Annotated in this window: 50 protein-coding genes; 19 read left to right on the top strand and 31 right to left on the bottom strand. The window is 61.6% G+C overall.

Features of this window, described 5'->3' with window-relative positions:
• Positions 1-158 precede the first annotated feature (158 nt).
• Positions 159-1,544, bottom strand: coding sequence for a S1C family serine protease (locus WMO20_RS11175; RefSeq protein ID WP_349186889.1), 1,386 nt, complete (start codon positions 1,542-1,544; stop codon positions 159-161).
• A 204-nt stretch (positions 1,545-1,748) separates the two neighbouring features.
• Here WMO20_RS11175 and mnmM point away from each other — a divergent pair, with 204 nt between their 5' ends.
• The 3 genes from mnmM to WMO20_RS11160 all read left to right on the top strand — a co-directional run bounded on the left by mnmM (position 1,749) and on the right by WMO20_RS11160 (position 5,539).
• Positions 1,749-2,615 carry a tRNA 5-(aminomethyl)-2-thiouridylate-methyltransferase MnmM gene (mnmM, locus tag WMO20_RS11170; RefSeq protein WP_349186888.1) on the top strand — a complete coding sequence of 289 codons (867 nt, stop codon included), beginning with the start codon at positions 1,749-1,751 and terminating at the stop codon, positions 2,613-2,615.
• A gap of 202 nt (positions 2,616-2,817) precedes the next feature.
• Positions 2,818-4,422 (top strand): peptide chain release factor 3, encoded by a 1,605-nt coding sequence (locus WMO20_RS11165; RefSeq protein WP_006735394.1) that lies wholly within the window; start codon positions 2,818-2,820, stop codon positions 4,420-4,422.
• 133 nt (positions 4,423-4,555) lie between these two features.
• Entirely contained in the window at positions 4,556-5,539 is a 984-nt protein-coding gene (locus WMO20_RS11160) for an aldo/keto reductase (RefSeq protein WP_112091530.1), read from the top strand.
• A 51-nt stretch (positions 5,540-5,590) separates the two neighbouring features.
• Here WMO20_RS11160 and WMO20_RS11155 read toward each other — a convergent pair whose 3' ends face one another.
• From WMO20_RS11155 to asnS, 6 genes are all read right to left on the bottom strand, one after another.
• Positions 5,591-6,076 (bottom strand): RNA polymerase sigma factor, encoded by a 486-nt coding sequence (locus tag WMO20_RS11155; RefSeq protein WP_349186886.1) that lies wholly within the window; start codon positions 6,074-6,076, stop codon positions 5,591-5,593.
• A 5-nt stretch (positions 6,077-6,081) separates the two neighbouring features.
• Positions 6,082-6,732 (bottom strand): zf-HC2 domain-containing protein, encoded by a 651-nt coding sequence (locus WMO20_RS11150; RefSeq protein ID WP_349186885.1) that lies wholly within the window; start codon positions 6,730-6,732, stop codon positions 6,082-6,084.
• 79 nt (positions 6,733-6,811) lie between these two features.
• Positions 6,812-8,113 (bottom strand): murein hydrolase activator EnvC family protein, encoded by a 1,302-nt coding sequence (locus WMO20_RS11145; protein ID WP_349186884.1) that lies wholly within the window; start codon positions 8,111-8,113, stop codon positions 6,812-6,814.
• Positions 8,114-8,223: 110 nt separating this feature from the next.
• Positions 8,224-8,418 carry a hypothetical protein gene (locus WMO20_RS11140; RefSeq protein WP_005925310.1) on the bottom strand — a complete coding sequence of 65 codons (195 nt, stop codon included), beginning with the start codon at positions 8,416-8,418 and terminating at the stop codon, positions 8,224-8,226.
• A gap of 241 nt (positions 8,419-8,659) precedes the next feature.
• On the bottom strand, positions 8,660-9,703 hold the full coding sequence (mutY, locus tag WMO20_RS11135; protein WP_349186883.1) for an A/G-specific adenine glycosylase: 1,044 nt from the start codon (positions 9,701-9,703) through the stop codon (positions 8,660-8,662).
• Positions 9,704-9,789: 86 nt separating this feature from the next.
• The gene (gene asnS / locus WMO20_RS11130; RefSeq protein WP_349186882.1) at positions 9,790-11,178 is read right to left on the bottom strand and encodes an asparagine--tRNA ligase; all 1,389 of its coding nucleotides are present in this window, start codon (positions 11,176-11,178) and stop codon (positions 9,790-9,792) included.
• Positions 11,179-11,631: 453 nt separating this feature from the next.
• Between asnS and WMO20_RS11125 the strand changes: the two genes are divergently transcribed.
• Positions 11,632-12,180 (top strand): hypothetical protein, encoded by a 549-nt coding sequence (locus WMO20_RS11125; protein WP_349186881.1) that lies wholly within the window; start codon positions 11,632-11,634, stop codon positions 12,178-12,180.
• Position 12,181: 1 nt separating this feature from the next.
• Here WMO20_RS11125 and spoIIP read toward each other — a convergent pair whose 3' ends face one another.
• Positions 12,182-13,309, bottom strand: coding sequence for a stage II sporulation protein P (spoIIP, locus tag WMO20_RS11120; protein WP_349186880.1), 1,128 nt, complete (start codon positions 13,307-13,309; stop codon positions 12,182-12,184).
• Between the two features lie 17 nt (positions 13,310-13,326).
• The gene (gpr, locus tag WMO20_RS11115) at positions 13,327-14,112 is read right to left on the bottom strand and encodes a GPR endopeptidase (protein WP_349186879.1); all 786 of its coding nucleotides are present in this window, start codon (positions 14,110-14,112) and stop codon (positions 13,327-13,329) included.
• A gap of 166 nt (positions 14,113-14,278) precedes the next feature.
• Here gpr and rpsT point away from each other — a divergent pair, with 166 nt between their 5' ends.
• Complete coding sequence (gene rpsT / locus WMO20_RS11110; protein WP_005943554.1) at positions 14,279-14,539, top strand: 30S ribosomal protein S20; 261 nt, start codon at positions 14,279-14,281, stop codon at positions 14,537-14,539.
• A 72-nt stretch (positions 14,540-14,611) separates the two neighbouring features.
• Here the strand turns inward: rpsT and WMO20_RS11105 are convergent, their stop codons facing one another.
• The 4 genes from WMO20_RS11105 to WMO20_RS11090 all read right to left on the bottom strand — a co-directional run bounded on the left by WMO20_RS11105 (position 14,612) and on the right by WMO20_RS11090 (position 16,851).
• Positions 14,612-14,863 (bottom strand): hypothetical protein, encoded by a 252-nt coding sequence (locus tag WMO20_RS11105; protein ID WP_005925284.1) that lies wholly within the window; start codon positions 14,861-14,863, stop codon positions 14,612-14,614.
• Between the two features lie 75 nt (positions 14,864-14,938).
• Positions 14,939-15,295, bottom strand: coding sequence for a SpoVA/SpoVAEb family sporulation membrane protein (locus tag WMO20_RS11100; RefSeq protein WP_005925281.1), 357 nt, complete (start codon positions 15,293-15,295; stop codon positions 14,939-14,941).
• 1 nt (position 15,296) lies between these two features.
• The gene (locus WMO20_RS11095; RefSeq protein ID WP_349186877.1) at positions 15,297-16,313 is read right to left on the bottom strand and encodes a stage V sporulation protein AD; all 1,017 of its coding nucleotides are present in this window, start codon (positions 16,311-16,313) and stop codon (positions 15,297-15,299) included.
• Positions 16,314-16,401: 88 nt separating this feature from the next.
• Positions 16,402-16,851, bottom strand: coding sequence for a SpoVA/SpoVAEb family sporulation membrane protein (locus tag WMO20_RS11090; protein ID WP_349186876.1), 450 nt, complete (start codon positions 16,849-16,851; stop codon positions 16,402-16,404).
• 78 nt (positions 16,852-16,929) lie between these two features.
• Here WMO20_RS11090 and WMO20_RS11085 point away from each other — a divergent pair, with 78 nt between their 5' ends.
• From WMO20_RS11085 to WMO20_RS11060, 6 genes are all read left to right on the top strand, one after another.
• Positions 16,930-17,748 carry a M15 family metallopeptidase gene (locus WMO20_RS11085; protein WP_349186875.1) on the top strand — a complete coding sequence of 273 codons (819 nt, stop codon included), beginning with the start codon at positions 16,930-16,932 and terminating at the stop codon, positions 17,746-17,748.
• A 141-nt stretch (positions 17,749-17,889) separates the two neighbouring features.
• Positions 17,890-18,462, top strand: coding sequence for a DUF4358 domain-containing protein (locus tag WMO20_RS11080; protein ID WP_349186874.1), 573 nt, complete (start codon positions 17,890-17,892; stop codon positions 18,460-18,462).
• Positions 18,463-18,581: 119 nt separating this feature from the next.
• A complete protein-coding gene (locus WMO20_RS11075) occupies positions 18,582-20,000 on the top strand; it encodes an MBOAT family O-acyltransferase (RefSeq protein ID WP_349186873.1) in 1,419 nt (472 codons plus the stop codon).
• A gap of 12 nt (positions 20,001-20,012) precedes the next feature.
• Positions 20,013-21,185, top strand: a complete 1,173-nt coding sequence (locus WMO20_RS11070; protein WP_349186872.1) for a DHHW family protein — start codon at positions 20,013-20,015, stop codon at positions 21,183-21,185.
• A 224-nt stretch (positions 21,186-21,409) separates the two neighbouring features.
• Positions 21,410-21,763, top strand: coding sequence for a hypothetical protein (locus WMO20_RS11065; protein WP_349186871.1), 354 nt, complete (start codon positions 21,410-21,412; stop codon positions 21,761-21,763).
• A gap of 73 nt (positions 21,764-21,836) precedes the next feature.
• Positions 21,837-22,166 (top strand): hypothetical protein, encoded by a 330-nt coding sequence (locus WMO20_RS11060; RefSeq protein ID WP_316540028.1) that lies wholly within the window; start codon positions 21,837-21,839, stop codon positions 22,164-22,166.
• A 151-nt stretch (positions 22,167-22,317) separates the two neighbouring features.
• Here WMO20_RS11060 and dnaJ read toward each other — a convergent pair whose 3' ends face one another.
• The 5 genes from dnaJ to WMO20_RS11035 all read right to left on the bottom strand — a co-directional run bounded on the left by dnaJ (position 22,318) and on the right by WMO20_RS11035 (position 28,246).
• Positions 22,318-23,490 (bottom strand): molecular chaperone DnaJ, encoded by a 1,173-nt coding sequence (gene dnaJ, locus WMO20_RS11055; protein WP_112091512.1) that lies wholly within the window; start codon positions 23,488-23,490, stop codon positions 22,318-22,320.
• 159 nt (positions 23,491-23,649) lie between these two features.
• Positions 23,650-25,476, bottom strand: coding sequence for a molecular chaperone DnaK (dnaK, locus tag WMO20_RS11050; protein ID WP_015537611.1), 1,827 nt, complete (start codon positions 25,474-25,476; stop codon positions 23,650-23,652).
• Positions 25,477-25,577: 101 nt separating this feature from the next.
• Positions 25,578-26,195: a nucleotide exchange factor GrpE gene (locus tag WMO20_RS11045; RefSeq protein ID WP_349186870.1), complete on the bottom strand. Its 618-nt coding sequence runs from the start codon at positions 26,193-26,195 to the stop codon at positions 25,578-25,580.
• The gene (hrcA, locus tag WMO20_RS11040) at positions 26,192-27,265 is read right to left on the bottom strand and encodes a heat-inducible transcriptional repressor HrcA (RefSeq protein WP_097785731.1); all 1,074 of its coding nucleotides are present in this window, start codon (positions 27,263-27,265) and stop codon (positions 26,192-26,194) included. Before hrcA ends, WMO20_RS11045 begins: the two co-directional genes overlap by 4 nt.
• Positions 27,266-27,703: 438 nt before the next feature.
• On the bottom strand, positions 27,704-28,246 hold the full coding sequence (locus WMO20_RS11035; protein WP_349186869.1) for a stage V sporulation T C-terminal domain-containing protein: 543 nt from the start codon (positions 28,244-28,246) through the stop codon (positions 27,704-27,706).
• A 157-nt stretch (positions 28,247-28,403) separates the two neighbouring features.
• Between WMO20_RS11035 and WMO20_RS11030 the strand changes: the two genes are divergently transcribed.
• Positions 28,404-29,654 carry an aminoacetone oxidase family FAD-binding enzyme gene (locus WMO20_RS11030; protein WP_349186868.1) on the top strand — a complete coding sequence of 417 codons (1,251 nt, stop codon included), beginning with the start codon at positions 28,404-28,406 and terminating at the stop codon, positions 29,652-29,654.
• Between the two features lie 51 nt (positions 29,655-29,705).
• Here the strand turns inward: WMO20_RS11030 and WMO20_RS11025 are convergent, their stop codons facing one another.
• Positions 29,706-30,353, bottom strand: a complete 648-nt coding sequence (locus tag WMO20_RS11025; protein ID WP_238057081.1) for an ECF transporter S component — start codon at positions 30,351-30,353, stop codon at positions 29,706-29,708.
• 166 nt (positions 30,354-30,519) lie between these two features.
• Here WMO20_RS11025 and pdxR point away from each other — a divergent pair, with 166 nt between their 5' ends.
• Positions 30,520-31,962 (top strand): MocR-like pyridoxine biosynthesis transcription factor PdxR, encoded by a 1,443-nt coding sequence (pdxR, locus tag WMO20_RS11020; protein WP_349186867.1) that lies wholly within the window; start codon positions 30,520-30,522, stop codon positions 31,960-31,962.
• On the opposite strand, the gene WMO20_RS11015 is transcribed toward pdxR, so the two are convergent.
• Complete coding sequence (locus WMO20_RS11015) at positions 31,869-32,792, bottom strand: hypothetical protein (protein WP_349186866.1); 924 nt, start codon at positions 32,790-32,792, stop codon at positions 31,869-31,871. The two genes, pdxR and WMO20_RS11015, sit on opposite strands and share 94 nt — an antisense overlap.
• 74 nt (positions 32,793-32,866) lie before the next feature.
• Between WMO20_RS11015 and WMO20_RS11010 the strand changes: the two genes are divergently transcribed.
• The 3 genes from WMO20_RS11010 (at position 32,867) to WMO20_RS11000 (ending at position 36,572) form a co-directional block, all read left to right on the top strand.
• A complete protein-coding gene (locus tag WMO20_RS11010; protein WP_349186865.1) occupies positions 32,867-32,992 on the top strand; it encodes a hypothetical protein in 126 nt (41 codons plus the stop codon).
• Between the two features lie 415 nt (positions 32,993-33,407).
• Positions 33,408-34,847: an alanine/glycine:cation symporter family protein gene (locus WMO20_RS11005; RefSeq protein ID WP_349186864.1), complete on the top strand. Its 1,440-nt coding sequence runs from the start codon at positions 33,408-33,410 to the stop codon at positions 34,845-34,847.
• A gap of 369 nt (positions 34,848-35,216) precedes the next feature.
• Positions 35,217-36,572 carry an MATE family efflux transporter gene (locus WMO20_RS11000; protein WP_349186863.1) on the top strand — a complete coding sequence of 452 codons (1,356 nt, stop codon included), beginning with the start codon at positions 35,217-35,219 and terminating at the stop codon, positions 36,570-36,572.
• A gap of 81 nt (positions 36,573-36,653) precedes the next feature.
• Here the strand turns inward: WMO20_RS11000 and WMO20_RS10995 are convergent, their stop codons facing one another.
• The 11 genes from WMO20_RS10995 to WMO20_RS10945 all read right to left on the bottom strand — a co-directional run bounded on the left by WMO20_RS10995 (position 36,654) and on the right by WMO20_RS10945 (position 49,093).
• Positions 36,654-37,841: a twin-arginine translocation signal domain-containing protein gene (locus WMO20_RS10995; RefSeq protein WP_242983270.1), complete on the bottom strand. Its 1,188-nt coding sequence runs from the start codon at positions 37,839-37,841 to the stop codon at positions 36,654-36,656.
• Positions 37,842-38,122: 281 nt separating this feature from the next.
• On the bottom strand, positions 38,123-38,971 hold the full coding sequence (locus tag WMO20_RS10990; protein ID WP_015537599.1) for a putative RNA methyltransferase: 849 nt from the start codon (positions 38,969-38,971) through the stop codon (positions 38,123-38,125).
• Positions 38,968-40,875: a DEAD/DEAH box helicase gene (locus WMO20_RS10985; protein ID WP_349186862.1), complete on the bottom strand. Its 1,908-nt coding sequence runs from the start codon at positions 40,873-40,875 to the stop codon at positions 38,968-38,970. Before WMO20_RS10985 ends, WMO20_RS10990 begins: the two co-directional genes overlap by 4 nt.
• Positions 40,876-40,887: 12 nt before the next feature.
• The gene (locus tag WMO20_RS10980) at positions 40,888-42,180 is read right to left on the bottom strand and encodes a DUF1015 domain-containing protein (protein WP_349186861.1); all 1,293 of its coding nucleotides are present in this window, start codon (positions 42,178-42,180) and stop codon (positions 40,888-40,890) included.
• 127 nt (positions 42,181-42,307) lie between these two features.
• Positions 42,308-43,414 (bottom strand): putative glycoside hydrolase, encoded by a 1,107-nt coding sequence (locus WMO20_RS10975; RefSeq protein ID WP_349186860.1) that lies wholly within the window; start codon positions 43,412-43,414, stop codon positions 42,308-42,310.
• A gap of 24 nt (positions 43,415-43,438) precedes the next feature.
• Entirely contained in the window at positions 43,439-44,050 is a 612-nt protein-coding gene (locus WMO20_RS10970) for an Rnf-Nqr domain containing protein (RefSeq protein WP_349186859.1), read from the bottom strand.
• Positions 44,047-44,772 (bottom strand): Rnf-Nqr domain containing protein, encoded by a 726-nt coding sequence (locus tag WMO20_RS10965; protein ID WP_097783287.1) that lies wholly within the window; start codon positions 44,770-44,772, stop codon positions 44,047-44,049. The genes WMO20_RS10970 and WMO20_RS10965 overlap by 4 nt, the downstream gene beginning before the upstream one ends.
• Entirely contained in the window at positions 44,769-45,788 is a 1,020-nt protein-coding gene (locus WMO20_RS10960; RefSeq protein WP_349186858.1) for an RnfABCDGE type electron transport complex subunit D, read from the bottom strand. Before WMO20_RS10960 ends, WMO20_RS10965 begins: the two co-directional genes overlap by 4 nt.
• 12 nt (positions 45,789-45,800) lie before the next feature.
• Positions 45,801-46,451, bottom strand: coding sequence for a ribulose-phosphate 3-epimerase (rpe, locus tag WMO20_RS10955; RefSeq protein ID WP_349186857.1), 651 nt, complete (start codon positions 46,449-46,451; stop codon positions 45,801-45,803).
• A gap of 414 nt (positions 46,452-46,865) precedes the next feature.
• The gene (locus tag WMO20_RS10950) at positions 46,866-48,395 is read right to left on the bottom strand and encodes a sensor histidine kinase (RefSeq protein ID WP_117949502.1); all 1,530 of its coding nucleotides are present in this window, start codon (positions 48,393-48,395) and stop codon (positions 46,866-46,868) included.
• Positions 48,395-49,093, bottom strand: a complete 699-nt coding sequence (locus WMO20_RS10945) for a response regulator transcription factor (protein WP_005921458.1) — start codon at positions 49,091-49,093, stop codon at positions 48,395-48,397. The genes WMO20_RS10950 and WMO20_RS10945 overlap by 1 nt, the downstream gene beginning before the upstream one ends.
• A gap of 260 nt (positions 49,094-49,353) precedes the next feature.
• On the opposite strand from WMO20_RS10945, the gene ychF reads away from it, so the two are divergent.
• From ychF to WMO20_RS10930, 3 genes are all read left to right on the top strand, one after another.
• Positions 49,354-50,487, top strand: a complete 1,134-nt coding sequence (ychF, locus tag WMO20_RS10940; protein WP_349186856.1) for a redox-regulated ATPase YchF — start codon at positions 49,354-49,356, stop codon at positions 50,485-50,487.
• A 268-nt stretch (positions 50,488-50,755) separates the two neighbouring features.
• On the top strand, positions 50,756-51,439 hold the full coding sequence (locus tag WMO20_RS10935; protein WP_112091656.1) for a 5'-methylthioadenosine/adenosylhomocysteine nucleosidase: 684 nt from the start codon (positions 50,756-50,758) through the stop codon (positions 51,437-51,439).
• A 159-nt stretch (positions 51,440-51,598) separates the two neighbouring features.
• A complete protein-coding gene (locus WMO20_RS10930; RefSeq protein WP_113992508.1) occupies positions 51,599-52,012 on the top strand; it encodes an EamA family transporter in 414 nt (137 codons plus the stop codon).
• The last annotated feature ends 96 nt before the right edge of the window (positions 52,013-52,108 follow it).

Raw genomic sequence — 52,108 nt, 5'->3', positions numbered from 1 at the left:
CCCCCCCCCCCCCCCCCCCCCCCCCCCCCCCCCCCCCCCCCCCCAGCGGAGCGTCTTTGCACGCTTGCGGCAAGCAGTAACTTCCCCGCGGAGCGCGGTACAAACAAAAAAGCGAGAGCCTTCCGAAAAAACGGAGGACTCTCGCCTTTTTACTATTTTTAGCTATTCTCTGCGCCCTTTTCGCCAAGGGTGACGCTAACGGTCTGCATCTGGCCGCCGCGTGCGACGGTGATCTCGATGGTGTCGCCGGCCTTGTGGTTCTGCATCAGGGTGCCAAGGTCGCTCTGGGTGGCAACCTCGCTGCCGTCTACGCTCACGATGCGGTCACCGGCCTGCAAGCCCGCCTTGTCGGCAGGGCCGCCCTTGACCACTTCCACGATGTAGACACCGTAGGCGTTCACGCCCAGCTGGGCGGCAGTCTGGGCGTCGGTCACGGCATAGTAGCTGATGCCCAGATAGGGACGCCCGGTCACATAGCCGTTTTCCAGCAGCTCCTGCGCCACCTTTACGGCGTCGTTCACCGGGATGGCAAAGCCCAGACCCTCGGCATCGCTGTCGGAGGACTTTGCATTGACGATGCCCACCAGCTCGCCGTTCATGTTGAACAGGCCACCGCCGGAGTTGCCGGGGCTGACGGAGGCATCCATCTGGATCAGGGACATGGTGTTGACAGAGCTGGAACCCTGAATGCTGACGCTGCGGTTCAGGGCGCTGACGATGCCGCTGGTCACGGTGCCGCCCAGCTCACCCAAGGGGTTGCCCACGGCCATGACGCTTTCGCCCACCTTCAGGTTGTCGCTGTCGCCCACGGTGGCGGGGGTCAGGCCGGTGGCATCGACCTTCACCACGGCGATATCACTGGTGGTATCCTCGCCCACCAGCGTTGCGGGGTAATCCTTGTCGCCGATGCTCACAGTGATGTTGGAAGCGCCGCTCACCACATGGGCGCAGGTGAGGATATAGCCATCCGAGCTGATGATGACGCCGCTGCCCGCGCCGCTCTCCACCTGGCTCTGACCGTACCACGACCACTGGGAGTAGACCACCTGCTCGGTGGTGATGACCACCACGCTGGGGCTGACCAGCTCTGCCACCTGTGCGGTGCTCAGGCCGGTGCCGCTGGTGGCGCTGATGGAATTGCCGGTGCTGTCGGTGCTGCTGTCAGAGCTGGCAGGGCGCTCCACCTGCTGGATGACCACCTTGCTGCCGCCGCCGTATTTTGCACCCACAAAGCCGCCCGCAAAGCCCATGGCAGCTGCCAGCACCAGCGCCACGGCGCTGCGCACCAGCTTTCCGCCATTGAACTTCTTCTTTTTGCGGCGGGGCTTTTCCGGCTGCTGCGGGGCGCTGTACTGCGGCTGCTCCGGCGGGGTGGGCGGCACGCTGCCGCCGTCTGCCGGGGCGGTATACGCCGGGCGCACAGGCTGTGCTTCCGGCTCGTTATACTGGTTTGCCGTGTTCATGCCGCTGCTGCCCACGTTGGGGTAGCCGGTCTCGTTATTGGAAGCGGAATAATCGTATTCCCACTTGTTCTCGTTTTCCATGTTACTACATCCTTCCCTCAAAGGCCGGTCCGCAGGGACATCTGTTCCTTTGAACTGTCCCTATTGTAACCGTCAAATGTGAAAATCAATCGCTTGCGCCGTGAAGAATATGTGAAATGCGGTCCTGCTTTTCTGCCCTTGACAGCTGCGCCGCCGCTTGCTATTGTAAGGGAAGAATATTGGCCCGTCAAGGAGGAGCTTTTTATGGAACTGCGCCGCACCGAACAGGGGTTTGCCCTGTATAAAGAAAAGGACTGCATCGGAGAGTGCACCCTCTCCCCCGCCCCCAAGGGCGCACAGCTTGCCGCCCTGTGCATCCTGCCCCGGTGGCGGCGCAAGGGCTACGGTTCCTACCTGTTAAAAGAAGTATTGCGCAGCTTTGGCGGTTATGACCGGGAAACCGCCACCGTTTTTACCGCCCCGCTGCCGGAAAACGCCGCCGAGCTTGCCTTCTGGGGCAAATTCGGCTTTGCCGCCGAGGGCGGGCAGCTGGTGCGCCGCCGCACCCCGGACCTGACGGCAGTAAAATTTGTGCAGGACTTTTTAGCCGCCCGGCTGGTGCACCCGCAGCTGTGCGTGGACGCCACCTGCGGCAACGGCGGCGACACCGCCTTTCTGTGCAATCTGACTGCCCCCGCCGGGCGGGTGCTGGCCTTTGACGTGCAGCCCGAAGCCATCCGCTCCACCCGCGCCCGGCTGGAACAGGCAAATGTGCCCGCCGACCGGTACAGCCTTATCTGCGGCAGCCATGCCGACCTGTTACAGTATGTGCAGCCCGGCACTGCCGATGCGGTCATGTTCAACTTTGGCTGGCTGCCGGGGGCAGACCACGGGGTATTCTCCACCGCGCAGAGCAGCATCCCCGCCTTGCAGGCGGCGCTGCAGGCGGTGCGCCCCGGCGGCATCGTGAGCGCCATCCTGTACAGCGGGGCGGTCATCGGCTCGGACGAAAAACAGGCGGTGCTGCGTTTTCTGCGGGCACTTCCACTGAAAAGTTTCACCGTTCTGGTGTGTGATTTTGCCAATTGGGCCGAAACTGCCCCTCTGCCCTGCCTGATCCTGAAAAAATAACGAAAACCCTTGCATTATCACGCGTTTTCGTATAGAATAAAGTGCGTATGTGTAAAAACAAGAACCCTCTCAGTCACGGCTTACATCAGGTCGGAGAGGGTTTTCTCAGAAAGCAGGATGGAGGCTCCCATGTAAGACACCATCTGTCTGCCATTCATTCTCTGCCTTGCAAAGGCAATTTTTATAGGAGAAACTACGATCTATGACAAATCGTGAAGAGATCGAACGCCGCAGGACGTTCGCCATCATCAGCCACCCCGACGCAGGTAAGACCACCCTTACCGAAAAGCTGCTGCTGTACGGTGGAGCCATCAATCAGGCTGGTTCCGTCAAGGGCAAGCAGAGCGCCAAGCACGCCGTGTCCGACTGGATGGACATTGAAAAGCAGCGTGGTATCTCGGTCACCTCTTCGGTGCTGCAGTTCAACTACGCCGGTAAGTGCGTGAACATTCTGGACACCCCCGGCCATCAGGACTTCTCGGAGGATACCTACCGCACCCTGATGGCGGCAGACTCTGCCGTCATGGTCATCGACGCCGCAAAGGGCGTTGAGGCGCAGACCATCAAGCTGTTCAAGGTTTGCACCCTGCGCCATATCCCCATTTTTACCTTCATCAACAAGATGGACCGCGAAGCCCGCGACCCCTTTGAACTGATGGAGAACATTGAGGAGATTCTGGGTATCAAGACCTATCCCATGAACTGGCCCATCGGCTGCGGCAAGGAGTTCAAGGGCGTGTTCGACCGCAACGCACGCAAGGTGCTGGCTTTCTCCAGCGATGGCCGCGCCAACGGCGTGAAGAAGGTCAGCGAGACCGAGGCCGAGCTGGGCGACCCCGCACTGGACGAGCTGCTGACCCCCTACCTGCACCAGCAGCTGGTGGACGAGATCGAACTGCTGGACGGCGCTGCCGAGGAGTTTGATCTGGACAAGGTGCTGCGCGGTGAGCTGAGCCCCGTGTTCTTCGGCTCTGCCCTGACCAACTTCGGCGTGGAGCCCTTCCTTGAAAACTTCCTGCGGCTCACCTCTGCCCCGCTGGCACGCGTGGACAGCCTGACCGGCGAGCCGGTGGACCCCTGCCGGGACGAGTTCTCCGCTTTCATCTTTAAGATTCAGGCCAACATGAACAAGGCCCACCGCGACCGCATTGCCTTTATGCGCATCTGCTCCGGCAAGTTCGAGCGCGGCATGGAAGCCTACCATGTGCAGGAGGGCAAGAACATCAAGCTGGCCACCGGCACCCAGCTGATGGCGCAGGACCGCGCCATCGTGGACGAGGCCTACGCCGGCGACATCATCGGCCTGTTCGACCCGGGCATCTTCTCCATCGGCGATACCCTGTGCACCGGCAAAAAGAAGGTCCAGTTCGCGGGCATCCCCACCTTCTCCCCGGAGCACTTTGCCCGCATTGAGCAGAAGGACACCATGAAGCGCAAGCAGTTCGTGAAGGGTATGGAGCAGATCGCGCAGGAAGGCGCCATCCAGATCTTCCGCGAGGTCGGCGGCGGCATGGAAGAAGTGGTGGTCGGCGTGGTCGGCGTATTGCAGCTGGAAGTGCTGGAGTACCGCCTGAACACCGAGTACAACGTGGAGATCCGTATGCAGCAGCTGCCCTTTGAGCAGCTGCGCTGGGTGCAGAACGATCCCGACACCTACAACCTGCGGGATCTGGACCTGACCAGCGACACCAAGGCTGTGGAGGACATGAAGGGCAACCGTCTGCTGCTGTTCACCTCCGACTGGGCGGTGCGCTGGGCAGAGACTCACAACGAGAGCTTGCAACTGAGCGAGTTCGGCAACATCTGATAAAAGAGCGCTGCGGAGTGCACCTGCGCTCCGCAGTTCTTTTTTATAGAATAAAAAACACAACAAAGTATGCCAGACATTGGAATGAGGGTTCCCATTGCGGGGAACACTGCTGGCATGGAGGGTAAAGTATATGCAGAACATCAACATTGGCAAAAGCGGTATTTCCGTGCCGTTTCTGGGCATGGGTACATGGGCCATCGGCGGCGGTGCATGGTGGGGCGATAACGACGATGCACTGTCGGTAAAGGCCATTCAGACCGCCGTGGAGCAGGGCATCCAGTGGATCGACACTGCGCCCATCTACGGGCTGTACCACAGCGAGGAAGTGGTGGGCGAAGCCATGAAGCACATCGACCGCGACAAAGTGGTGCTTTCCACCAAGTGCGGCTTGGAGTGGCGGCACGAGTCTCCCATCCTGCACAAGGTAGTGGACGGCGTGCAGGTGTACCGCGACCTCTCCGCCAAGGGCATCATCGAGGACGTGGAGGACAGCCTGCGCCGTCTGCACACCGACCATCTGGACGTGCTGTACACCCACTGGCAGAGCCCGGACTTCGGCGTATATCCGCTGGAAGAGACCATGGAAGCCATGATGAAGCTGAAGGAGCAGGGCAAGATCCGCGCCATCGGTGCTTCCAACGTCACCTCCGACATCATCCGGGGCTACTGCAAGTACGGCCAGCTGGACGTCATTCAGGAAAAGTACAGCCTGCTGACCCGCCGCATTGAAAAGCAGCTGCTGCCCACCTGCAAGGAGCTGGGCGTCTCGGTGCAGGCGTACTCCCCGCTGGAGCAGGGTCTTTTGACCGGCAAGGTGACCATGGACACCACCTACCCGGAGGGCAGCACCCGCAACACGAACCCCTGCTTCCAGCCCACCCGCCGGGCACAGGCGCTGGAACTGCTGGCAAAGTGGAGCGACCTGACCGAAAAGTACAACTGCACCATGGCGCAGCTGGTCATCGCCATGACCGCCCGCATGATCCCGGGGCTGCACGTCCTGTGCGGTGCCCGCAAGCCGGAGCAGGTGCTGGATAACGCCGGCGCCATGCACATCAAGCTGGACGGCGCCGATGCCGTCCGCATGAAGTGGGACGTGGACGCGATCTCCTGAGGATAAACAGAACAACACCGGAGCATCTTCGGACGCTCCGGTGTTGTTTTATTATTTCTGCTGTTCCAGCATGGTCTGGATGCGGGTCTTGGCGCGGTAATAGGTTACCCGCGCCCATGCGGCATTGTGACCAAAGATCGCCCCGATGCGGTCAAAGGGCAGTTCGCCAAACACCCGCAGGCTGAAAACCTCCTTGTAGGGTTCTTCCAGCGCGTGCAGACACTGGTGCACCGTAAAGGCGGCATCCTTGTCCACCAGCAGCTGCGCGATGTCCGGGCTGTCGGCGGCTTTTGTTTCGGCATCTTCCAGCGGGGCGGCGTGCTTTGCGCGGCGGCAGTGGTCATAGTAGGCATTGCGCGCCACCGTAAACAGCCACGCCCGCACATCCTGCTTGCCGTCATAGTCCTCAAGGCCGTCCAGCGCCCGGAAAAAGGTCTCCTGTGTCAGCTCCTCGGCCAGCGCTTCGCTGCGGGTAAGCCCCTGCAAAAACAGACAGACGTCCCGGAAGTAGAGCCGGTAGATGGTTTCAATGTCCATAGGCATCACTCCGGCCATTCGACCTCATCCCATGCCACAGGCTCGCTGCCCAGCGCATACCATGTGCCGTCCTGACCGTTGAACGCCACCGTCATGTCCGCTGCGTCCACCACCGCCGAGTGGTCAGTGCGCATCCATCCGGTGCAGCGGAGCAGGTCTGTGTCCTTTTGCAGCAGCTTGTCAAGGGCATCGTGCACCCACGGAATGCGGTAGCGGATGACCTCGTAGTGCCCGTCGGCATAGGTCGGCTTCAGGTATACGTCCTCGGCGCGGGTCTCCAGCACCCAGCCGTTGGCACCGTTTTCTGCCTGCCGGTAGTAAGCCTGCAATCGTGCATCAAAAAAGGATACCCGGTCGCAGGCGGTGTAGCCGTACCAGCCAAAGCCGCACACCGCAGCCAGCGCCAGCGCTGCCGCAAAGCTGCACAGCATGGTGCGCAGACGGCGGCGGTTCAGGCTGCTGCGGATGTTTTTCAGCGGTGCATCCGGCTGGGGTTCCGGCTGCACAGGCACCGGCTTTTCCATCCGTTCCAGCTCTGCACGGCAGGCGGGGCACGCTGCAAGGTGCTGCTCCACCAGCGCACTGCTGGCGGGGCTGGCAAGCTTTTCGGCGTACAGGGGCAGTAGATCGCGGATCACGTCACATTCCAGCTTCATGGTCATTTCCTCCTTTGCGGGCTTTGTTGTGCCCTTTCACCCCAATAACGCACAAAGAGGAAAAACGTTACAAGATTTTTCAGTTTTCCTTCCAGAACAGCCCGCCGGAGGTCTGGAACAACAGGCGCGGGTTCACGCTCCTGCTGCCCAGCTTGAAGTCCATGGTCAGCTCCTCGCCCAGTGCGCCCACGGCCTGTCCCTTTTCCACGGTCTGTCCCTTGCTGACCGAAATCTCCTGCAAGCCGTACAGGTAGCTGCGCAGCCCGCAGCCGTGGTCGATGACCACCGTATTGCCGGTAAGCGCAAGATCGCCCGCAAACACCACCGTGCCGTTGGCTGCGGCGCGGCAGGGCGCACCGGGGATGGTGTACAGCTTTGTGGAGTTGGAGCGGCTGCCCTGCTGGCCGTCCGTTACCTTGATCTGTCCGTAGTCCACCAAGGTCATGGAGTCCTCAGCCGGGGGCACAAAGCCGCCCTGCCACTGCTTGGCGGTGGCGGCAGCTTCGTACAGCGGCCAGATGGCACTGCGGAACTGGGCGTTGGCGCTCTCCGCAGCCGGTTCTTCGGCTTCCACCTCCACCGTGCCAAAGTCCTTCGGCAGCACGGTCAGGGTGCGGGTGATGGTCTCGCCGTTCACCGTGATGTTCACCTCGTGTCCGCCGGAAGAGGCGTTATACGCCGCCGGGATATAGGCGCGCCAGCCCTCGGCGGCGCGTACGCACTGCACGCTGCCAAGGTCAGTCTCGATGGTGGGCACGGCGTCCCCGGTCATGCCGGAGATGCGCACGCCCACCGTGCCGCCCTGCTCCACCCGCTCGGCGGAAAGCTCCACCTCCGCGCTGGCCTGCAGGGTAAAGCGGAAGCTGTACCGGTACCAGCCGGTGGGCTTTGCGGGGCGCTCTAACCCCAGGTTTTTGCGCAGCTGCCCGGTGCTGCCGCCTTCAAACTGGGTGATGACCCCGCCCTTGGGCACGCGCCATGCGGTCAGCTCCGCCTTATATTCGCCGTTCGCGGGGAAGAGAAAGTTCTGGTACTCCCCTGCGCTGCCCGTAAACAGCACATCCCCCGCCGCATTCTGGATGGTCAGGGCGGTGTAGCCCGTCCAGTCCGGCAAAGCAAGCTCCGGGTGGGCGGTGTACAGCACGCCCAGCTTCTGCACGGTCAGGGTGGAGGGGCTGGCAAAGACCTTATCCAGCTGCCCGCCCAGCAGCGGCACCTGCCAGCAGGAGCCGTTCGGCTCCAGCGCCTGCCCGCCGAACTGCGCCGCCCCGTCCGGGCAGCCGCCCTCGGTGGTAAAGGCATAGCTTACCCCCATCACAGCCGCCAGCAGCACCACCACACCCAGCGCCACACTGATGATCCAGAGCAAAAAACGCTTCATGTTCCTTCTCCTTATGTACAAAAAGGGCGCACCGGGACAAGTCCGTTCAGACAGACTGCTCCGTGCGCCCCGATGCGCTTATCTTCCCGGCAGTTTCCGGTATTCAAGGATCATTCTGCCTCGGTCTCGTCCTCAGCAGCAGCTTCCTCCGGCTCTACGGTTTCTGCATCATCCTCGCCGAACAGCAGGCGCTCGTACTCGTCCAGCTCCTTCTCGCGGCGGTTCAGGTAAAGAGCCACAGCAGCCAGCGCACCAGCCACAGCAGCCAGAACAGCGATCACAGCGACCAAGCAAGATTTTTTCATAGATTCAGTACACTCCTTTTTGCAGTTGAAACGTTGTTTCAGCTTGATTTTTCCAGCGGGCGACCCGCAAAAGGATCTTGATTCAAGCGGCGATCAGCGCCGCCTTGTAGCTTTTATTATACCCGTTCCCGCCCAAAATTACAACCGTTGCACCCCAATTTTCACGCCCCGAAGGTGCTGCGTGGCGCAGTTTGGGCAGTGTGCCGGTTTTGGCGCGGTTCATTACAGCAAATTGCCAAAGTCACAGCAGCAGCGGCTTATATGCCCGGAACGCCCCGGGCAGGGCGTAGGCGGTGCGCAGCTGCTCCCGGCTTGCCCAGACATAGCCCGCCGGGGCACTTTGCGCCGCAACGCGCAGCTGCACGCCGGACATGAGCCACTCGATGTGGGTAAAAATGTGCTTTGCGGCGGGCAGGGCGGCGGGGGCTGCCGTGCCGGTGTCCAGCCCCAGTGCCGTAAGCCGCGCCAGCACCTCGGCCTGCAAAAGATGCTCGTCCTCCCACAGCACCGGCTGCCACAGCCCGGCCAGCAGCCCTTTTTGCGGTCGCTGCTGTACCAGAAAGCCCGCCGGGCTTTCCACCAGTGCCAGCGTTACCGGCACAATCTTGCGGGGCTTCGGCTTTGCCTTTTGGGGCAGCTGGGCGGTAGTGCCCGCCGCCCGGGCGCGGCAGACTTCCGCCAGCGGGCACTGCCCGCACAGGGGCGCGCCGTTGGGCACGCAGACCAGCGCACCCAACTCCATCAGCGCCTGATTGTAATCCCCCGCCTTTTCCGGCGGCTGATGCTCCATGACCCGGGCGGTAAAGGCCTTTTTTACCGCTGGTTCTGTAATAACACCCGGGTCATTATACAGACGGGAAAACACCCGCAGCACATTGCCGTCCACGGCGGGCACGGGAAGTCCGAAGCTGATGGACGCGATGGCTCCGGCGGTGTACTCCCCGATGCCGGGCAAAGCAAGCAGGGCGGCGTAGTCGGCGGGCAGCTGCCCGCCGTACTGCGCACAGACGAGCTTTGCGGCCTTTTGCAGGTTGCGCACCCGGCTGTAATAGCCCAGCCCCTCCCACAGCTTATGCAGCTTTTCTTCCTCGCAGGCGGCAAGCGCGGGGATATCCGGCAGCGCTTCCAAAAAGCGGTAGTAATACGGCAGCACCGCCGACACCCGGGTCTGCTGCAGCATTACCTCACTGAGCCACACATGGTAGGGGGTGGGGTCCTCCCGGAAGGGCAGGCTGCGGCGGTTCTTGTAAAACCACTCCAAGAGGGCAGGCGAAATGTTTTCCACTTGTTTTGTGCTCCTTGTTGAAAAATAAAGAACTAAGAAAGCCGCCGCAAAGGCGGCGGCTTTCTTGATTACAGTATGCGTGCTTCTCAGAAGCCGTATGCGGTGCGGGGGAAGGGCAGCACGTCACGGATGTTCTGGATGCCGGTGAGGTACATGATCATGCGCTCAAAGCCCAAGCCGTAGCCTGCGTGCTCCACGCCGCCGAACTTGCGCAGATTCAGGTACCACTCGTAGTTGGTCTTGTCCATGCCCAGCTCGTCCATGCGAGCCACCAGCTTGCCGTAGTCCTCTTCACGCTGGCTGCCGCCGATCAGCTCGCCGATGCCAGGCACCAGCATATCTGCTGCTGCCACAGTCTTGCCGTCGGCATTCTGCTTCATGTAGAAGCTCTTGATCTCCTTGGGGTAGTCGGTGACAAAGACCGGCTTCTTGAACACCACCTCGGTCAGGTAGCGCTCGTGCTCGGTCTGGATATCCACGCCCCACTCCACGGGGTACTGGAACTTCTTGTTGTTCTTTTCCAAGATCTCAATGGCTTCGGTGTAGCTGATGCGGCCGAACTCGCTGTTTGCCACCAGCTCCAGACGCTCGACAAGACCCTTATCAATGAACTGGTTGAAGAAAGCCATCTCGTCCGGGCAGTTGTCCAACACATAGCGGATGACGTACTTGATCATAGCCTCGGCGTTGTCCATGTAGCCGTTCAGGTCGCAGAAGGCCATCTCCGGCTCGATCATCCAGAACTCCGCAGCGTGGCGGGTGGTAAAGCTCTTCTCGGCGCGGAAGGTGGGGCCAAAGGTGTACACCTTGCCAAAGGCCATGGCCATGGCCTCGGCTTCCAGCTGGCCGGAAACGGTCAGGTTGACCGGCTTTTCAAAGAAATCCTTGCTGTAATCCACAGCGCCGTCCTCGGTCTTGGGCAGATTGTCCAGATCCAGTGTAGTCACGCGGAACATCTCGCCTGCACCCTCGCAGTCGGAGGCGGTGATCAGCGGAGAGTGGGCGTAGACAAAGCCGTTCTCCTGGAAGAACTTGTGGATGGCGTAGGCAGCCACGCTGCGCACGCGGAAAGCGGCGTTGAAGGTGTTGGTGCGGGGACGCAGGGTGGGCATGGTGCGCAGATACTCCATGCTCATCTTCTTTTTCTGCAGGGGGTACTCGTCGGCGGGGCAGTCGCCCAAGATCTCCACGCTCTCGGCGTTCAGCTCAAAGGGCTGCTTTGCCTGCGGGGTGAGCACCAGCTTGCCCTTGATGCGCAGGCTGCTGTACAGACCGGTGTGGATGACTTCATCGTAGTTTGCCAGCTTACCGGCTTCCAGCACCACCTGCAAAGTCTTGAAGCAGCCGCCGTCCGACAGGGCGATGAAGCCGATGTTCTTGGAGTCGCGGATGTTCTTTGCCCAGCCGCAGACAGTGATCTCGGTGCCGTCCGCCGGGGTGTTCTTGAACAGCGAAAGGATCTCGGTACGTTCCATAATAGTTCTCCTTTACAAAGAAAAAAGACAGCTTTTGCCCTGAAAGTTCAGGGCGAACAAGCTGTCTTGTAATGTCCGCGGTGCCACCTGAATTACCGGAAGTGCCCGGTCGCTCACGCGCTCTTTGTTTAAGCGCTGTCCCTATAACGCTGGACCTGCGGCGCACCTACTTAGCGGCAGACGCGCTGCCGTGTTCAGTTTGCTGCTCCCGGGTGTTCGTTCACGCGGCGCACGGGCGCGGCTCTCAGCTGTGCCGCACTCTCTGGGCCGGACGGCCCGCGCTACTTTTCCCGTTCCTTGCATTTGTTGTTTTAAGATAGCACGTTGGCGGCATTTTGTCAACCTTACGGTGCGGCATTGAATAAAATTCTGCGTTTTTTCTTGTCAGAACGCCTTTTCTCTGGTAAACTGGGAAAAAGCGGTATTCCGCAAAAACAGATTCTGGAGGAAATCATGAAGCACATACACCACATCATCCGTCTGCTGACCCTTGCCATGGTCAGCTGCACACTGGCTGCTATGCTGAGCGGCTGCACCAAAGAGGAATTCATTGCCGGATACAACGAATTTATGTTCGGCGACTGGCTTCCCGCCTACGGAAGCACCTCCCAGTCAGCTGCACCGGGCAGCAGCAATGCCAATGATCCCGGCCACGTCTATGCCGAGCCTAACCCCGAGTGCGATGCCAAGATCTCCTCTCTGACGAGCCAGCTGTACTCGCTGGAGTCCTCGGCACGGTCGGATGTCAGCAGTGCCATCCAGAGCGCAAAGGATGAATACCACGCCCTGCCCGCCGAAGAGCGGACCTTTTCCAATAAGGTCAGCATCGCCTACAGCCATCTTTCCTCTGTGGAGAGCACCTACGACAGCGCCGTCTCCTCGGTGGTCAGCGAGATGCGCAGCGTCCTGCGGGAGTATAACCAGCCCGAAACCGTGGCCGATCAGGCATGGAGTTACTATCAGTCTGCCAAGAGCAGCATGATCTCCAGCCTTGGCGGCTGATTCAGCTTAATAATGCATCCGCGAGGCCCTGTGCTGCCAGATATCCGGCGTACAGGGCCTCATTTAAGTTGTTGCCGTGCCCGCCGATCTCGATCAGCAGACTGCCGGTGGTCAGGTCCTGATTATAGAACCGGTAGCTGAACAGCACCGGGCGGGTAAGGCCGGGGTATTTTGCTTCCATGCTGCGCTCCCACGCAGCGGCAAAGCGCAGGTTCTGCCGCCATGCGGGCAGCTGCACGCTGGTGCCGTTATCGCACCCGCAGATGATCATCACCTGCGCCGCCTGCCGTCCGTCTATGGTGCATACCGGGGCGCAGCGGGTACCGTTTTCCCGCTCGATGGCGTCGCGGTGGACGTCCAGCACCACCTTGATGCTGGGGTACTGCGCCAGATACTGCTGCACCACCGCCCGGCTGTTGGCGTAGCTGCCGGTGTAGCTGGGGTAGTCGTTCAGGGTCTCGTCGTGCAGGGTGCAGATGCCCGCCGCGTTGAGGGTATCGGCCATCACCCGCCCCACCGCGCACATATTGATGCTGCGGTCGGTGCTGCGCGCCCCGTCCCCGGGGGTGAACCACAGCCCGGCAGAAAGGCGGTAGTCCTCGGTGGCGTGGGTGTGCATGATGAGCACCTGCGGCGCGGCGCTGTCCTTTTCGATGGCAAAGGGCAGGGGCTGCGCCGTCTCGGCGGCAATGTCTGCCGCCGTCTGCCGGGTGTTATTCTTGATGCTGCCCGCACCGCAGGGAATGTACTTTTCGCCGCTGCCGTGCCCGAACTGCTGCTCCGTCACCGTACCTGCATCGGCAGGGCGGGCTTCGTCCGGCTGCAGCGCCACAAAATACTGCTCCACCCCGGTCTGCACCGGGACGTCAGCTTCCTGCGCCGGAGAGGGCGCGGACACGTCCTCCGGCACGCTTTCCGCAGACGCCGCCGCTGCCCGGCTCTCCACGGCCTGCTGTCCCAGATGCAGCAAAGTCTGCGCGGCGGGCACCGGCGCTGCCAGAAAGGCCGCCAGCACCAGCGCGGCGCTGCGGGCAAAGATGCACAGCGCTGCAAACAGCACCGCAGCCTGCAAAAAGGGCACTGCCCTGCTCTGCCCCGCAGGCAGACGCCAAGGCTCTCTGCTGCGCATGGCAAGACCTCCTTTCTTCACCCCGTCAGCCAGCAGAGCTGCTGCACGGTAAGGCGGGGCTGCAAGGCGCGGTTGACGCTGCCCGCCAGCAGAGCCGCGCCGTGGGCGATGACGCTGTCCAATGCGCGGGGCGTGACCACAAGGTCTGCGCCCTCCTGCGCTTGCATCAGGGTGGGGATGCCCGCCGCCACCACCGGCACGCCAAGGGTGTCCCGGGTCAGGTGGCGGGTGTGGTCGGCCTGCGCCGGGTAGAGCCCCGTGTCCGAAAACTGCACCGTGCGCCCCAGCCGCTGCCCCTCGGCGGAGCAGAGACTGTCCACGCAGATCACCGCCGCCGGGTGCAGCTGCCCCACCAGCGCCGCCGCCAGCTGCTGAAGCGAAAGCCCGGTGGCCGCCGCCACCCCGGGCGCAACGGCTGCTACCGGGCGCAAGCCCCGCACCGGCGGGGCAGCGCCCGCGCCCATGGTGACAAGGATGCGCTGCACCGTGCGCGGGCCAAGGGCATCGGCGGTGATGCGGCGGTTGCCCACACCCAGCACCAGCACCGGCCCTTCCGGCGGCAAAAGGGCGCGCAGCTCCCGGGCGCACACCTCGATGACGGCGGCGTCCCGCTCGTCCAGCACGCTGACGCTGGGCATTTCCAGCGTCACATACCTGCCCCGGGGACGGCTGAGCCCCTCGCGGGCGATCTCCACCCGGGTCACTGTCACCCCGCCGTGGCGGGCGGTGGCCAGCCGCACCCCTGCGGGCAGCGGCTGCGCCGCGCCGCTGAACAGCTCGTCAGCCATATCCGTAGTACGCATTTTCCACACTCTCCGTTCCTTTTTTGGGGCAAAAGCCCGCTTTCTTGCCGGAAAGTATGGGAAAAATAAAACTTTTCCAAACAAAAATCAAAAAAACGCTTGCGCTGGTACGCGAAATATGGTATCATAGGGTGCGCTGTTATAGGTAGCCAAGGAGGTGGAACGAATGCCTAACATCAAATCTCAGAAGGACCGCGTCGTGCAGGCTGCTGCAGAGCAGGCTCACAACAAGGCCATTAAGACCAACCTGAAAACAGTCGTCAAGAAGGCAGACGCTGCCATCGATGCGAATGCCGCTGACAAGGACGCAACCGTCCTGGCTGCTGTTTCCGCGATCGACAAGGCTCGCGCTAAGGGTGTCATCAAGAAGAACACCGCCAGCCGCAAGATCAGCCGTATGGCAAAGCGTGCTAACAAGAACGCTTGATCGCGCAGTTTGATTGACGAACAAAACCTCTGTACCGGGTACCCGGCACAGGGGTTTTTGTTTTTTCCGCTGTTATGTCCCGCACAGCGCGGCAAGGCTCTGCCGCTGCACCGGCTCCAGCAGCTGCTCCGGCGGCAACGGCTGCGGCGGCACCGCCATCCACCACGCCGCCCACGCGGCGGGCACAAGCACTGCCAGCGAAAGCCCCGGGTACAACAGCGCCGGCTCGTGCAGCCACGGACTGCCCGGCGGCAGCACCAGCGCCGTGCACAGGCACAGCGCCGCCCACAGCTCCCATAATACGGTCTGACCGCTGTGTTTCATCCGCTTCACCTCCGTTTTGCCCCCAGTTTACCAGCCGCCGGGTGCAAAATATAGCGAAGCAGCGCGGACAAAACATCAGTTCTGGTCGTGGCTCTTGCCCGCAAGGCTGCACACCACGCCGCAGACAAGGCTTGCGGTGATGCCCGCAGAAGCAGCAGTCAGCCCGCCGGTCAGGATGCCGACAGCACCCTTTTCCGCCACGGCGGTGCGCACCCCTTTTGCCAGCAGATGCCCGAAGCCCAGCAGGGGCACGCTCGCCCCCGCACCGGCAAACTCTGCCAGCGGCGCATACAGCCCCACTGCCGAGAGCACCACCCCCGCCACCACATAGCCGGTCAGAATGCGTGCCGGGGTCAGCTTTGTCAGGTCGATGAACAACTGCCCCACCGCGCAGATAGCGCCGCCCACTAAAAATGCCCACAGATAGTTCATTTCAGTTCTCCTTTTCCGGCGCGGTCAGCTCTACCAAGTGCGCCACCGCCGGGATGCTCTCCTTCTGCAAAAAGGTTGTCTGGCTCATCAGCGCCCCGGTGGCGATAAACAGCACCCGGCGGCTGCCGCGGCGCAGCAGCTTTGGCAGGATATGCGCGCAGAGTACGGCGGCGCAGCAGCCCGCGCCCGAACCGCCGCTTTTTACCCGCTGCTCCCCGGCATCGTAGAGCAGACAGCCGCAGTCCGCGTGGTTTTTCAGCAGCAGACCCTCTGCCGCCAACAGCTCCCGCAGCATCTGACTGCCCACCAGCCCAAGGTCGCCGGTGTAGACGCAGTCGAAATCCCGCAGTTCTGCATGGGTATCGGCAAGATACTGCAGCAGCGTAGCGGCGGCTGCCGGTGCCATGGCTGCGCCCATGTTGTTGATATCCTTGATGTTATAATCCTGCACCCGGCCAAGGGTCGCGGCGGCAATGCCCACCCCCTGCCCTGCCGGGCGCAGCAGACAGCACCCGGCGGCGGTAGCCGTCCACTGGGCGGTAGGGGTGCGCACCGCGCCGTAACTCAGTGGGGTGCGGAACTGACGCTCTGCCGCGCAGAAATGACTGGAAGTCATCGCCAGCAGGTTCTGCGCCGCCCCGCTGCTGCACAGCGCCGCGCCCAGCGCCAGCGCCTCGGCCATGGTGCTGCACGCCCCGAACAGCCCCGCAAAGGGCACGCCCAGTTCCCGCAGCGCGTAGCCGGAGGCGGTGCACTGCGCCTGCAGATCTCCCGCCAGCGCAAGGTCCACCTGCTCTGCAGGCAAGCCAGCCTTTTGCAGGCAGAGCCGCGCCGCCCGCAGCTGCAACTGCTTTTCGGCGGCTTCCCAGCTGCGCTGTCCCAGCCGATTGTCGGTGGTCAGTTCGTCAAAGCCCGCTGCCAGCGGGCCCTCGCTCTCTTTTTTGCCGCCCGCCGCCGCCTGTGCGGCGATGACCGGCGGGGTATGGAACAACAGGGTATCGCCCCGGCGCTCTGTCATAAAAAATTTCTCCTTTTCTGCAAAAAATGCCCCGGAACGTGCTATACTGGTGCTGTGGCACTGCAATATCCGGCGGGGCTGTTCCGTATTATAAGGCAGAAGCCCCCAGCAGCCACAGCACCGCGCCGTACACCACCGCCGCCAGCGTGCCGTACACGATGACCGGCCCGGCGATGAGGAACATCTTGGCTCCCGTGCCCGGTACACGGCCCTCGGCCTTGAACTCGATGGCCGCACTGACCACCGCGTTGGCAAAGCCAGTGATGGGTACCAGCGACCCCGCCCCGGCCTTTGCCGCCAGCTTCTGGTACCAGCCCAGCGTGGTCAGCACCGCCGAGAGCAAGATCAGGGTGCAGCTGGTCAGGGTGCCCGCCGTTTCGGCGTCCGCGCCCTGCCGCAGAAACAGCTGCCGCAGCCCTTCGCCCAGCAGACAGATGCCGCCGCCCACGCAGAACGCCCAAAGGCAGTCTGCCAAAAGCGGCGAGTGCGGCCCGGCCTTCTGCACCCGGCGTGCGTATTCCTGCGCTGTCATCTTCATCTTCCCGCGCCCCCTTTTGCGGATAGTCTGCCCGGGGCGGCGGGCACTTATCCTTTTTTGTGAAAGAAGGTAGGTTCTATGTATTCTTCCCACCACCATAAACATCATGCCCGGCGTCTGCTCTGCCTGACGGCGCTGCTCTGCTTTGCGGCGGGCGGCACCGCCTACGCCTGCACCCGCAAAGCTGCGGTGCCGCAGCTGCCCGAGCTGTCTGCCGAGAGCCTTGAGCAGCCCGCCGAATACGGCGCGCAGCAGAGCACCCTTACCGCCGCACAGGCACAGGCCATCCTGGATGACCCCCGTATGATCCTTGTGAGCCGCACCCACCCGATAACGGAGGACTATCCTGTCGAGACCAAGGAATGCGGCTCGGCTACCGCCATCAACAAGACTTTGCAGACCGAAGCCGCCGATGCCTTTCTTTCCATGCAGGCCGCTGCCGCCAAGGACGGCGTGGATGTGCGGATGCAGAGCGGCTACCGCAGCGTCAGCTACCAGAAAAAGCTGTACGACAACAAGACCCAGTATTACCGCAGCAAGGGCCTGAGCGAAGCCGCCGCCCGGGAAAAGGCCGCTACCATCGTCAACCCGCCGGGCTGCTCGGAGCACAACTGCGGCCTTGCCGCCGACCTGAACAGCCCGGAGCACACCACCCTTGACACCGGCTTTGCCGACACCGCCGCCTTCCGCTGGCTGTGCGAGAACGCGGAACAGTACGGCTTTATCCTGCGCTACCCCAAGGAAGCCGAAAGCGTGACCGGCATCACCTACGAGCCGTGGCACTGGCGCTATGTGGGCGCGGAAAACGCCGCCCTGCTCAACCAGAGCGGCCTGTGTCTGGAGGACGCGGTAGCCGTTTTGCAGCGCATTGCCGCCGGGGAGACCGTGACCGGTTAAAATCCGATGAAAACTGCCGGAAAACCCTGTGGGGTGCGTTGCAATTTACCTGCCGTTATGGTAAGATAAATACAGTCTGCCCGTGTGCGCGGTGCAGCCCCGCACCCCGACAAACGAATTCAACAAAAGAAGGAATATTTTATGATAAACCGCACAAAACTCTCTGTGATCGCCGTCAGCGCCGTGCTGGCTGTTGCCCTGACTGGCTGCGGCGGCAGCGCTTCTTCCGCGCCGTCCTCCGTGTCCAGCGCCGCCACCTCTGCACCGGCTTCCAGCACTGCCGCCCCGGCGGCGGATGCCACCGAAAACGGCACCGCCGATTTGGATGGTATCGTTAGCAGCCTGTTGGAAACTAACACGATCTCAAATCAATTCGAGATTGACCCTATTAGTATCGAATATGATTTTCAGTTAAAGGCTGAAGATATTGTTAGTTACAAGGGCGTAAAGAGCAACGACAACGGCGATGCCGGTTTAGTTATCGCCGTTGAAGCTGCTGACGGTAAGGTTCAAAATGTTATTGACGGCATGAACGCCTACAAGCAGCAGTTGATTGACACTTGCAGCAATTATCCCGCTGAATTTGCACAGGCTTTGGAGAATGCCAACAATGCAATCATTGCCAGCAAGGGAAATCTTGTCATCATGGTTGTCAATTCCAACGAGTGCACCGCAGACCTGAACAGTGCTGTGGACAGCGCCCTGAACAGCTGAATCTGACCTTCTGAGCCGGTGCCATCTGCGGCATCGGCTTTTTTCAGTCAAGCCCTCCCGCACCCGGGATGGAAAAACCGTTATTGCCCGCAAAACTTGTAAAAAAGGAGGCTGACCCCTTGGTTTTCAGCACCATCATCTTCCTGTTCCGCTTTTTGCCCATCACGCTGGCGCTGTACTATCTTGCCCCTGCAAAACTGAAAAACACCGTGCTGTTTTTGTGCAGTCTGGTGTTCTACTGCTGGGGCGAGGTGCGCTTTTTCCCGGTCATGGTGGCGCTTATCCTCATCAACTACCTCAGCGGCCTTGCCATCGAGCACTTTGATGCAAAGCCCGCGCTGCGCCGCTTCTTTCTGCTGGTGGCGCTCATTGGCAGCTTAGGGATGCTGTTCTACTTCAAGTACGCAAACTTTGTGCTGCGCAGCGCAAACGCCCTGCTGGGCACCGCCTTTGCCGAGATACAAGGCATCGGCACCTTGCCGCTGGGCATCAGCTTCTACACCTTCCAGACCCTTTCCTACTCCATCGACGTCTACCGCCGGGATGTAAAAGCCGAGCGCAACATCATTGATTTCGGCGCTTATGTGGTCATGTTCCCGCAGCTCATCGCGGGGCCTATCGTCAAGTACCGGGACGTCTCCGACCAGCTGCACGTCTACAAGCACCGCTATAACCTCAAGCAAATTGAAGAGGGCATGACCCTGTTCACCTTCGGTCTTGCCAAAAAGGTGCTGCTGGCGGACGCCGTGGGCGCATTGTGGACGGACATCATCGGGGTGGCTGACAGCCCCTCCACCACCTTTGTGGGTCTGGCAAACGCTTCCACCCCGCTGGTGTGGCTGGGCATCATCGCATACAGTTTACAGCTGTACTTCGATTTCTCCGGCTACTCCCTCATGGGCATCGGCATGGGCAAGATGCTGGGCTTCGACTTCCCCGCAAACTTCAACTATCCCTATATCTCCGCTTCCATCACCGAGTTCTGGCGGCGCTGGCACATGACCCTGTCCGGCTGGTTCCGCGAGTATGTGTATATCCCGCTGGGCGGCAACCGCAAGGGGCTCAAGCGGCAGATCTTGAACCTGTTCATCGTGGAGCTGCTCACCGGCATCTGGCACGGCGCGAACTGGAACTTTATCTGCTGGGGTCTTTACTACTTTGTGCTGCTGGCGGCTGAAAAGCTGTTCCTGCTGCCTTACCTGAAAAAAGGCAGGGTGTGGCCGCATTTCTACACCCTGTTCCTCGTGGTGGTAGGCTGGGCGATGTTCGTGGGCAACGACACCGGCGTATCCTTCGGGCTGCTGTTCCAAAAGCTCTTTGTCCCCTCCGGCGGGGTGTCGCCGCTGTATTTCCTGCGGAACTACGGCGTGCTGCTGGCGGTAAGCGTGGTGTGCTGCACCCCGCTGATCGAAAAGCTGTGGGATGTGCTGCGCAAGAACGTAGTCACCCGCTGCGCCGCCATCCTGACGCTGCTGGTGGTCTCCACCGCCTATGTGGTGGGCAGCACCAACAGCCCGTTCCTGTATTTTAACTTTTAAGGAGGCGGGAAGATGTCCAAACACGAGAAAAAGACCTCCTCCCTTTTGCACTATCCGGTGCTGGTGGTGTTCAGCCTGTTCTTCATCGGGCTGTTCGCGCTGGATATGGTCACCCCGGACCGCAGTTACAGCGAGCTGGAAAACACCACCCTCAGCCAGCGCCCGGCGCTGACCCAGTTCACCGCCAAGGGGCTGAACAGCTACTTTACTGCCTACACCAAATACGTCAAGGATCAGGTGGCGGGGCGCGACCAGTGGATCAGCCTGCAGAGCGTGGTGGAGACCACCCTGCTGCAAAAGCAGCAGAGCGGCGGCATCCTGCTGGGCAAGGAGCACATGATGTTCCCCCGCACCTACGGGCTGCTTTCCAGCGAGGAGCGCACCCTGCCCAAGAACACCGCCGCGCTCACCAGCCTGTGCCAGCGCTACCCGGGCAAGGTGAATGTGCTGCTGGCACCCGCTGCCAGCGATATCTACAAGGAGAACGTGCCCGCAAACGCCCCCCTGCTGGACGAGGACGGCTATCTTGACCAGCTTTCCGCTGCGGTGCAGGCTGCAGGCGGCAGCTTTGTGGACGTGCGCCAGACCCTTGCCGCCCACAAGAGCGAGTATATCTACTACCGCACCGACCACCACTGGACGAGCCTTGGCGCCTACTACGCTTACAGCCAGCTGTGCGATGCCCTTGGCCTTGCCCCCTTTGACACCGCCGCCCACACCGCCCTGACTGCCGATCACTTTTACGGCACTCACTACGCCAAGGCGCGCACATGGAACGCCGTGCCGGACGTGATCACCTACTACGACCTTGCCAACACCCTGACGGTATGGAACGTGACGGCGGCGGGTCAGCCCGCCGAGGGGCAGACCACCGGCCTGTATGATACGGAGAAGCTTTCCGTCTACGACAAGTACGCCATGTTCCTGCACGGCAACAACGGCCTGAGCCGGGTGCAGGGCAACGGCAGTGGGCGCATCCTTGTCATCAAGGACAGCTACGCCAACTGCTTTGTGCCCTACCTGACCGCCAACTACGCCGACATTGACGTGGTGGATTTCCGCAACTACAACTACGGCTTGGATCAGCTGATCGCCGATAACGGCTACGACCAGATCCTTGTGCTGTACAATTTTGACAGCTTCAAGAGCGACCCCTACCTCTACCGCGCCGGGGTGACGGGGTAAAACAACCAAATGCCTAAATTATTGCAGTCTATTTTCACAAATTTGCAGCCGCAATTTCATGCGTCCCGCCAGTTTTTGCACAGATGTGCCAAAACCCCTTGATAAAATCCGACTGCTGTTGTAGAATGACCATATAGAGAACAATGCTCTATCGGCACTTGGATATAGACGCCGTGGGATCGGGATGCAATGCGGCATTTCCCCTTGACAAAGGAGTATTGAAAATGAAAAAGATGAATTATCCCGCAGATTATGCGGTACTTTCCAACGAAGAAATGACCTATACCACCGGCGGCGGCACGATCGATGATGCTGCCGGGATCGCCACTACTGCCGCAACGGTCGTAGGCGCTGTAGTGCTGGCTTCCAGCTATGTCTGGGGCATTGGGCAGGCACGCACATGGCTGCAGCAGGAGGGCAACAAAGACGGCAACTTCTTTACCGTGCTGGGCCGCGCTACCGATGCCATTGCCGCCGACATGAGCAAGTCTGCCAGCAACTTTGTACGGGACGCCGTTTCCGCCACCACGGTAGTGGCACTGGCTCCCCTGAGCGCCATCCTGCTGATTGTGCGCTGAACCTTTTAATCAGATAAAACGGTGCGTTTGGGTGCACCGTTTTGGATAGCTTTGTTTCAAAAGGAGTGTTATTATGGAAAAAATGATGATGCCCGCGTACTACAATGTACTGTCCACTGAGGAAATGACCTACACCGAAGGCGGCGCTACTGCCACCATGACCGAGGCTCTGCTGTGCTGGCTGATTCCTCCGTATGGCTGGTTCAGAGGCGTGACCGCTGTCCGCGACTACCGCCGTAAGAACCCCAACACTTGGACTGAGACCGGTCTGGATGCTCTGACTGCCGACATGAACAAGGGCGCTGCCAACGCCATCCGTGACATCGCCTGCACCGCTTACATGATCAGCTCCAGCGCTACCGGTGTCGGTCTGATCATCAATGCAGCAGTCATCCTGCTCTGATCCATCTTATCTCATAAGACCGGCTCGGAGTACACCAAAGAACAAAGCAAGCGGAGGCGCTGCCCGAAAGGGCAGCGCCTCCGCTGTTTTTGTGGTTTCAAACGCAAAAAACGGCGGCACGCTCCGATGGAACGCGCCGCCGTTTGGTATTTTATGCGTTGAACATATCTTTCAGCTTTTTGAAGAAGCCCTTACGCTTTTCGTAGTTTTCTTCTTTCAAAGTGCCCTCAAATTTTTTCAGGGCATCGCGCTGGGTCTTGTTCAGCTTTTTGGGGATCTCCACCTCGCACTTGACGTACATATCACCGCGGCCACGACCGTTCAGGTACTGGATACCCTTGCCGCGCAGGCGGAAGGTGGTGCCGCTCTGGGTGCCCTCGGGCACGGTGTACTCCACCTTGCCGTCAATGGAGGGTACGGTGACGCTGTCGCCCAGCACAGCCTGACTGTAAGTGATGGGCACGGTGACCCACACATCGTAGCCGTCGCGCTGGAACACCTCGCTGGGGCGCACACTGACCATGACGATGACATCACCGGCGGGGCCGCCGTTGGTACCGGCATCGCCCATGCCGCGCAGTGCAAAGCTCTGGTCGTCGTCGATGCCCATGGGGATGGACACCTCCAGCGTCTTTTTGGTGGCTACCTTGCCGCTGCCGTGGCAGACCTTGCAGGGGTTCTTTACCAGCTTGCCCTTGCCGCCGCAGCGGGAGCAGGGCTGCTGGGTCTGCATCACGCCAAAGGGGGTGCGCTGCTGGCGGATGACAAAGCCACGTCCGCCGCAGTCCGGGCAGGTCTCGGGGCTGCTGCCGGCGGCGCAGCCGGAGCCGTGGCACTCAGTACACTCCTGCTGACGGGTGATGGTAATGTTCTTCTTGCAGCCGTGCACGGCCTCGTCAAAGCTCAGGGTGATGCGCACCCGGATGTCCTGACCCTTGCGGGGGGCGTTGGGGTTAGCTTGACGGGACGAGCCGCCGAAGCCGCCAAAGCCGCCGCCGAAGATATCGCCAAAAATGTCGCCCAAGTCCACACCGTCGCCGCCAAAACCGCTGAAGCCGCCGGGGCCGCCGCCGTTCTGTGCTGCGTAGGTGGGGTCAACCCCGGCAAAGCCGTACTGGTCGTACAGCTGGCGTTTCTTCGGGTCCGAGAGCACCTCGTTTGCTTCGTTGATCTCCTTGAACTTTGCCTCGGCGTCCTTATCGCCGGGGTTATAGTCCGGGTGGTACTTCATGGCAAGCTTGCGGTATGCCTTTTTGATCTCGGCATCGCTTGCGCCCTTGGATACCCCCAGCACTTCGTAATAATCACGCTTTTCCTGTGCCATATCCACTCACCTCTCCGGGAACGCCCTCCCCGGGTAACGCCCCGGTCGGTTCCTCACTCTATAAACCAGCAAGAGCCGCCCCGGCCTAAACCGGAGCGGCTTTTGCTTTATTGCGCGTGTGCCCGCCGGTTTGGCCGGACACAGCGCTTTGTTTCAGACTTAGACTTCCTTGAAGTCGGCATCCACAACGCCGTCATCGTTGGGCTTTTCGTTGGTTGCGCCTGCGTCAGCACCGGGCTGTGCACCGGCGGCCTGCTGTGCGGCAGCGGCTGCCTGATACATCTTCTCGAACACCTGGCTCAGGGCTTCCTGCTTTGCCTTGATGTCGTCCACGTTGCCGGACTGGACAGCGGTCTTGAGGTCAGCAAGCTTTGCCTCGGCATCGCTCTTCACGTCTGCGGGCAGCTTGTCGCCGTTCTCTTTCAGCATCTTCTCGGTCTGGAACACCATCTGGTCGGCACCGTTGCGGATATCGACCTCTTCACGCTTCTTCTTATCGTCGGCAGCAAACTGCTCAGCTTCCTTCACAGCCTTGTCGATGTCCTCCTTGGACATATTGGTGGAAGCGGTGATGGTGATGTTCTGCTCCTTGCCGGTGCCCAGATCCTTGGCGCTGACCTTCACGATGCCGTTGGCATCGATATCGAAGGTAACTTCGATCTGAGGCACGCCACGGGGAGCCGGTGCAATGCCATCCAGATGGAACACACCCAGACTCTTGTTGTCGCGGGCAAACTCACGCTCGCCCTGCAGCACGTTGACCTCAACAGAGGGCTGGTTGTCGGCTGCGGTGGAGAACACCTGGCTCTTGTGGGTGGGGATGGTGGTGTTGCGGTCGATGATCTTGGTGCACACGCCGCCCAGCGTCTCAATGCCAAGGCTCAGCGGGGTGACATCCAGCAGCAGCAGACCCTTCTTCTCGCCGTTCAGAACGCCGCCCTGAATAGCAGCACCGACAGCCACGCACTCATCGGGGTTGATGCCCTTGAAGGGCTCGCAGTTCAGTTCCTTCTTCACTGCATCGTAGACAGCGGGGATACGGGTGGAACCACCGACCATCAGCACCTTCTTCAGGTCGGAAGCGCGCAGACCTGCATCCTGCAGAGCCTTGCGCACGGGGGTCATGGTGCGGTCGACCAGATCAGCGGTCAGCTCGTTGAACTTTGCGCGGGTCAGGGTCATATCCAAGTGCTTGGGGCCGGTAGCATCGGCGGTGATGAAGGGCAGGTTGATCTGGCTGCTCATTGCGCTGGACAGCTCGATCTTAGCCTTCTCGGCAGCTTCCTTCAAGCGCTGTGCAGCCATCTTGTCCTTGCGCAGGTCGATGCCGTTCTCGGTCTGGAAGGCGTCTGCCATCCAGTCGATGATGCGCTGGTCGAAGTCATCGCCGCCCAGATGGGTATCGCCGTTGGTGGCCAGAACCTCGGTAACACCGTCGCCCATCTCGATGATGGACACATCGAAGGTGCCGCCGCCCAGGTCGTAGACCATGATCTTCTGGTCGTCTTCCTTATCCACACCGTAAGCCAGAGCAGCTGCAGTGGGCTCGTTGATGATACGGCGGACATTCAGGCCGGCAATGGTGCCTGCGTCCTTGGTGGCCTGACGCTGGCTGTCATTGAAGTAGGCAGGCACAGTGATGACCGCCTCGGTGACGGTCTCGCCCAGATAAGCCTCGGCATCAGCCTTCAGCTTCTGCAGGATCATAGCGCTGACCTGCTGGGGAGTGTACTCCTTGCCGTTTAGGGTCACCTTGTGGTCGGTGCCCATCTGACGCTTGATGGAAGAAACGGTGTTGTCGGGGTTGGTGATAGCCTGACGCTTTGCAACCTGACCTACCAGACGGTCGCCGGTCTTGGTGAAGCCGACAACGGACGGGGTGGTGCGGGCACCCTCAGAGTTGGCGATGACAACAGGCTCGCCGCCCTCCATAACAGCCACGCAGCTGTTGGTAGTACCAAGGTCGATACCAATAATCTTACTCATAATGAAGTCTCCTCTCGAAAGAACAAATCTTGTTTATATGATGCTTATGATGATGTCAAGCGGATGTTATTGCAAACTCCCTTGCGGGAGGTTCGGCTTATTTATTCGGCCACCACAACGGTTGCATGGCGGATGATCTTGTCACCCAGCTTGTAACCCTTCTGGAAAACGGTGACCACCGTGCCGCTCTCCTGCCCGTCCGGGGCGGGGATCTGCTGCACAGCATTCATAAAGTTGGGGTCAAAGGGCTTGCCCAGCACCTCGATCTCCTCCACATGGAGGGCTTCCAGTGCCTTTGCCGCCTTATCCAGCGTCATGACCACGCCCTTTTTGTAGTTCTCATCGGTGGTGGGGGCGTTGGCTGCCATATCCAGCGTATCCAGAATGGGGATGATCTTTTCCACTGCGTGGGAAACACCGTCGCCAAACTTCTGGTCGGCCTCGCGGGTGGAGCGCTTGCGGTAGTTGTCGTACTCGGCAGCCATGCGCAGCAGCTGATCCTTGGCCTGTGCGGCGTTCTTTTCCGCTGCATCCAGCTTAGCCTTAACGGCTTCCATCTCCCGGGCCTTCTTGTTGAACCAGCCGCCGTCCTTCTTCTTGTCCTCTTCGGCGGCAGCTTCGGCAGCAGCCTGTTCGGGCGCTGCGGCAGCGGTCTTTTCCTCGGGGGCAGTTTCCGGCTGCTCGGTCTCGGGCACCGTGTTCTTTGCTTCTTCGCTCATTCCAGATCCTCCTTATAGATCACAGTCCGCCGTGGTACGGCAGCCTGCGGGGTGTCTTTTCGTTTACCGCTCATGCCCTCGCCCAGCTGGTCTGCAAACTCGTGCAACAGGGGCATCAGCTTCTGGAAGGGCATCCGGGTGGGGCCGATCAGGGCAATGGAGCCCCACAGCCCGCCGCCTACCAGATACCGGTCGCTCACGATGCACAGCCCGGGGATCTGCGGTTCCAGATCCTCGCCCAGCAGCACGCTTTCGCTGCGGTTTTCCGGGGGTGCGATCAGGCTTGCGGCCTGTTCCTCGTCGTTCAGCAGGGTAAGGATATCACCCACCCTGCCGTCCAGCTGCGGCCAGTCCAGCAGGTACTGCTCGCCGCCCAGAAATACGTGGGGCTTTACGCTGTCCTGCAAAATTGCGGCTGCGGCGCTGACCACCGGCACAAGCTCCGGTGCGATCTGGCTGCACAGCTCGCTGAGCATCCGGGTGGAAAGATCCACCGGTGCCACAAAGGTAAGGTTGCGGTTGAGCAGCGCCGCAAGGGCGGCTGCATTTTCCCGGGAAAGCCCGGTGCGTACCCGCGCCACCCGGGTGCGGACGTAACCGGCGGTGGTCACAGCCAGCACAGCGGCTGCGCTGCGGCCCACCTGCACCACCTCGTAATGGGCGATGCACAGATCCTCGGCGCAGGGGGTGCTGACGGCGGCGGTGCAGCCGCTGATGGCGGCCAGCGCCTTGGCAGCGCCCTGTGCCAGCTTTTCCGGCTCGTGGTCAAGGCTGGCGAACACCGCATCCACCCGGGCGCGGGTAACGCGGTCCAGCGGCTGATCGTCGGTAAGCAGATTATCCAGATAATACCGGTAGCCCTTGGCGCTGGGCACACGCCCTGCGCTGGTGTGGGGCTGCTCCAGCAAGCCCAGCTTTGTCAGCGCCGCCATCTCGTTGCGCAGCGTTGCGCTGGACACTGCCATATCAAAGTAGTTTGCCAGCACGCTGCTGCCCACCGGCTCGCCCTCAAGGCCATACAGCGCCACGATCGCCTGCAAGACCCGTTGCTTGCGTGCATCCATCGTCATAGCGCCTGCCTCCTTTTTGTATCGCTTTTGTTTGTTTAGCACTCCTTGTTCCTGAGTGCTAAGACCATTATAATCGTTTTTGCCCTGCTGTCAAGCCCTTTGCAAAAATGTTTATAAAGATTCATAATTCTGTCATAAAGGGGGGTGTGAACTCCCTCAGTCAAAGCCTGCGGCTTTGCCAGCTCCCTCTGGGAGGGAGCCTCTGGCGCGCCCGCAAGCTTTGCACTTTAGCCGGAAACTGTACCGCTATGCCAAAGACCCCATCCCAGAGGGGGCTGGCATCGCGCAGCGATGACTGGGGGAGTTTGTTTCCCACGACCCCAACCCGTGAAAATGGGGTACAGAAACGCCCGCAGGCGTTTCTGTACCCCGAAATATAAAATGTTTTCCGCTGATGATGGCCAGAGCGCAGCGGAGGCCATTCAAAATCGTCCCGCCTTATTCCTCCATCTGCTTTGCCAGAAAGGCCGCTGCCACCGCCACTGCCTTGCACTGGGCGTCCTCCGGGCAGGCGGCGCGGTCCTCGGTCAACAGACCCACCGCGCCGGTCACGTCCCCGCCCGCCAGCACCGGCGCGGCGCATAGCAGCACCCGGGGTGCGCCCTCGCAGGGCAGCAGGGTCTTTTCCGGGTTGCCGGGGCTCTGGTAGGGCTTGCGGGCTTCCATCAGCTTTTCCAGCGGCTGGCTTATGCTGCGGTCTGCCAGCTCCCGCCGCCCGCTGCCGCTGACCGCCAGAATGCGGTCCCTGTCGCACACAAAGGCGGTCAGCGCAAACTGGCGGCTGAGCACCTCTGCCAGCTGAGCGGCAAGGGTGTTCACCTCGCCCATGGGCGAGTACTTTTTAAAGATCACTTCCCCGTCGCCGGTGGTAAAGATCTCCAGCGGGTCGCCCCGCCGGATGCGCTGGGTGCGGCGGATCTCCTTGGGGATCACCACCCTGCCAAGCTCGTCGATGCGGCGCACGATACCGGTTGCTTTCATTTATAGTGTCCTCCTTTTGGTTTCCTTTGTATGTAGTATCTGTCAGCGGCGGCAAATTATACCGGCAGCGCATTTTTTGCTTTGCCCGCCGCATTGCGTTCCGGGCGGGGTTCTGCTACAATAAATAGGAATAAACCCAAAGAAAGCAGGTGTCCGCATGGCACACATCCTTATTCTGGGCGGCGGTGCCGCCGGACTGGCCGCTGCGCTGGCGGCTGCACAGGCCGCACCCGCTGCCCGCGTCACGGTGCTGGAGCGCAACCCCAAGGTGGGCAAAAAGCTGCTGGCTACCGGCAACGGCCGCTGCAATCTGGACAACACCGCCATCGCGCCGGAGAAATATTTCACCGCCGACCCCGCCGCGCTGCGGCCTTTGCTGGCGGCGGTGGATGCCGCCGCGCCGCTGGCGTGGTTCGAGCAGCTGGGGCTGTACACCCGCACCGATGAAGCCGGGCGGGTGTACCCCTATTCCAATCAGGCCGCCGACGTGCTGGCGCTGCTGGAGCTGCATTTGCAGCGGCACAAGGTACAGCTGCGCACCGGCTGCACGGTAAGCACCCTGCGGCAGAGCAAGGGCGGCTACGCCGTACAATTTGCAAACCCCGAGGGCGATATGGAAAGCCTGCGGGCAGATGCCGTTATCTGCGCCATGGGCGGTGCTGCCGGGCCGCAGTTCGGCACGGACGGCTTCGGCACCCGCTTTGCCGCCGCCTGCGGCGGGCAGATGCGCCCGCTCTACCCCTGCCTGACCGCCCTGCAATGCGCAAAGCCGAACAAGAGCCTTGCGGGCATCCGCGCCAAGGCCGCTGCCCGCCTGCTGGACGGCGACCGGGTATTGGCTGAAGAAATGGGCGAAGTGCAGTTTACCGACTACGGGCTTTCCGGCATCTGCATCATGCAGCTGTCCGGCCTGCTTGCCCCCGGGCGCAGCCCGAAGCACCCGGCAGTGGAGCTTGATCTCTTCCCCGCTGTGCCGGAGACAGAGCTTGCCGCCCTGTTTGCGGCGCGTGTACCGCTGCTTGCCGAGGACACGGCGGCGGCGTTCTGGCTGGGGCTTTTGCACGGCAAGCTTGGCCGCGCCCTCTGGGCTGCCGCCGCCCTGCCGGATACTGCCCCCCACGCCCTGCCCGCAGGCAGCTGGCAGAAGCTTGCCCACACCGCCAAGCACTGGCGGTTCGAGGGGCTTACCCCCTGCGGCTGGCGGCAGGCGCAGACCACCGGCGGCGGGCTTGCTCTGACCGAGGTAGAGTCCACCTTCCAGTTCAGGGGCTGTCCGGCGCTGTACTTCGTGGGGGAAACGTTGGACTGCGCCGGAAGCTGCGGCGGCTTCAACCTGCACTGGGCGTTCGGCAGCGGCCTTGCCGCCGGGCGAGACGCCGCAAAGCACCTTTGCAGCCGAAAACGGTAACAAAAAAGGCTCCTGAAGCGCCAGCTGGCGCTTCAGGAGCCCTTTTTATTTTTACTCGCCCTTGGAAAGCAGCTTTGCACGCTCCAGTGCGGGGCGCAGTGCCAGATACAGCACCACGGCGCAGGCAGTGGAAGCCACACTGTTCACAAAGGTGACGCCGCCGGCGATCTTGGTCAGCGCCTGTGCCACGGTGTACTCCTGCCCAAAGATGTACACGTTGCGGAAGTAGCCAAGGAAGGGGTCGGTGAACACGTTCAAAAGCAGGCCGGAACCCGCAGAGACGATCACCTTGACCAGATACCCGGCGCTGTGACGATCCTGATCCCGCAGCTTGAACACCTTATGTGCCACGGCACCGCAGGTGATGCCGATGATAAACTTGAGCACAAAGGTGGTAATGGCGTAGCCCGGGTCACCGGCAAGGATATCTGCCAGCGCCAGACCGATGGCACCCGCCAGACCGCCGGATACACCGTCCAGCAGCAGCGCCGTCAGGGCAGTAAAGGTGTTGCCCAGATGGAACGAGGAGCCGCCGTAGAACGGGATGCGGAAGAACAGGTAGGCCACTAAGCTCAGCGCAGCCATCACGCCGGTAAGCGCCAGCTCGTGCACCGTAAAGCGGCGCTTGTACAGCACACTGAAAAACAGGATCAGGATAACGACGACTGCCAGCAGCAGCCACATTGCAGTAGTAGACATGATACTTTCCCTCCAATCGCGCCGATAACCCCACAAAACCACTTGACATTTGGTTGTTCGGCGGGTATGCTCCTATTATACGCAGAACTGACCCTATGAAAATACCCAGAACAAAGTTTTTTTATGGGGTCAGTTTGACGCAATGTCCAGACAGGAGGGACATTCTATGGTACATCTGACCACGGCACTGGACCCGGCTTCGGCGGTGCCGCTGTACGAGCAGCTCTACCGCAGCCTTGCCGCCGAGATGCGGGCAGGCACCCTGACGGCGGGCACCCGGATGCCCGGCAAGCGGCGGCTGGCGGCGGAGCTGTCGGTCTCAGTGAACACGGTGGACACCGCCTACCAGATGCTGGCAGCCGAGGGCTACCTGACTGCCCGGGAGCGCAGCGGCTTCACGGTGCAGGAGTATCTTGCCCTGCCGCAGGGGACGCAGCCGCCCACCGCACCCTCTGCACCGGCGGCAGCGCCCCCCGCCGATGCTGCCCCGCCGGTGCAGTTCGATCTATCCACCCGGGGCGTGGACCCGGGGCTGTTCCCCTTCCGCACATGGGCACGGCTGCAAAAGGAGCTGCTTTACTCCGCGCCGGAACTGCTCACCCCCGGGGATGCCCGGGGCGATGCCGCCCTGCGGCAGGCGCTGGCAGGGTATCTGGCCGAGTACCGGGGCGTGCAGTGCGACCCGGAACAGCTGGTGGTGGGCGCAGGGCTGGAATATCTGCTGGGACTGCTGGCCCCGCTGCTGCCCGGCCCCGCCGCCGTGGAGACCCCCGGCTACCCCCGCGCCCGGCAGGTGCTGGAAAACAACGGTGTGCCCTGCCGCTGTCTGCCGGTGGACGCGGACGGGCTGTCGCTGACCGCCCTTTCCGCCAGCGATGCGGCAGTGTGCTATGTCACCCCCAGCCACCAGTTTCCCACCGGGGTCACCATGCCCGCCGGACGCCGGGCAGAATTGCTGCACTGGGCAGCCCGCGCCCCGGGGCGGCGGTACATCATTGAGGACGACTACGACTCCGAGTTCCGTTTTGACACCCGCCCGCTGCCCAGCTTGCAGGGCATGGCGGGCGCAGACGGCCCGGTGGTGTACCTGTCCACCTGCTCCCGCAGCCTTGCCCCGGGCATCCGCATTGCCTACATGGTACTGCCCCGGCAGCTGCTGGGCGCGTGGCAGGAAAAATACGAGCTCTACTCCGGCACGGTAGGGCGGTTTGAGCAGCAGACGCTGGCGCGCTTTATCACCGGGGGGTATTTCACCCGGCACTTGGCGCGGGAGCGCACCGCCTACAAAGCCCGCCGGGATGCGCTGGCGGCGGCGCTGCGCAGTTCCTTTGCACCGGAAGAGCTGACCCTTGCGGGGCTGCACACCGGTCTGCACCTGTTGGCACAGCTGAAAGACCCGCCGCCGGACGCCGCCCTGCGGGCGGCTGCCCGGCAGTACGGGGTGCGCTGTTCCCTGCTGAGCGACTACGACCTGACCGGCACGGCACACTCTGCCGCCGGGACGCTGGTGCTGGGTTACGGCTCACTGCCGGACGCGGACTGCGCCGCCGCCGGGGAGAGGTTAAAAAAGCTCTGCACCGCCGCCCGGGAAGCATCGGACACCGTATAGTGCCCGCCCGCCCACTCCCCGGGCAGGGCATCGGCGGTGATGTCCACCGGCTCGGCGCTGGTGGCTAAAAATTCCAGCGTGCGTTCCAGTGTAGCAAGGTCTACGGCGGTCAGGCTGGTCAGCAGGCTGCTGCTCACCTCCCGCAGACCCTGCGGCAGGGTGGTGGGCAGCAGCTCCAGCGCCTGACGGAAAAACGCATCCCACACCGCCGCCCGGGCGGCGGCGCTGCGCCGGGGCGAAAGAGAAGTGTCAGCATCCAGCGCCGCTAAAAAGCTGTGGGCGTCGGCGGCAGAAATGCCCTGCACCCCGGTGCCCTTGCCGTACCGCGCCAGCTGCTCCGGGGTGAGCGCCCCGGTAAAACCCACCCGCACTGCGCCGTACCGCGCCGCAAGCTTTGTCAGCACCGCCGGGGCGATGGCAAGATAGTCGGTATCCTCCGGCAGGGCGAACACCTCGCCCAGCGCTTCCCGGCAGCGGGCAGGGCCTGCGGCGGCGTAACAGTCCGAAAGGGGGACATTTTTGCCCCCAAAGGGCACTTCCAGCGCGGCGGGCACCGCCAGCAGATGGATGCAGTTCTGCCCGGCGTTCAGGTAGGCCAGCACAAAGCCCGGGGTCTCGTCTGCCACGCACAGCAGCACGGTGCACCGGTCGGTGGCTTTGGGCAGACGGATGGGCACCCCGCTCTGGCTTTTTGCGGCCTGCCGCAGACTGCTGCGCAGCTGAGCGCGGCTGAGCAGCACCGTGCCGCCCACCAGCGGCAGCAGCACCAGCAGGGCGGCGCACAGCGCCGCCCAGAAGGGACGCCAGCCGCTGCGTTTTGCGTGTTTCATGGCTCTTTCCTCCTTTTTGTGCATAAAGCATAGCCCACCGGGCGACCCTTTATGCAGAAAGGCAGGGATGCTGTATGGATCAAACAGAAAAAAACAACGAAAAAGACCGTGAGGAGCAGGAGGATTTCTGGCTGACACTGGAACCCCTTCCCGCACCCGACCCTGATAAATCTCCGCTGCCCGCACCGCATGAGGAGTAATGGCGCTGCATAGGATGGTAAGGAAACTCCCTCAGTCAAAACCTGACGGTTTTGCCAGCTCCCTCGGGGAGGGAGCCTTTGGCATGGCGGGAAAGTTTGCGGTTAAACTGCAAACTTTCCGGGTGTGCTCGCTCCCCCTCGGGGGAGCTGTCGCGCAGCGACTGAGGGGCTATAAATGGAGAAGCGAAAAAGCGTTAAAGCGCTAGCGCCGACTGGCGCAGCGCTAGCTTTTTTGTGCTTCGACTTCTTCTTTAGGATTGTCAAGGGCGTGTAGCCCTTGACCCGTTGCGGGGTGGGTGGAGTCCAGAGGTAGGGAGGGGGGAGTCGGAACACCCCTCCCTGCCTCTGGCCCAGCGGAGCGTCTTTGCACGCTGAAAGCAGGCAGAAACTTTTCATCAGCAAAGGAGGCCACAGGATGCCAGAGCGGTTCATGCGGGGAATCGAGGTCGTGAACGGCATCGTGTGGGGGCCGGTGGGGCTGGGGCTGCTCTTCGGCACCGGGCTGCTGCTGACGGTGCGCACCGGGGGCTTCCAGCTGCGGCGGTGGGGCTACTGGATGCGGCACACCCTCGGTGCTATCCTGACCGACCGGAGCGTCACCGCCCATACCGCCCGCGAGGAACAGGCCATCAGCCAGTTCCAGAGCCTGTGCACCGCGCTGGCGTCCACCATCGGCACCGGCAACCTTGTGGGGGTGGCCACCGCCATCCTTTCCGGCGGGGCGGGGGCGGTGTTCTGGATGTGGGTCATGGCGCTGCTGGGCATGATGACCAGCTACGCCGAGAACGTGCTGGGTATCTACTACCGCCGCAAAGACCCGGCGGGCGGCTGGCGCGGCGGGCCGATGTACTACCTGCGGGACGGCCTTGGCGGCAAGCCGGGGCTGGTGCTGGCGGTGCTGTTTGCCGCGTTTTGTGCGCTGGCAAGCTTTGGCATCGGCAACCTGAGCCAGCTCAATTCCATCGCGGGCAACCTGAAAGCGGCCTTTAGCGTGCCGGAAGCCGTTACCGGCGCGGTGCTGGCGGCAGTGTCGGCGGTGATTTTGCTGGGCGGGCTCAAGCGTGTGGCTGCGGTGGCGGAAAGGCTTGTCCCCGCCATGGCGCTGCTGTACATCGTGGGTGCGCTCACCGTGGTGGGGGTGCACATCACCGCCGTTCCGGCGGCGCTTGCCGCCATCGTAAATGGTGCGTTCGGGCTGCGCGCCGCCGGTGGGGGCATCGTAGGCTACGGGCTGTCCCGGGCGATCACATGGGGCTTCAAGCGGGGTGCTTTTTCCAACGAGGCGGGGCTTGGCTCCTCGGTGATGGTGCACGCGGCTTCCAACGTAAAAGAGCCGGTGCAACAGGGGATGTGGGGCATTTTTGAGGTGTTTGCGGACACCATGGTGGTGTGCACCCTGACGGCGCTGGTGGTGCTGACCTCCGGCTGTGTGGATCTGGACACCGGGCGCATTGCCGCCGGGGCGGCGGGCAGTGCGCTGGTGGGGCAGGCCTTTGACGCCGTGTTCGGCACGCTGGGGTCAAAGCTCATCGCGGTGTGCATTCTGCTGTTCGCCTATTCCACCACCCTTGGCTGGAGCTGCTACGGCTGCAAGGCTGTGGAGTATCTTTTTGGTGCGGGGGCAGGGGCAGGCTACCGGGTGCTGTTCGTAGCGCTGATGCCGATGGGCGCAGTGATGCGGCTGGACCTTGCGTGGACGCTTTCCGACACCTTCAACGGCCTGATGATGCTGCCGAACCTCATCGGCGTAATTGCGCTGTCCGGCACGGTGGTGCGCATTACCCAAAACTACCTTGCCCGTAAGCTGCACGGCAGCCCCGCGCCGCCGCTGTTGTCGGCGGGCGAGACGATTTAGAATGCGCTCCGCGTTGCTCTGCGCATCATCAGCGGAAAAAAGATTTTTAATTTGTGGGTTCTGAAAAGCCTGCGGGCTTTTCAGAACCCCTTTTTCACAAGTGGGGTCGTAACCGGGAACAGCATTTGCAGCACCGCTTTCTTCGAAAGCGCGGCGCTGCCGTTTACCGTCAGGACTCCTCTCGTGAAAATAGCGTTTGGAGCGCTCCGCAGAGCGCGACAAACGCGAAATAAAAATAATAATTCCGCTGAAGATGGCTAGAGCGCAGCGGAAGCCATTTTAAATCGTCAGCCGTCCCCTTGTCCCAAGGCGGGGTTTGTGCTATGCTAGGGGATACAAGCGATTTTTTGCGCTGAGAGGAGGAACCCCATGGCCGCCGTAAAAACACGGAATACCGCTACCCTTATGACCGAGGGCAGCATTGTAAAAAGCCTGCTGCTGTTTGCCCTGCCGCTGATCTTCGGCAACCTGCTGCAGCAGATGTATAATACCGCCGACAGCATCATCGTGGGCAATTTTGTGGGCAGCAACGCCCTTGCCGCCGTGGGCTCCAGCGGGTCGCCCATCTACCTGCTCATCGGCTTCAGTCAGGGACTTGCCGTAGGTGCGGGCGTGGTGGTCTCGCAGTATCTGGGCGCGGGCGACCACAAGGAGACCCGCGAGGCGGTGCACACTGCCCTTGCTATTGCGGTGGTCATGGGGCTTTTGCTGACCGTGGGCGGCGTTGCCTGCGGGCGCGCTTTGCTGGTAGCCATGAACACCCCCGCCGAGGTGCTGGCGGACGCCGTGACCTATATCCGCATCTATTTTGGCGGGGTGCTGTTCAGCGTGGTGTATAACATGACCGCCGGCATCCTGAACGCCGCCGGCAACTCCCGGCGTTCGCTGGTGTATCTGGCATGGGCGTCGGTGACCAATATCGTGCTGGACCTTGTGTTCATTGTGGGGCTGCGGATGGGAGTGGCAGGTGCTGCCATCGCCACCGACTTAAGCCAGCTGGTGTCCTGCGTGCTGAGCCTGCGCTTTCTGATGAAAAGCGAGGACGCCTGCCGGGTGGAGCTTTCCGCCATCCGGCTGCACCGCAAAATGGCAGGCCGCATTATCCGGGTGGGTCTGCCCACCGGCATCCAGAACATGGTCATCTCCTTTTCCAACGTGCTGGTGCAGGCCAGCGTGAACAGCTACGGCGCCGCCGCCATGGCAGGCTTTGCAGCCTACATGAAGATCGACGGCTTCAACATTCTGCCGGTGAGCAGCATCAGCATGGCTGCCACCACCTTTGTGGGGCAGAACTACGGTGCGGGGCGTCTGGACCGGGTAAAGCGCTCGGTGTGGGTCACCCTTGCCATCGGGGTCATCTACACCCTTTGCACCGGCGCTGCCCTGCTGGCCGGGCAGGATGCCATCCTGCACCTGTTCACCGCCGACGAGGCCGTGGTCACCTACGGCAAGCTGGCCATGCGATGGTTCTGCCCGTTCTACTTCCTGCTCAGCATCCTGCACGGCCTTGCCGGTGCCGTGCGCGGCACGGGTGCCAGCATCCCGCCCATGGTGGTGCTGCTGGTCTCGCTGTGCCTGTTCCGGGTGGTGTGGATCCAGTTCCTGCTGCCCTTCTTTTCCGGCATCGAGGGCGTGTTCATCCTCTATCCCGTCAGCTGGGGTCTGGGCGCAGTGCTCATGATCCTGTATGCATGGAAGGGCAAGTGGATGGAGTATCATACATAACCATTTTTATAAACAATGACCCGCCGCACTGAAGGAGGTGCGGCGGGTCGTTGTTTTTTCAGGAACTTCTGTCAGGACAGCTTACCATGCAAAGCCCACGGAGTCCATGTCGATCTTCTTTTCCACCAGACCCAGACGGCTCTCGATAAAGTTCACCGCCATATCCGGCCATTGGGCGATCTGGGTGTAGTAATCCACATAGCCCTTGGTGCCAGTGCCCAAGCCCACACCGTGGGGCGCATCGGGTGCCAGATAGAAGCTAAAATCTTTGAAGGTATTCGCGCACTCCGGCAGAGAGGGCAGCATCATAGCGCTCAGGCCGTCCTTCTGCCCCACAACACCAAAGACCGGGGGCAGGTTGGGATTCTTCGTGAAGTCCAGACCGGTGACGAACAGTCCGTAGATGGGGATTGCCACATTCAGGTCAGCGCTCTCATAGTCCACAGCATCGCAGACGTAGCTGGGGTAGACCTTATCCGGGGTATTCGTAGTGCCGAACTGGTCGGCCACCACCTGCATCACATTCATGCCGCCAGCAGAGAAGCCCACAGCGATCATGATATCGGTCTTGCCGATGTGTTTTTCAGAGGCGTTGTGGCGGATGTAGCGGATGGCGCGTGCCAGATCCAGCCGCTGATCCACAGCGGCATAAGGGTTGACGCGGCGCTGCAGCACAAAGGCGTTGTAGCCGTTCTTGTTGAAGAACTCGGCCACAGGATAGCCCTCCACCACGTTGTTGCGGTGGGTGCTGCCGCCGCCTGCAATAATGATCACGTTGCCCTTCACCTTGCCCTGATCTCGCAGCAGGTACGGGTTCAGGAAGGGACGGAAGCCCTCGTTATCGTAGCAATTTTCCCAGTTGGTGGGCAGCGGAGATTCCACGGCCATCTGATCTCCCCAAATTTCCCAAACGGTGCTCTTGGGGTCCTTGATCTGGCGCAGCGCCTTGCGGGCATTGGTCAGAGCAACACACATATCGTAGTGAGAAGCATTGATGCCGGGCGCAGCTGCACCGTCCACCTTCTCGTACTGAGCGCGGGACAGCTTGTGGAACAACACATAGAACTTGTCAAAATCGCCCCGGAAAGCAGCCGGATAAAAGGCCACCTCGCGGGAGAGACGGAGTTCCTCTGCCACCATGGCCTGCACCTCAGCATCGGTGTGCACGCCAGCGTTCTCAGCAAAGGATGCGGGCGCCATGCCAGCCACTGCGCCCATGGTCACGGCAGAAGCGGCGGAAAGCTTCATAAAGTCTCTTCTGTTCATCATCATTTCTCCTTTTAAATGCAGACGGCTCATTTGTGCAGAACAAAGCCGCCCGAAGCTGTACAGCAAACGCCCTGCTGCCGGGTCCAACGGACATTTCGACAGTATCGCGCCGTCGGAATCTGTGCAAAGCGTATCACAAATCAGATGGATTGTAAATAGATTTTATCGCTTTTGAGCATAATTGATATATTAGTATGCCAGTTCTTGTGAAAATCGACAGGCGTTGGACGGGCACAAAAAAGGACTGCCGTACATCTGCACGGCAGTCCTTTTGTATCTTATTACAGCTTTTCAAACACCAGAAAGCGGAAGGCGATGGTGGTGGTGAGCTGCGGCAGAGCCGCAAGGCGGGCGGCACCGTCGCGGGGCGTTTTCCAGTAGTAGGGGGTCATGGCGAACAGGGCTTCCAGCTGGGCGGCGGGCACGGTGATGGTGCCCTGCACCTCCCGCTCGTCGATGGCGCGGAAACCCGGGTACTCCACCTGCTGCACCGGATTTTTGTAGGGCTTTTCGTAGAGCACGGCCTTCATCTGGTACAGATGCTCTGCCCCCGGCACAACGTAGATCATGCGCCCGCCCGGGCGCAGCACCCGGCTGAACTCCTCCTGTGCAAAGGGCGAAAAGCAGTTCAGCAGCACGTCTGCCCAGCCGGTGCGCACCGGCTGGCTGAAGCTGGACGCCACTGCATACTGCGCGGCAGGCAGCGCCTTTGCAGCCAGCCGCACGGCGGGCTTTGCGATATCGAACCCGGCCAGCTGCAGCGGCTTTTCTGCCGCCGCGAACTGCTGCGCGATGCAGCGGTCGTACCAGCCCTCGCCGCAGCCTGCATCCAGCAGATGCAGCGGGGCGTCCTTCGCGGCGGGCACGCCGTGGGCAAGGCACAGTTCCCCCAGCGCCTGCCCAAAGATGCCGTAGTATCCGGCGTTCAGGAAGGCGCGGCGGGCGGCAACCATCTCCTTGCTGTCCCCGGGGGCTTTGGTGCGCATACTCTGCACCGGCAAAAGATGCCAGTAGCCCTCCCGGGCACGGTCAAAGCAGTGGCCTTTTTCACATTTCAGGTCATTCTCCCCTTGCAGCGCACCGCCGCACAGGGGGCACTGCCACGGGGCAAAGGCTTCGTTCCGGCTCATACTTCTTCGCTGTGATCCTCAATGGGTGCGGTAGCACCGCCGTGGGCGTCCATATACTCCTCAAAGCTGGTGTACTTCTGCTGGGGCGGGCGGCGGCTGATGAGCATCAGCCCCGGGTCCTCGTCCCGGGCGGCGGCATTGCGGCCGCGGCGGGCAGGCTCGGCCTTGGGGGCGCGGTTCTGATTGCCGGCGCTGCCGCGCTCATTGCGGGCAGGACGGGCGTTGTTGCTCTGGGCTGCGGGGCGGGCATTGCGCTGTTCACCCCGGTCGCTGCGGTCATTGCGGCGGCTGCCGCTGCGGTTTGCGTTCTGGTTATTCTGGGGCTCCTGTGCGCTGCGGATAGCGGGTGCTGCCGGGGCGGCAGGGATCTTGCGTGCCGGGCGCAGCGGGGTGGCCTCCGGGGCGCTGACAAAATGGGGGTCGAACTTGGGCTGGGCGTTGCTGCCCCGGGCGGGGGCGGCATTCTCGCGGCGGGTGCGGGGCGCTGCCGTCTCCTTGGGGGCGTTTGCGCCCCGGTTGTTGGCGCGGCGGTCGTTGCGGACCCCGCGCTTTGCGTTGCTGTCTTGCATCAATGTTTCCTCTTTTTTCGGTTTTGCAGGCACCGCGTTCTTTGCGGCCTTCGGCTCCTGCTTCGGCGCGGGCGCAGCTGCCTTTGCAGCTTTTGCGGGCGCAGTTTCGGCCTGTTTTTTCGGCGCTTCGGCCGGTTTTTCTGCTTCGGGGCGGGGCTTTTTGCCGCGCACGGGCAGCACCGGGCGCACCGGGGCGGGCACGCCGTCCCACGGATGGCCGGATACCACCGGGATCTTGCGGCGGTTCAGCTTTTCGATGCCTGCCAGATACTCCTGCTCCTCCGGGGCGCAGAAGCTGACGGCGGTGCCGTCTGCACCGGCGCGGGCGGTGCGCCCGATGCGGTGCACATAGGTCTCCGGCACCTCGGGCAGGTCGTAGTTGAACACATGGGAAAGCTCGCTGATATCAATGCCGCGTGCGGCGATATCGGTCGCCACCAGCACCCGGGTCTTGCCGGACTTGAAGTCCTCCAGCGCGGTGACGCGGGCGGTCTGGCTCTTGTTGCCGTGGATGGCGGCGGCGGGGATGCCCTGCTTTGTCAGGTCTTTTGCGATCTTATCCGCGCCGTGCTTGGTGCGGCTGAACACCAGTGCGTTGACCACCGGCGGCTGCAAATTTTTGATGAGCCACGGCAGCAAAAGCTTCTTGTTGCCCTTTTCCACATAGTACAGGCTCTGCTGGATGCGGTCGACCGTGCTGGACACCGGATCCACCTTGACAAAGGCGGGGTCGTGCAGGATGCCGGCAGCCAGCTGCTCGATCTCGGCGGGCATGGTGGCGCTGAACATCAGGTTCTGGCGCTGGGCGGGCAGCTTTGCAATGACCTTTTTCACGTCATGGACAAAGCCCATGTCCAGCATCCGGTCGGCCTCGTCCAGCACAAAAATTTCCAGTGCGGACAGGTCGATAAAGCCCTGCCCGATCAGGTCGTTCAGCCGTCCCGGACAGGCAATGAGGATGTCCACGCCCTTTTTCAGCGCTTCCACCTGCGGTGCCTGTCCCACGCCGCCAAAGATGACGGTGCTGCGCAGTTTCAGGTACTTGCCGTAGGCTTCAAAGCTTTCGCCGATCTGCAAAGCCAGCTCCCGGGTGGGGGTCAAAATCAGGGCGCGGACAGCGCCCTTGCGGCGGGGTGCGTTGGCGGTGAGCCGGTCCAGCATGGGCAGCGCAAAAGCCGCCGTCTTGCCGGTACCGGTCTGGGCGCAGCCCATCAGATCCCGGCCTGCCAGCACCGGCGGGATCGCCGCCGCCTGAATGGGCGAGGGGGTCTCGTAGCCCGCTTCCTGCACAGCGCGCAGCAGCGGGGCGGACAGATTCAGTTCTTTAAATGTCATGGTTCTCCTATTTTATTCTGTGATCTTCCGGCACTCGATGTAGTAGCGCTTTTCCTCCGCGTGTCCCATGCTGAAGGTCTTGCGGGGCAGCACACCGCCCATCACAACGCCGCGGAACAGGTCGCTCTTGGCGAAGGGCGGCATCAAAAACGCCACCGCGCCCTGCTTGCACAAAGCGCGCACAGCCGGTTCGTCATGCACATAGTCCACCTTTGCTTCCGGGTGGCGCTCGATATAATCCGAAATAAAATCGTCGATGGTGCCCACAGTCAGCGGCTCGGTGGGGTCCTCAAAGCTGAGCACATTGGCCATGTGGGGGCCTGCCAGCGTAAAGGGCTGCTTTTTGTTGCCGCCAAAGCAGCAGCCTGCCATGTTGGAATCGCTCCATGTAATGAGGCTCAGCAGCACGGTGGCGCAGTCCACGTTGAACAGTACCCGGTGGATGGGCTCGATCTCGATAGCCGGGGAGTGCACGTTGCACACCTCTGCCAGACACCAGCGGGCAGGGTGGTTCTCTGCCTGCTCCGGGGTCAGGGTCTTTTTCAGCTCCTCCCAGCAGGCTTTTGCGGTAGCCAGCGAGTGGTTGCCGTCGCCCACTGCCAGCGTCAGCGGGTCGCGGCGGGTGGCATCGGGGTATTTCTTGTCAAATTCTTCCTGACTGCCCAGCACGGTCAGCGCGTTTTCGATCTGCGCGATGAGGGCGGGGTCCTCCACCGCCCAGCCTGCCACATGACCGCCGCCCAGCATCAGCTCACCCTCGTATACCTTGGGCAGGCTGTCCTTGTGGGCAGCAATGGGCTCGATGAGGGTGCAGTCCGGGTCATCCGCCAGCATCATGATGTGGGGCGTTTCCAGCGCAGCGCCGGTGCGCACCTTCATGCGGGGCGGGATGCGGCTTTCCACGGTGCACTCGCTGGGGCGCACGGTGCATTTTTCGCCACGGCGGTAGCTGTAAGCTTCCAGGTCCACACGCCCCACAAGACCCTGCCGTACCCGGCCGCTCTGCTCGGTGCGCTCCACATAGATAAAGCCGTCCACCGCCCGGGTGAGCACGTTCTGGGCGTAATCCTGCATGGTGGCGTGGATCTTTTCCACCCGCGCGTCAGCGTCTCCGTCCTCCAGATACACCTCCGGCAGGATCAGGTTCAGAGTGCTGGGCGCACCCGCAGCGGTCTTTTCTGCCCGCTGCCAGTAGCTGCGGTCGCTGGTGAACTGGTCACAGGCGATGCAGCCCCACTGCTCCAGCGGCACCTGCTCCGAAGGCAGCAGGATGTGTGCGGGTGCAAAACAGGTAGTCGGTTTCATAGTCGTTTCCTCCCCTCTTTATTGCAATTCAACTTTTTTAATGCAACAGCAACAACGTTGAATTGCATATCGCAAATATGCTGTTTGAATGTTGCGCTAATTTTTGACTTGCGATAAAAGCCGCTTTTCAGCGGAATGCTGCGGCGTCGTGCACCACAACGTGCTGCACACCGGCGTCGGCAGCGGCCTGCTCCAGTGCAGCGCGGCTGTCCGCGTCCAGTGCGGTGCTGCTGGTGACCAGCAGATTCTCCATGCCAAGGGACACGCCGGTGGTGCCAAGGGCATCGGTGGCGGCGGTGCACAGTGCGTCCGGGTAGCTGACCCACAGGGTCACGCTGCCTGCAAAGCGGGTCTGCCACGCAGCGATATCGGCGGTAAGCTGGGCGGCGCGTCCCTCCCGGCTCTTGCCGCCGGAAGCGCCGAAGTCCTGCTTGCGGGTGATGATATTGGGGAACTGCACCCCGGTAAGCACCACCTGCTCGTAGCCCATGCCCTGCACCTCTTCAATGAGGTCGCCGACATACTGCACCGCGCTTGCGGCAAAGGGGTTCATCCACGCCTTGCCGCCCTTGGCTGCGCTGACGTTGTCCAGCCAGAGGCTGTTGCCGTCGTAGTGCACGCCCATGCTGCGGTCGGTGTACACCGACACCGGGTCGGTAAAGGCGGCAAGCTGCGCCGCCGGGATAATGCCTTCTTCCCGCAGGATGGCGGCGATGCTTGCCGCATCCACCGGGCTTTCGGTGATGCTTTGAGCAGCAGCTGCCACCCCGGAAGCGTAGTACACCGTGCCAGCGGCGTCCTTCAGGGTGACAAGGGCATAGTCTGCGCCCTGCTGCTTCAGCTGCCGGGCAGCGGCGCGGATGGCGGCTTCATCGGTCAGGGCTGTCACGTCCAGCTCTGCCCAGCTGCCGCCGGTGATGGCCTTGCCGTCCAGCGGCTTTTCCTTCTCCGGCTCCGGCTCAGACGCTGCCTGCGAAGCGGCGGCGCTGCTTGCCGCCGCAGAGGAAGCGGCTGCTTCGGCGCGGGAAGCGCTTTCGGCTTCCAAGTCCCGATCCTTGACCACGGTATACCATGTGTGGGTGGCCCAATCCAGCACATGGGGTGCGGCAAACCATGCGGCTGCCAGCACTGCCGCCACCAGCACAACAATGCCGATGCCGCGCTTTACGCGCGTTTCCCGGCTGTAAAAGCTGCGGTTATAATGCTTGACCTTCTGACGTTTATTCTTAGCCATGGTATCCTTTCCTCCCTGTCTGCGTTACAGGATAACGGAATGTCCGGTAAAGCCATAGATTGCCAGCGCCAGCACGCCGATATACACCAGCGTGATGGGCAGGCCGCGGAATGCTTTGGGGATGGCTTTGCTGCGCAGGCGGTGGCGCGCTTCGGTAACCAGCAGCACCGCCAGCACATAGCCAAGGCCGCTGCCAAGGCCAAAGCCAAGGCTCTGGCCAAGGGTAAAGCTCTGGGTGCGCTCCACCAGCACCGTGCCCAGCACGCCGCTGTTCAGCGCGGCCAGCGGCACGATGCGCAGCAGCTGGCTGCGGCGGGGCAGGCTGCGCAGCAGCCACAGCACCAGATGCTCTGCCAAGCACACCACGGCGATGCTGGCGATATACACCAGCGGGCGCAGCTGGGCGCGGTTATCCAGCGGGGCGATGAATCCGCCGGCAATGAAAGCCACGGGTGCTACCAGCACCTGCGTGATGCACAGCATCATGCCGAACAACGCGCTGCTGGTGCGGTCGTCCCCCACCAGCTGCACCATGCGGGACACGCCCAGTGCACGGGTAAAGACAGCGTTCTGTGCAAAAATAGCCAGCAGTGCATAGCTGAAAAACACTGCCGAGCTGCTTACAACTTCCTTCACGGTTCGCGGTCCACCTCCTTCTGGTAGTGCACGGTCAGGGTATCCTGCGCTTCCTTTTTCAGAAATTCCCTGCGCTTTGCGGCAGCGGCACGCCAGATGGCGCACAGGATGCCCAGCACGATAAAGCCGCCCGCCGGCATCTTAGCCAGCGGCAGCAGCGCCCAGCGCCCCACCGGGGCACCGAACACGGTGCCAAGGCTGAGCCACTCGCGCACCATACCGATCACGAGCAGCAGCAGCGCGTAGCCCACGGTGATGCGCACGCCCTTGGAAACCGCCTTGTGCACCGTCTCCTGCACGCGGCCGAAGCGGTAGGTCAGAAGCGGCTCCACTACCAGCATGGGCAGGTAGATGCCAAGGTTCAAAAGACCCGTGCCGAACACAAGGTTCAGGATGGGATACGCCGCCAGATACACCACAGCGGCGCTGGCTGCGTACAGTATAGCGCGGGGCAGCAGTTTTTTCTGCAGCTGTGCGGGCGAGGGTTCCTCGTCCCGCAGGGGCACAAGGCGGCTGAGCAGGCAGGCCAGCACGCGGGAGGGCACCAACAGCAGCGCCACCGCCGCCGCCAGCATCAGGCTGTTCTGACCGGTGGTAGCCACGACCACCAGCGGTGCCAGACCCATGCCCTGCATGACCACCGGGTTATTCAGGAACACGCGGTCGTGATGGGCAAACTTTTCGGGATCTTGCAAGATCAGTTCCGCAGTACGCTTTTTCATTCCGCAGCCTCCTTTCGTTCGGACGGCAGACGGTGCAGCAGACGGTACAGCCGCTCCTCGGTGCGGTCAATGAGCGCGGACACACTGTTGACGGCCAGCAGTGCAAAGCAGACGCCGGTCTCGTACACGCCAAAATAGCGGAAGCCCATGGTGGCAGCACCCACCAGTGCGCCGTACAGGATGCGCCCAAGCCGGTGATGCGCACAGGTGTATGGCTCGTTGAGCAGGAACACCGCGCAGAACAGCATTGCACCGGTGTGCAGCTCATCCCGGATGCCCTGCAGGCGGGGCATCAGGCTGCTGAAGAGGGTGCTGTCTGCCAGACCTACCTGCCGCGGGAAGAAGAAAGCGATGAGCCCGCAGGTGATGAGAAAGCTCGCTGATGCGCCGATGTGCACGTCCTTCTGGGTCCACAGCACAAGGCAGCAGGCCAGAATGACCAGCGCTGCGCCGGTGCCCATGGGGGCGGCAAACTCGCCCAGCGCAACAGCGAGGGAGTTCAGGTTCAGGATACCGCCGCTGCGCAGGGTATCCTCGATGGTGCTGCTCACCGGCACGGCGGAAGCGTCCCACAGGGGCAGCGGGGTGTAGGGCTGCGGGTAGCGCACCACCTGCTCCGGCCATGATACTGCCGCTACGGCGTAGCCCACGGCAGCGGGGTTGAAGGGATAGCTGCCGTAGCCGCCAAAGACCTCCTTGCCGATCAGGACGCCCGCCAGCACTGCCACCACCAGCACATAGATGTCCACGGTGGCGGGCATGAGCAGGGCAATGATCAGGCTGAAACTCTCGTTGGAGAGATCTTTATTGGTGTACACCCGATGGCGCAGCAGCGCCACCAGACGGTCGCACAGGTTGCCGGTAAGCAGGGCGACGCCGCACAGCAGCAGCGGACGCGCGCCGTAGAAATAGCAGGCCATGCACAGCAGCGGCACGCACAGCCAGAAAACGTGCCTATAGTACCGCCCGGTCTTTTGCAGCTGCCGCTCCTGCTCTTGGATCAAAGCTTCATCCATATACAGCCCTCCTTACAGGCTGGCCAGTGCGCCCACAGCCGCAGCGGGGTCGGCAGCGCCGAACACGGCACTGCCCGCCACCAGCACGTCGGTACCGGCTTCTACGCACAGGGGTGCAGTGGCGGCATCCACGCCGCCGTCCACCTCCAGCAGGTAGGAAAGGCCGCGTGCTTCCCGCTCCGCCTTGAGCCAGCGGAGCTTGTCCAGCGCCGAGGGCATGAACTTCTGCCCGCCAAAGCCGGGCTCCACGCTCATCACCAGCACCAGATCCAGCTGATCCAGCCACGGTGCCAGCGCTTCGGCCGGGGTGCCGGGCTTGATGGTCAGCCCCACCTTGCAGCCCAGCGCACGCACGGCATCAATGGTGGCCTGAATATCATCCTCGCACTCCAGATGGAAATTATACAGGGTCGCACCGGCCTTGATGAAAGGCTCGGCGTATTGCAGCGGGTGGCTGATCATCAGATGCACGTCGTAAAAGGCATCCGGCAGCGCCTTGTGCAGGCTTTTGAGCACCGGCACGCCAAAGCTGATGTTGGGCACAAAATGCCCGTCCATCACGTCGTAGTGCAGCATCTGTGCGCCGGCATCCAGCACCATGCGGCAGTCTGCACCCAGCTTGCCAAAATCAGCAGAAAGAATAGAAGGACTTACGATGGCCATAATATTTCATTACGCTCCGTTATTTTTAGCAGTTTTTATCCCATGCGTTGTGCATTTTGCGGGGTTTTCCCGCCCGGAAAACACACGGGCATGGTTACTCTTTAGTTTACATGAAAACGGCCAAAAAATCAAACCCGCAGCCGTTTTTTTCACTGAAAAGTCGTAAATAGCGCAAAAAGTCCATAAGGCGAAACTCCCTCAGTCAAAGCCTATCGGCTTTGCCAGCTCCCTCGGGGAGGGAGCCTCTGGCGCACCCGGAAGCTTTGCGCTTTAGCCGGAAACTTTACCGCCATGCCAAAGGCCCCATCTCCGAGGGGGCTGGCATCGAGCGCAGCGAGATGACTGGGGGAGTTTCTTCGGCGACAACGCCAAAGCAGCCAGACCGCCCGGGCGGGGCAGTCTGGCTGCGGGGTCTTATTCTACCGGCTTCATGCTGGCGGGGTCCTCTACTGCGCCGGGCTGACCGGCGGCATCCGGCAGGCGCTTCATGCCGCCGGGGTTGGGGGAACAGGTGGGCAGGGTGAACACAAAGCGGCACCACTCGCCCTGCTGGCTCTCCACGCGGATCTGCCCGCCGGCCAGATTGACCAGCACCTTGCAGATGTTCAGCCCAAGGCCGGAGCCGCGGGCGTGCAGGCCGCGGGAGCGATCCTCCTTGTAGAACCGCTCGAACACATAGGGCAGCGCCTCCGGGCTGATGCCCTGCCCGGAGTTCCAGATGGAGATCTCGGCTTCGGGGCCAAGCTTTTCTACGCTGAAGCGGATGGTGCCGCCCGCCGGGGTGAACTTGATGGCGTTGTCCAGCAGATTATACGCCACCTGATGGATCAGGTCGGGGTCGGCGTAGACCAGCACCTTTTCGTCCATGGTCAGGCCTTCCAGCTCGATCATGCCGTCATTGATGCGCTGCTCTGCCGCCAGCGCCACGCCGGTCAGGGTCTCCCAGATATTGAACATCCGGGCGTTCACCTGATACTCTCCGCTTTCCAGCTTGGAGAGATCCAGCATATTCTGGATGAGCCGCGCCAGACGCCCGGTCTCCTCGCTGACCAGCTGCAGATAGTGGTTCTGCATCTCGGGCGGGATGGTGCCATCCAGGATGCCGTCCACAAAGCCCTTGATGGTGGTCATGGGGGTGCGCAGCTCGTGGGCGATGTTGCCCATGAACTGCCCCCGGGAGTTATCATTGGACTGGATGTTCTCCGCCATCTGGTTGAAGGTGCGGGCAAGGTCTGCCACCTCGCCATCGCCCTCCACGCCCTCCACGCGGACGGAGAGGTCGCCGCCGCCAAAGCGCTGGGCGGCATCGGTGACCTTTTGCAGCGGGTCGGTGAGCTGACGCATCAACAGGCGGGTCAGCACACTGGCGCACAGCAGCATCACGCAGGCAGACATGAGGAAGTTCGACCAGAACTGCTGCTTGAAGTCGGTGAGCTGCGCGCCGGAGGAGCACAAAAACAGCCAGCCGCTGAACAGGCTCTGGTCGTCGATGGTCTCCACCGCCGCGATATAGCTTTTTTCGGTCAGGGCACCGCCCAAATCGCCGAAAGCGTGGTAGTGCCGGGCGTCCGGGTCAGCCACTGCATTGGCGCGCTGGCAGATATCCAGCGGCACGGTGCCGGTGGTAAGCTTGTCCGGGTCGGAGGCAATGAGCACATTGCCCTGCCGGTCGGTGAAAAACAGATACGCCTCGGCGCTCTCGCCGATGATCTCAAGCTTGGTGTTCAGCGCGTCCAGCTCTGCGCCCTGCGGCATGGTCTCGCTGTTTACCAGATACTCCGCGGTGCGCTTGGCAACGTTTACCACCTGATCCAGTGTTTCGTATCGATCCTTCGCAAAATAATTCTTGAACAGCACCCACTCCGAGCAGCCCATCAGCACGATGCCCAGCACCATCAGGGTGGACACCATGGAGAAAAAGGCCGTGGAGATACTTTTACGCATTACTGACGCACCTCGAACTTATAGCCCACACCCCAGACGGTTTTCAGCTCCCACTTATCGGAAGCACCGGCCAGCTTTTCGCGCAGGCGCTTGACGTGGACATCAATGGTGCGGCTGTCGCCGTAATACTCAAAGCCCCACACCTCGTCCAGCAGCTGGTCGCGGGTGTACACGCGGTTGGGGTGGGAAGCCAGACAGTTGAGCAGCTCCAGCTCCTTGGGGGGAGCCTCCACCACCTTGCCCTTGACCCGCAGCTCGTAGCTGTTCATATCCAGACGGAGGTTGTCGAACTCGATGACGCCCTCGGTACTCTCGGCGGCTGCGGAGGTAGTCTGGCAGCGGCGCAACACCGCCTTGATGCGGGCCACCACCTCTTTTGCGTCAAAAGGCTTGACCATGTAATCGTCTGCGCCAAGCTCCAGCCCCAGCACCTTGTCAAAGGTCTCGCCCTTGGCGGTAAGCATCATTACCGGAGTGTTGCCCGCCTTGCGGATGCGGCGGCAGACCTCAAGGCCGTCCATGCGGGGCATCATCACGTCCAGCAGCACCATGTCCGGCTTGACCGCGTTGAACTTTTCCAGTCCCTCTTCGCCATCGTTCGCCACAGTGACCTGATAGCCCTCCTTGGTCAGGTACAGCCGCAGCAGCTCGCAGATATTGGCGTCATCGTCCACCACAAGGATCTTTTCGTTTGCCATAAGTGTTTTCCTCCCCTTTTATGCAGGTTTTTGCTGTATCTTCAGCCCTTCCGGGCGTTTTGACAGTCTCTTACCCTTCTATTATACGGAACAGTTATGACAAAATAAAGAAGGAAGTGTAGTTTTTTTCACATTTCTGCCCGGATCATTTCAGGATTCCTTACTTTAAGATAGCCCCTCCCCCTTGCGCTGGCGGGGTTCATCGCGTATAATGGTAGATGTATCGTTATGCCAAAAAACGTGTAAGGAGCGTATTTTATATGAAGTTAGGTATCGTCGGCCTGCCCAACGTGGGCAAGTCCACTCTGTTCAACGCCATCACCTCCACCAAAAATGCTGAAGCTGCAAACTATCCCTTCTGCACCATCGAGCCGAACTCCGGCATCGTGGCAGTGCCGGACAAGCGGCTGGACAAGCTGGCTGAGATCTGGCAGACCAACAAAAAGACCCCCGCCATCGTGGAGTTCGTGGACATTGCGGGTCTGGTGAAGGGCGCAAGTCAGGGCGCAGGCCTTGGCAACAAGTTCCTTGGCCATATCCGCGAGTGCGACGCCATCGTGCACGTGGTGCGCTGCTTTGACGATGACAACATCATCCATGTGGTGGAGGACGTGACCAAGGCCGAGGCCGTGGACCCCATTGCCGATATTGACGCCATCGACTACGAGCTGATCCTCTCCGACCTTGAGGTGGTGCAAAACCGCGCCGGCCGCATGGCAAAGGCTGCCAAGAGCGGCAACAACAAGGGCGCTGCCGCCGAGGCCGCTTGGCTGCAGCAGCTTGCCGACCATCTGAGCACCGGCAAGCCCGCCCGCAGCTTTGATTTCGACCCCACCGACACCGAGCAGCAGACCGTGCTGCACGAGATGGGTCTGCTGAGCGCAAAGCCGGTGCTGTACGCCTGCAACGTGGGCGAGGACGATCTGATGGAGGGCATCGAGAACAACAAGTACGTCCCGCTGGTGGCTGCCCGCGCCAAGGAGGAGGACGCCCGCTACATCCCCATCTGCGCCAAGACCGAGGAGGATATCGCGGATTACAGCCCCGAGGAAAAGAAGGCGTTTCTGGCTGAGATGGGCATCGAAGCCAGCGGTCTGGACAACCTGATCACCGCCAGCTACGACCTGCTGGGCCTGATCTCCTTCCTGACCGACGGCAAGAAGGAGTGCCGCGCATGGACCATCCGCAAGGGCACCAAAGCTCCGCAGGCTGCCGGTAAGATCCACAGCGACTTCGAGCGCGGCTTCATCCGCGCCAGCGTCATCGGCTATAATGATCTGGAAGCCAACAACTTCGACTACGCCGCCGTCAAGGCCAAGGGTCTGCAGCGCACCGAGGGCAAAGAGTACGTTGTGCACGATGGCGATGTCATCGAGTTCCTGTTTAATGTCTGATATCTGAATAGCAGCCCTGTAAAACTCTGCCGGGCTCGCCCTCTCCGTCTTTGCTTCGCAAATCCACACTCCCCCTTTTGTCGCTACGCGACATCTTCCCCCGGCGCGGGGGAAGTCTTTCCTCAAAGGGAGAGGCCTTGGCAAAGAGATGAAGTCAGCGTGGACTGCCAAGGGCTCCCCCTTTGGGGGAGCTGGCAAAGCCAACAGGCTTTGACTGAGAGGGCGAGGTCGCTATAAGAAAGCAATCCTACCATAAAAGGAGTCCACCATGATCTTTGGTATTATGGGCGCTATGCCCGATGAAGTAGACCAGCTGTGTGCAAAGCTGGAAAATGTCACCGTTGAGCCCTACGGCGGCGTGGAGTACCACAAGGGTACGCTGGCCGGCAAGCAGGTGGTGGTGTGCTGCGCCGGTATGGGCAAGGCCAACGCCGCCGCCACCACACAGGTGCTCATTACCAAGTTCGGCGCAGAGAAGATCATCTTCTCCGGCATTGCCGGCAACATGACCAGCAAGATCGGCATCGGCGATGTGGTCATCGGCAAAACGGTGCTGTACCACGACGCCCAGCTGGATATGATCTGTCAGAACCCGCCCTTTTTGAAGGAATACACCGGCGACCCGGAACTGATCGCCGCCGCCGAAGCTGCCTGCGCCGAAGCCGGGGTAAAGGCACTGGTGGGCAAGATCGCCACCGGCGATCTGTTTGTGGGCGACAGCGAGACGAAAGCCGCCATTGAAGCCAAGTGCGCCCCGGACTGCGTGGAGATGGAAGGCGCTGCGGTAAGCCAGATCGCCGCCAAGAACGATGTGCCCTGCGTCATTCTGCGCGCCATGAGCGACAACGCCGACGAGGACGGCCACGAGGTACTGGTGGTGAAGAAGTTCTCCATCGGGGAGTATGTCGCCACTGCCACCAAGATCGTGGCAGCGATGGTGGAAAAGCTGTAAAAGCGGCGGGTCTGCCGCGCACGGCAAAAACAAGCTTGCATTTGGGGAGTCCTGAAAAACGCCTGCGGGCGTTTCAGGGCTCCTTTTTTGCGAACAGGTCAGCAGCCTTGTATTCCGCCGCACAAAGGCGTATACTGGGGCAAAAAGGAGGTGTTTGCCATGTGGTTCGTTTACGCGCTGGGGTCTGCGGTGTTCGCTGCCCTTACCTCGATTCTGGCGAAGATCGGCATCGAGGGGGTCAACTCCACCCTTGCCACCGCTATCCGCACGGCGGTAGTGCTGCTGATGAGCTGGGGCATGGTGTTCCTCACCGGCACCCAGACCGGCATTGCGGATATCTCCCGCCGCAGCTGGCTGTTTCTGGTGCTGTCCGGCCTTGCCACGGGTGCAAGCTGGTTGTGCTACTACCACGCCTTGCAGGTGGGTGCAGCGTCCAAGGTAGTGCCCATTGATAAGCTGAGCGTGGTCATCACCCTTGCGCTGGCTTTTGTGGTGCTGCACGAGCCCTTCACCGCCAAAAACCTCATCGGCTGCGCCCTCATCACCGCCGGTACGCTGTTTATGGTGCTGTAACGATTTAGAATGGCTTCCGCTGCGCTCTAGCCATTTTCAGCGGAAAAATTATTTTTAATTTCGGGGTTCAGAAACGCCTGCGGGCGTTTCTGAACC

Origin of the sequence: Faecalibacterium intestinale, assembly GCF_040096575.1 — a bacterium.
GTDB lineage: Bacteria > Bacillota > Clostridia > Oscillospirales > Ruminococcaceae > Faecalibacterium > Faecalibacterium intestinale.
The sequence above is the reverse complement of the archived record's forward strand: the minus strand, read 5'-3'. Positions and strand labels throughout refer to the sequence as shown.

Excerpts from the sequence above, each read along its gene's own strand:
- WMO20_RS11090 (WP_349186876.1), bottom strand. The coding sequence starts at position 16,851 with ATGAAGATGACAGCGCAGGAATACGCACGCCGGGTGCAGAAGGCCGGG.
- WMO20_RS11015 (WP_349186866.1), bottom strand. The coding sequence starts at position 32,792 with ATGAAACACGCAAAACGCAGCGGCTGGCGTCCCTTCTGGGCGGCGCTG.
- dnaJ (WP_112091512.1), bottom strand. The coding sequence starts at position 23,490 with ATGGCACAGGAAAAGCGTGATTATTACGAAGTGCTGGGGGTATCCAAG.
- WMO20_RS11095 (WP_349186877.1), bottom strand. The coding sequence starts at position 16,313 with ATGACAGAGCGCCGGGGCGATACCCTGTTGTTCCATACCCCGCCGGTC.
- WMO20_RS11030 (WP_349186868.1), top strand. The coding sequence starts at position 28,404 with ATGGCACACATCCTTATTCTGGGCGGCGGTGCCGCCGGACTGGCCGCT.
- WMO20_RS11175 (WP_349186889.1), bottom strand. The coding sequence starts at position 1,544 with ATGGAAAACGAGAACAAGTGGGAATACGATTATTCCGCTTCCAATAAC.
- WMO20_RS10995 (WP_242983270.1), bottom strand. The coding sequence starts at position 37,841 with ATGATGAACAGAAGAGACTTTATGAAGCTTTCCGCCGCTTCTGCCGTG.
- WMO20_RS10935 (WP_112091656.1), top strand. The coding sequence starts at position 50,756 with ATGATCTTTGGTATTATGGGCGCTATGCCCGATGAAGTAGACCAGCTG.
- WMO20_RS11070 (WP_349186872.1), top strand. The coding sequence starts at position 20,013 with ATGTCCAAACACGAGAAAAAGACCTCCTCCCTTTTGCACTATCCGGTG.
- rpe (WP_349186857.1), bottom strand. The coding sequence starts at position 46,451 with ATGGCCATCGTAAGTCCTTCTATTCTTTCTGCTGATTTTGGCAAGCTG.
- WMO20_RS11125 (WP_349186881.1), top strand. The coding sequence starts at position 11,632 with ATGAAGCACATACACCACATCATCCGTCTGCTGACCCTTGCCATGGTC.
- pdxR (WP_349186867.1), top strand. The coding sequence starts at position 30,520 with ATGGTACATCTGACCACGGCACTGGACCCGGCTTCGGCGGTGCCGCTG.
- WMO20_RS11045 (WP_349186870.1), bottom strand. The coding sequence starts at position 26,195 with ATGAGCGAAGAAGCAAAGAACACGGTGCCCGAGACCGAGCAGCCGGAA.
- WMO20_RS11160 (WP_112091530.1), top strand. The coding sequence starts at position 4,556 with ATGCAGAACATCAACATTGGCAAAAGCGGTATTTCCGTGCCGTTTCTG.
- asnS (WP_349186882.1), bottom strand. The coding sequence starts at position 11,178 with ATGGAACGTACCGAGATCCTTTCGCTGTTCAAGAACACCCCGGCGGAC.
- WMO20_RS10990 (WP_015537599.1), bottom strand. The coding sequence starts at position 38,971 with ATGAGCCGGAACGAAGCCTTTGCCCCGTGGCAGTGCCCCCTGTGCGGC.
- spoIIP (WP_349186880.1), bottom strand. The coding sequence starts at position 13,309 with ATGCGCAGCAGAGAGCCTTGGCGTCTGCCTGCGGGGCAGAGCAGGGCA.
- WMO20_RS11025 (WP_238057081.1), bottom strand. The coding sequence starts at position 30,353 with ATGTCTACTACTGCAATGTGGCTGCTGCTGGCAGTCGTCGTTATCCTG.
- WMO20_RS11005 (WP_349186864.1), top strand. The coding sequence starts at position 33,408 with ATGCCAGAGCGGTTCATGCGGGGAATCGAGGTCGTGAACGGCATCGTG.
- WMO20_RS11105 (WP_005925284.1), bottom strand. The coding sequence starts at position 14,863 with ATGAAACACAGCGGTCAGACCGTATTATGGGAGCTGTGGGCGGCGCTG.
- WMO20_RS10965 (WP_097783287.1), bottom strand. The coding sequence starts at position 44,772 with ATGAAAAAGCGTACTGCGGAACTGATCTTGCAAGATCCCGAAAAGTTT.
- WMO20_RS11100 (WP_005925281.1), bottom strand. The coding sequence starts at position 15,295 with ATGAACTATCTGTGGGCATTTTTAGTGGGCGGCGCTATCTGCGCGGTG.
- WMO20_RS11155 (WP_349186886.1), bottom strand. The coding sequence starts at position 6,076 with ATGGACATTGAAACCATCTACCGGCTCTACTTCCGGGACGTCTGTCTG.
- WMO20_RS11145 (WP_349186884.1), bottom strand. The coding sequence starts at position 8,113 with ATGAAGCGTTTTTTGCTCTGGATCATCAGTGTGGCGCTGGGTGTGGTG.
- WMO20_RS11085 (WP_349186875.1), top strand. The coding sequence starts at position 16,930 with ATGTATTCTTCCCACCACCATAAACATCATGCCCGGCGTCTGCTCTGC.
- WMO20_RS10950 (WP_117949502.1), bottom strand. The coding sequence starts at position 48,395 with ATGCGTAAAAGTATCTCCACGGCCTTTTTCTCCATGGTGTCCACCCTG.
- WMO20_RS11010 (WP_349186865.1), top strand. The coding sequence starts at position 32,867 with ATGGATCAAACAGAAAAAAACAACGAAAAAGACCGTGAGGAGCAGGAG.
- WMO20_RS11140 (WP_005925310.1), bottom strand. The coding sequence starts at position 8,418 with ATGAAAAAATCTTGCTTGGTCGCTGTGATCGCTGTTCTGGCTGCTGTG.
- WMO20_RS11000 (WP_349186863.1), top strand. The coding sequence starts at position 35,217 with ATGGCCGCCGTAAAAACACGGAATACCGCTACCCTTATGACCGAGGGC.
- gpr (WP_349186879.1), bottom strand. The coding sequence starts at position 14,112 with ATGCGTACTACGGATATGGCTGACGAGCTGTTCAGCGGCGCGGCGCAG.
- WMO20_RS11035 (WP_349186869.1), bottom strand. The coding sequence starts at position 28,246 with ATGAAAGCAACCGGTATCGTGCGCCGCATCGACGAGCTTGGCAGGGTG.
- ychF (WP_349186856.1), top strand. The coding sequence starts at position 49,354 with ATGAAGTTAGGTATCGTCGGCCTGCCCAACGTGGGCAAGTCCACTCTG.
- dnaK (WP_015537611.1), bottom strand. The coding sequence starts at position 25,476 with ATGAGTAAGATTATTGGTATCGACCTTGGTACTACCAACAGCTGCGTG.
- WMO20_RS11060 (WP_316540028.1), top strand. The coding sequence starts at position 21,837 with ATGGAAAAAATGATGATGCCCGCGTACTACAATGTACTGTCCACTGAG.
- WMO20_RS10980 (WP_349186861.1), bottom strand. The coding sequence starts at position 42,180 with ATGAAACCGACTACCTGTTTTGCACCCGCACACATCCTGCTGCCTTCG.
- hrcA (WP_097785731.1), bottom strand. The coding sequence starts at position 27,265 with ATGACGATGGATGCACGCAAGCAACGGGTCTTGCAGGCGATCGTGGCG.
- WMO20_RS11165 (WP_006735394.1), top strand. The coding sequence starts at position 2,818 with ATGACAAATCGTGAAGAGATCGAACGCCGCAGGACGTTCGCCATCATC.
- rpsT (WP_005943554.1), top strand. The coding sequence starts at position 14,279 with ATGCCTAACATCAAATCTCAGAAGGACCGCGTCGTGCAGGCTGCTGCA.
- WMO20_RS10985 (WP_349186862.1), bottom strand. The coding sequence starts at position 40,875 with ATGACATTTAAAGAACTGAATCTGTCCGCCCCGCTGCTGCGCGCTGTG.
- mnmM (WP_349186888.1), top strand. The coding sequence starts at position 1,749 with ATGGAACTGCGCCGCACCGAACAGGGGTTTGCCCTGTATAAAGAAAAG.
- WMO20_RS10975 (WP_349186860.1), bottom strand. The coding sequence starts at position 43,414 with ATGGCTAAGAATAAACGTCAGAAGGTCAAGCATTATAACCGCAGCTTT.
- WMO20_RS11080 (WP_349186874.1), top strand. The coding sequence starts at position 17,890 with ATGATAAACCGCACAAAACTCTCTGTGATCGCCGTCAGCGCCGTGCTG.
- WMO20_RS11150 (WP_349186885.1), bottom strand. The coding sequence starts at position 6,732 with ATGAAGCTGGAATGTGACGTGATCCGCGATCTACTGCCCCTGTACGCC.
- WMO20_RS11065 (WP_349186871.1), top strand. The coding sequence starts at position 21,410 with ATGAAAAAGATGAATTATCCCGCAGATTATGCGGTACTTTCCAACGAA.
- WMO20_RS10945 (WP_005921458.1), bottom strand. The coding sequence starts at position 49,093 with ATGGCAAACGAAAAGATCCTTGTGGTGGACGATGACGCCAATATCTGC.
- WMO20_RS10930 (WP_113992508.1), top strand. The coding sequence starts at position 51,599 with ATGTGGTTCGTTTACGCGCTGGGGTCTGCGGTGTTCGCTGCCCTTACC.
- WMO20_RS10960 (WP_349186858.1), bottom strand. The coding sequence starts at position 45,788 with ATGGATGAAGCTTTGATCCAAGAGCAGGAGCGGCAGCTGCAAAAGACC.